Below are 57,264 nucleotides of genomic sequence, written 5' to 3' on the forward strand. Positions count from 1 at the left end.
CCGCCAGGCTCTGGCTGGCGACTCCAAGGAGTAAAAGGGCTAATAAGGTTTTCATTTGTAGGCCACCGTAATGGTTGCGACGGCATTCGCCGTTCCGGGCGTCACCTCCGAACTGGTTTGTTCGTAAGAGACGCTGAAGGGATATTGCGAGCGGATATTGGCATAGGCGGTAAAGGTATTCATATATTGCCCGAAAACAGGTATCTGACCGTTAAAGAGCATTCTCACCCCCACGCCGGTCGCCACGCCGTTTTCCGGCGTTAATTTGATCACGCCAGGAAAATTCGTTTCATAGCCATTGGCGCTGGTGATCATCATTTCCGGCTGTACATCCTGATCGCAGAGCATGTCGATATTGAATACCGACTGGGAGACCAGGGTTCCCGGACCGGTAAAACGGCTCACCGGAAAATCCCCCAGCGTGACGGTCAGAGATTTGGGTGATACGGTGCAGGTGACTGCTTTAACCACCACGTTACCTGAGTAGGAGAGGGTGTTTGGATAACTCAAGCTTTCTACTTGCTCAACACCAAAGCCAAATTGTGTATTACTGGATGTGAGTGTACCGGCGGTTACCACCTCGCTGGTTTTCACCAGTTCCAGCGAGACGTCGAAGCTAAACGCAAATGAACCATCGCTACCGCTCGAATCAGACACTTGACCCACGGAAGACTTAGTTGTGCAGATTTGGTCTGCTGCTCCCATCACGCGCTCCCCTTTACTGTTTCGGAGCGACACACCGATCCCGGCAACACCCGACTCATAAACACCAGGGATATTGGGAGTCTCTCTACCCAGGCCGTGGTAACAGGCAATGATCTGACGGCCTGCGTCTTCGGCTGTATAGCAGCCCCCCGCAATGTGAGCCGAACGTTCCGTTCCCGGGATGGTCTCTCCCACGGGAAGGCTGGTAGGTACTGAAATAGACGCTAACGACAGCAGCGCTGGTAAATTTGGTGAGACACAGTTGGCCTTTGCGTGCGGCATGAAGAGTGCTGCCGTCGCCAGAACTAAAAGTAAGAAAAACGATTTTGCTATCTGCATTATGATCGGTCCGGTGTTAATCAGTGACACTGCGCGGCAGCGTTAATAATGTTGGTGTCATCCTTCTCTTGCGTCAGGGCGTAATCGGCGACGCAATGCTCGCTCGCCTCCTTGCCCCACGAAACGAAAAGGCGTCCTTGCTGCGGCAGTCCGGTGAGATACACCTGGCCGTCGTTACCGACGATAAATTCGCTGCTCTTGTCTTCCGTGGTGACCGTTGCGCCAAAGGGCAGCGGTTTGTCTTTCCAGGCCAGCGTCATTAAGACGCGGTTGCCCACGCGAGTATCGAAGCTGGCGCGAACTATCGCGCCGCGCGTTGGTGTTACCGTCTGCGAGGCGTGTGTCACGTCGGCATCGTCTGGCAGCGTCTCGGTATCCAGCGAAATTGGGTTGTGACGCCACGGAGTGACAAAGGGCACCAGCGTATAGCCGCGATAGTCCGTTTCCACGCCCGTCTGGTTGGCAACGTGCGTGCCGTGCGTTCCCGGCGCTTTAATCAGCACCACGGTTTCGCCCAGGGTCTGACCAAAGGTGACGCCGTCAGAGTGGGCGACGATGCCGCCCTGGATCCCGGCGTTCACGGTGTACTGATGGCTGTCCTGGCTTACGCCGCCGCGCACTTCACCGTAGGTGCCTTTGTAATCCGCATTCATACTGGTGGAGGTGTTGTTATTGGCGCTGTCCAGTCCCTGCTGAACGTTCCAGCTCAGCTTGTCTCCCTCCAGCGCGGTACCATTCAGGCCCAGGTTGTGGGTGGTGCCGTCTTTACTGTTGTTCAGGCTGTAGTTTGCCCAGGTGTTAGGCAGCCAGCGGTCGAGCGGAACCGACACGTTAAGGCCGATTTGTCGGTCATAGCTGATGGATTTACCGTCCTCGTCCGTGTCGTCGCTGTTTTTATTGATGCTGTAGCTCAGGCTATAGCTCACGCCGTGCCAGCTATTGTTGTAGTTAACGCTCAGGGAGGTCATATCCTGACGCTGGCTCCAGTAACTCTCTTTCACCAGGCTTAGCGTCACCGAACCCCACTTTTCGCCCAGCGTCTGGTCGACGGTGGCCTCCGCCCGTGCGCGGCGCTGCTGTGGAGCGGACCAGTCGTTTGCACTGGTCCAGGACTCCATGGTGTCCTGCAGGGTGTAAAAGCCTTTGCTGTTGTAGCGATAACCCGCCAGCGAAAAGTGAGTGCCGGTCGCGATAAAATTTTTGCTGTAGCGCAGACGAAGGGATTGCCCTTTGCTGGTTTTGCGCTTTTTCAGTAACGCTTTGGCGCGGGTAACGTCTACGGAGAACGCGCCGAGGTCACCAACGTTTTTCCCTGCGCCGAGCGCGGCGGAGTGGTAATGCGAACTCTGCTGCGTACCGCCGTAAACGGTGACGCCGTGTGGCAGGCCATAGATGGCGCTGCCCTGGGCGAAAGGGGTCTTCTCAACCTCTTTATCGTATGAACGATAGCGCCCTGCAGCGACGCTGTACTTGAGGTGTTTTTCCCGCTGCAGCACCGGCACGGAGGCAAACGGCACCACGAAGTGACTCTCGCTGCCGTCGGTCTCTTTTACCGTGACGTTCAGATCGCCGCTGCTGCCGGTGGGGTAGAGATCGTTAATCTCAAACGCGCCGGGGGCGACGGTGTTTTGGTAGATAACGTAGCCATTCTGGCGAACCACCACCTGGGCGTTACTGTGCGCCGTACCGCGTACCACCGGGGCATACCCGCGCTCGCTGTCCGGCAGCATGTCGCTTTCGGTAGCCAGCTGCGCGCCAGTGTAAGAGACACTGTCGAAAACGTCGGCCTGGGTGCTGCTCTGTCCCACGGTCAGCTCGCTCTTCAGCCCCACGATATCGCGCTGGGCATAGGTATAGACCGGGGTCAGCTTGCCGTCGCCCTGACCGCCATCCGAATTGTGGTTCCAGGTGCTGTAATTTCGCACGCGCCAGGCACCGGTGTTAAAACCGGGGCGCAGGTTAATAAACTGGCTGCTGTTGTCCGCTTTCCCATGCTGGCGGGCGTGGCTTTGGCTGGCGTTAACGCTATAGTTCAGGATGCCCGCGGTGATCCCTTCGTCATAATCTTTCGGATCGATATAGCCGCGAGGCACCTGGCCCAGCGCCGACTGGGGAATACTCAGCAGTAGTTGCTGGTTTTTGATACGGAAAGTCGCCGAGGCCGAAGGGATGGCGCTGAGATCCGCGCATTCCCCTTTTGCCGCCAGCTTTGGATAATCTTTGGTTTTGATGCCCAGATGCGTTAATTCATCCAGACTCAGGCATGGCTGCAGGGAATCATTTCCCTGCGCATCTTTTTGTAATGTAAAAAGGACGTCACGGGTGTCGATTTTATTGTTATTGACGAACATCGTGACCTGATATTTACCTGGCGCCTGACCGGGACCGTTTTCATAAACAGAGAGATCGGTCTTTGCCTGCTCTGGATTATCAATATCCAGCAGGGCAGGGTTAAAATAATCATCAGCGTGGGCCTGCAGCGCGCAGCATGTCACCGCTATCCCACAAAAAGTGGGCAGCATTTCACGCAGTCGACGTAATAGCGGCTTAGTTGTGCTGTACATGATTATCCAGGCGTCAAATAGAGTATTAACGAACGGATGCAGACCAGGTTTTACTGATGCTTCCGTAATCGTTAATGACCGACCAGCTTACGGTGTTACCGCCCATATTTGCCGGAAGGGCAAAGCGGGTAGAGGTATCTGGCACAGCCCAGGTAGCTTTTGCCACTTTTTGGCCGTTCAGCGTTACGCTCTGGAAATTCATATAGAAAGGCGTGGGGTTGTTTACCACCAGATCATTGCCTTCGCGGTGCCATTCCAGTTTATCAGCCACTGCTTCAGGTTTGCCTTTAATCGATGCAGGGCGATACAGCAATTTAATACGGGTATTAATGGCTATTTGTAATGTATTAACGCCCTCTTCATGGCTTGAAGAAGGAATGGCTTTAATATTTAACCAGTACAACGACTCGCGATCTTCTGGCATATTTCCGCCGGTGCGCACCACGCGCAGCACGTTATCCTCTTTAGCGTTCAGACGGAACAGCGGCGGGGTAATCAGAAATGGCGCTTTACCGCCTTTTTTCAAACCGGTATCCACCCAGGACTGTACCAGATAGTTAATATCATCCGGATTGGAAATCCCAATCGAAGACTCTTTTTTCTCTCCCTGATAAACCAGTCGGGTGCCATTAATAATCACACCTGCGTGGGCTGTTACTGCAGTCAGTAAAAGTGCGCTTAATAAATAACTGTGTCGCATAAATCTGTCTCAAAGAAAGAGGAGATATTAACCTTCGCGTGAAGGCGAATATCTCCTTATTGAACGTGTCAGTTATAAATAACTGTAAAAGTAGACGCTGAGTTAGCCTGGCCGGCAGTGATCGATGCCTGAGTCTGAATATAACGTGCGCCAAACTCCAGATTATTTACCGTCGTGCCAGCAGCTAAAGGATACTGCTTTGAAGGCGTATATAAACTGACGGGCTGTTCGGAAGAATCAACCAGCTGAATCGCCACGCCAGTTGCCGTCGTCGCACCCGGGGTCAAGGCCAGCGTGGTGTTATTATCCGCATCTGGCGTACCGCCGAAGTTGATGGCTGCCGACGTGACCGTTTCCGGGCAGTTTTTTAACTGAATATCAAATTTCGTTAAGGTGCTGGTAGAGCCTGCGCCGGTAAACGCTGTTTTGGAGACTTTGCCCAGCGCAACATTCAGCGGACTGCTTAAGCCGTTAACCACCTGACAGGCGGAATCGATAATTTCACCTGTGAAGTTAATTTGCCCTTCACCGGTGGATGCTGCGAAAGAAGATGCAGAGCATCCCAAAGCGGCAGCAATGAATAAACCTAAAGTGACTTTTTTCATATTTAAACCTGTATGTTTCTCCTTTCGACATCTGCATCCCGCATTATTCGAAGTTATGTCTCAACTACTCACCGCTGGCTATTTAATCAGAAAATTCAGGCCGGGGAAGGTCCCGCGCGGCTTCCAAATAATTCAATTAATTCTTGAAAAATAATTTTTCTTACTAAAACAAATGATTATAAAAAACCGCAGGGTGGGCAAAAAAACTAACAGCGGAGTCATCATCAGGGCTATATTGTTGATAACCTGCTGTAAGGAGAAATGTCGTGGATTATCGTAAAATTATCAAAGAGGTAGGCAGAGGCAAAAACCACGCCCGCGATCTGGACCATGAAACCGCGCGTGCGCTTTATACCCGCATGCTGGAGGGCGACGTCCCCGACCTGGAGATGGGGGGCATTCTGATCGCGCTGCGTATCAAAGGCGAAGGTGAAGCGGAGATGCGCGGCTTCTATGATGCCATGCAGGCGCAAACGCTGCGCTTAACGCCGCCGGTGGCGAAACCGATGCCGATTGTGATCCCGAGCTATAACGGCGCGCGCAAGCAGGCAAATTTAACCCCGCTGCTCGCTATCCTGTTACACAAGATGGGGTTCCCGGTGGTGGTGCACGGCGTTAGCGAAGACCCCACCCGCGTGCTGACGGAGACCATTTTCGGGATGCTGGGCATTGAGCCAACGCGTCATGCCGGCCAGGCGCAGGCGAAGCTGGATGGCCATCAGCCTGTTTATATCCCGGTCGGCACACTCTGCCCGCCGCTGGAAAAGCAGCTCGATATGCGCTGGCGCATGGGCGTGCGCAACAGCGCGCACACGCTGGCGAAACTTGCCACGCCGTTTGGCGAAGATGCCGCCCTGCGTCTCTCCAGCGTCTCGCACCCGGAATACGTGGCGCGCGTGGGGCAGTTCTTTGAGGCAATTGGCGCAAGGGCGTTGCTGATGCACGGCACGGAGGGCGAGGTTTATGCGAACCCGCAGCGCTGCCCGCAGGTGATGCTGATTGATTCTGCAGGCACGCGCGCCATTCTTGAGCGCGGGGAAGAGAATAGCGGTGTGATACTGCCTGAGGCAAAAGATCCGCATACTACAGCCCACTGGATTGAGCAGTGCCTTGCCGGAAATGTTCCTGTTCCGCATTCGATCAAGCTGCAGATGGCCTGCTGTTTGCTGGCTACCGGAGAAGTGGAATCCGTTCAGGCCGGGCTTGAACGCGTGGCGCAGGCGTTTTAGACAAAAAAAGCCCGTCCAGTGGCGGACGGGCAAGCAAGGGTAACAACAACAGGGTCAATGAGGGTGGAGCAGCTCACCAGAGGGTATGGCGAGGGTACAGCATTCATTCAGTCGATTATTTGTAGATAACCGCGGTACCGCTCAGCTTGTTATTGCCGTTAGCGGAGGTAATGGTGTATCCGCTTGCGCCGGCAGCAGCGGCTTTCTCAGCCAGTTTGGCTTCCAGACCGTCCAGCGTGGTGGCGCCATCAGCACTGACCACACCAACTTTGTTCATGTTCTGTGCCTGAGTAGAAGAGACAGGCTCTACGGCGAAAGCGCCGAAAGACAGAGCGGACAGGGCAACAGCAGCTACAGCATATTTGATGGTTTTCATAATTAATCTCTCGCAGGTGTTTCTGTTAAGGGGACGATGTTCCGTCGATGTGATAAGTATCACGGTTTTTTACGAGAGATAAAATCGAAGAGAATTGACGTGGTTGCTCAAAAAAATTGAATGACAAATAACTTATTGAATATTAATAAATTCAAAGTGCCGCTTTACACTTCTTGTGGATGCGCTTTACAGAAGCGATACGAAGGGCACGTTTTGCTACGCGTCTGGCTAAAAACCGTGAGCGTAAAGGAACGTGCGGGCTCGGTTAGCCCGGGTAAAGTAAAGTCAACGCAACTGGCTGTCTTTCGAACCTCTGCGATTATATCCCGAGTGTGATGCATTTTTTGAATCTTTATGCTGCTGGCAGGCAATGCAAAGCCGTACGCCGGGAATGGCTTTTCGGCGCGCCTCCGGAATAGGTTCTCCGCATTCTTCGCATTCCGTTAAGCTTTCGCCGCGCGGAATTTCACCGCGGGCACGCGCAACCGCATCTTCAATTGTACTGTTGATCTGTTCGTTAACAGCGTCGTCATTTGCCCAGCCGGAAGCCATAGCGTCCTCCTGAAATCGGTTTAGGCCATACGTTTACTATGGGGTTAAAAAATGAACAATCAAGGCGAAGGGAGAAGAGAACTGCACCTGTGTGGCAGATGCAGTGTGTTGGCGTGTCGTGGGGTTACTTGTAGATGGTCGCGGTGCCAAACATATGGTTATCGCCGCTGGCGGAATTAATCTCGAATCCTTTTGCACCTTCCTGACGGGCTTTTTCGGCGAGTTTAGCCTGTAGGTCGTCAAGGTTACTGGCACGGCTTACCGAAACGGTGCCCGCAGGGCGTAGCTGGCTGGTGTCAGTACTCTGGGTCAGCGACTGGACGGCCATGGCAGAGAAGGACGCGGTCGCCAGGGCGGCTGCGATAACAGCAAGGGTCAGGTACTTTTTCATAATCACATCCTCATGAGGAAACAACAGGTGATTCCCTTTAAGTTTAGAAGCCTGACGAGTGTGACTTAGCGCAAATATTTGATGATGATCTGCTTATTTTTTGAACGATATAAATTGACAATTCGCTGACGGATCATAGACATAAAGGTGTTTGATTTATGGCTATTTTTTGAACGCCGCAGAGAAAGATTTACCGTTGGGCCAGCAAAGGGTATCTTACGCCGCTGTTTAAAGGAGAATGCCATGACTGCCCAAAAGCCGGGATTGCACCCGCGAAATCGCCACCGCAGCCGCTACGACATGAACGCGTTATGCCTGAGCTGCCCGCCGCTGCAGGACTATCTTGTTCAGACCCCAGCGGGTGAGCCCTCGGTTAACTTTGCCGACCCACAGGCGGTTAAAATGCTGAACAAAGCCCTGCTGGCGCATTTTTACGGTGTGGCTCACTGGGATATTCCGGAAGGCTTTCTCTGTCCACCCGTGCCGGGCCGCGCGGATTACGTTCATCACCTTGGCGACCTTCTTGCCGAAGGCAATGAGGGTGTCGTTCCACAGCAGGCCACCATTCTGGATATTGGCACCGGGGCGAATCTGATTTACCCGCTGATCGGGGCGCATGAATATCAGTGGCGCTTTACCGGAAGCGAAATCGGTGACGAGGCCTTTGCCAGCGCCCAGGCGATTATCAGCGCTAACCCGGGATTAAGCCGCGCCATTCGCCTGCGTCGTCAGAAAGATGCGGCGTCGATCTTCAACGGCATTATTCACAAAAACGAAAGCTATGACGCCACGATGTGCAACCCGCCGTTCCATGATTCGGCGGCATCGGCCCGTGCGGGCAGCGAGCGCAAGCGCCGTAACCTGGGTCAGGCTGAAGACGCCGCGCTGAACTTCGGCGGACAGCAGCAGGAGCTCTGGTGTGACGGGGGCGAAGTGGCGTTTATCCTGCGCATGATTGCGGAAAGCAAACAGTTTGGCCGTCAGGTGAAGTGGTTCACGACGCTGGTTTCCCGCGGGGATAACCTGCCGCCGCTCTACCGCGCGCTGACCGAAGCGGGCGCCGTAAAAGTGGTGAAAAAAGAGATGGCGCAGGGGCAGAAACAGAGCCGGTTTATCGCCTGGACGTTTATGGACAATAACAAACGTCGCAAATAGCACCCTGCCGTAGGCCGGGTAAGGCGAAGCCGCCACCCGGCTCGGTTACAGCGTCGGCTCCTGCGGCGGGAGCGGCGATGCGGGCGGCGGCAATACCTGATACGTCTGCACGGGCATCCGCACGTTCGCCAGATCGAAGTGTTTTTTCACCATGCTGTCGAGGGCAAAGCGCACCGTCCATTGCTTCAGCGGCTGGGTGGTGAACGACACGCGCAGGGTAAACGCCGTGTTCGTCAGCCCGACGATGCCGGCAAATGACGGCTCTCCGATCACCAGCCCGCGGATATCCTCCATCTCCATCAGTTCTTCTACCGCATCGCGCAGCGCCTGCTTCGCTTTGTCCGCATCCTCGTGGCGATCCACATCATAGTTCGCCACAACGGAACCAATCCCGCGCACAAAGTTGGCGAAGGTGGTGATCGAAGACCAGGGGATGATGTGGTAGGCCCCGGTGTCCTGACGCACGCCAACCGAACGGATGGACATCCTCTCCACGGTGCCGGTTAACGGTCCGATGGTCACCAGATCGCCCGTGTTCATCCCGTTTTCAAACTGAATGAAGATGCCGGTAATAATATCCTTCACCAGCGTTTGTGAGCCGAAGGAGATGGCCAGCCCCAGGGCACCGGCACCCGCCAGCAGCGGGGCAATATTCACGCCGATTTCCGACAGCACAATCATAATGGTGATGGTGCTGATAATCACCGCCAGCGCGTTGCGAAACAGGGTGAGCAGCGTTCTTGCCCGGGCGCTGGGCAGGGGCCTGCCGTGAATATCCGATACGAGGCGGTTCTCAATAAGGCTCGCCAGCAGCGTCCAGCCGACGGCGGAGAAGAACAGGATCAGCGCGATGCGAATCAGGATGTCGACCGTTTTTTCACCCGCACCGTTGTGCAGCCAGTTCCAGAAATCAAACAGGCTCCAGGCATTCAGAAGCAGCATAATCGCCACGCAGACGGTGAGAATGCGCGCCACTTTGAGCGATACCGACATCCAGCCGTTTACCCGCTTTTGCAGTTCCGGGTAATTACGCTGCACCTGCGGCGACAGGGTGATGGTTTTCGAGATCCATCGCGACAGCAGCCCCGACACAAAGGCCGCGATGCCGATAATGGCCAGGCTTTTGAACGTCGCCCCCATCATAAATTTCAGGCTGTTGCCCGGGTCAAACAGCGAGAAGAAGCACAGCACGATGAAGTAAGCGCTTGCCAGCCAGTGCCACACCAGGGCGAACGCGCGAATAAAGAGGCTAAAGAACGAGAGGGAGCGATCGGCCAGATTCAGCAGGCTTTGGGTAATGGTTTTTTTGTTGTGGAAGATCAGATACAGCGACCAGACGGTAATGCAGATCATGATCAGCACGTTTGCCAGCGCGCCAAACTGGACGTTTACCTGGTTGGAGATGATCGGCACGGCAACCAGCAGGCCGTAGCCAATCAGCCCGCTGAGCACGCTGAGGCGCAGCGCCCAGTACTTCGCGCTCGCATCCCGAATGGAGAAAGGCCGCAGCTCCGGCACGTGCGGACAAAAGAGTAACCGCAGCAGCGCCTTGAAGAACTCGATCAGGGCAAAGGCATTCAGGAAAAGCGACTGCTGGAAGGCGATGGTTTTGTTGCCTGCATTCAGCCTGTCGGCCAGCATCTGGCCTAAAAACAGCGTCAACGCCAGCAGCAGTAAATCGATGATAAACGCTGAGGCTATCATCAACGGCAGGTGCAGCCAGCTGCTTTTATGCTGATTCTTCCTGCGTCCCCATTGCCCCATTTTGCGGTACAGCGGCCACGCGCACAGACGCACCAGCCAGTAAAAAAGAAATACCGCACCCGCCAGCATCAGGAACTGCGTGGCGGCGGCGGTAAACGTTTGCGGGTTAAACGGCTTGTGCGGGGAGCCAATCAGGTTGCGGTACAGCTGAGCGAAGCGTGAGGAGAGCGCTTCTCCATAGTGGCGGCTCACGTCGGTGACGTTTTCCAGCACCGTTTTTTGCTCCTCAACCTGCGGCGGGGTGAGGGTTGGCACCGACTCCTGCGGCGGCGTGGCGGCGGCTTTGCGCAGCTGGCCAATGAGCTCCTGCCGGGAGGTGTCGTTTTCAAGGACGTCGGCAAGCGCACCGTAGGCGGCTTTTTTCTGTTCAACATCGGGTTCCGGAGGCGGCGTATTTTGCTGGGTCGCAGGGGTTGCGGTGGTCACGCCGGGGATCGCGACGGCGAACGAAGGCGCACTAAACAGGCTAATCAACAGCAGCAGGATCCACGGCACGGCGTCCTCCGGTGAAAATGTCGAACAAAATGATAAGTATAGAAGTCGAGGCGAGGAGGGGGATTTTTGGGAACAATCTGGCGTAAAAAAGCCGGGCAAGCCCGGCTCAGCGTAAAGCGATGGATCAGGAGACGTGCTGCAGGAACTCCTGCAAACGCTGGCTCGGCGGGTTCGCAATCAATTCCTGCGGGTTACCGTCTTCCGCGATACGGCCTTTATCAATAAAGATCAGGCGGGACGCCACTTTCTCGGCAAAGCCGATTTCGTGGGTTACGATAACCATCGTCATCCCTTCTTCCGCCAGATCCTGCATGACTTTCAGCACCTCGTGGCGCAGCTCCGGGTCGAGTGCGGACGTAGGCTCATCAAACAGCATCATTTTCGGTTTGACCGCCAGGGCGCGGGCAATCGCCACACGCTGCTGTTGACCCCCGGACAGTTCGGAAGGGAAGTGGTGCGCACGTTCTGCCAGGCCGACTTTCGCCAGCAGATCTTTTGCCAGCGCTTCCGCCGCCGCTTTGCTGGCACCGCGCACGCGCAGCGGGCCAAACATCACGTTTTCCAGCGCCGTGAGGTGCGGGAACAGGTAGAACTGCTGGAACACCATGCCCGCTTCCTGACGAATCAGACGGTCGTCCACTTTCGGATCGTTCACTTTCAGGCCGTCGACGATCAGATCGCCGCTGGTGATCTCTTCCAGCTTGTTGATGCAACGCAGCAGGGTGGATTTACCGGAGCCGGATGGCCCAATAATCACCACCACTTCACCCTGTTTAATGTTCAGATCGATATTGTGCAGCACCTGGGTTGGGCCAAAGTGCTTGGAAACGTTTTTAAATTCAATCACAGGATTTTCATCCTTCTTTCAAGACGACGCAGAACGAAGCTCAGAACCAGAGTAATGATCAGGTAGACAACGGCTACCGCACTCCAGATTTCCAGCGCGCGGAAGTTGCCAGCAATGATCTCCTGCCCCTGGCGGGTCAGCTCTGCCACGCCGATAACAATGAACAGCGACGTATCTTTAATGCTGATGATCCACTGGTTACCGAGCGGCGGCAGCATGCGACGCAGCGCCAGCGGCAGAATAACGTGGCGGATCGTTTCGCGACGAGAAAGACCTAGCGCCAGACCGGCTTCACTGAAACCTTTATGAATCGACAGCACCGCACCGCGGGTGATTTCCGCAATGTAGGCGCCTGAGTTGATCATAATGGTGACGACGGCTGCGCTGAACGGGTCGATGCGCAGGTCGGTGAACGCCATAGGCAGGGCGAAGTAGATGAACATGACCTGCACGACAATAGGCGTGCCGCGGATCACTTCGATGAAAACCAGTGCGATGTGGTTTGCGATCCAGCCGCCGTAGGTGCGGGCGAAACCGGCGACAAGACCGATAATCAACCCACCAACCAGACCCAGGACCGAAATCCACAGGGTCATTTTAGCGCCTTCAAGCAAGAGTGGAATGGCAGGCCAGATGGCGCTCCAGTCAAACTGCATGATAATTTCCTGTTACTGTTACCGTGTTTCAAAAATAGCAGGGGCGAAAGGTCGCCCCCGAGTGAACGTCATTTTTACGTCTTATTATTTAGGCTCGGTACCGAACCATTTTTTGTAGATTTCGTTATAGGTGCCGTTCTCTTTCAGCGTTTTCAGCGCGCCGTTAACTTTCGTGCGCAGGTCGTCGCTGCCTTTCGGGAACGCGATACCGTACTGCTGCGCTTCCAGAGACTCGCCAACGGCTTTGAACTTGCCGTTACCGGCTGTCTTAATGAAGTACAGGATGTTAGGCGTGTCGTGCAGAACAGCGTCAGCACGGCTGGTGCCGAGTTCCATGTACGCGTTGTCGATGTTCGGGAACTGACGCAGGTCTTTGGTTTTGATATTTGCTTTCGCGTAATCAACAGAACCGGTGCCGCTCTTCACTGCCACCACTTTGCCGTCGAGATCTTTCACGCTTTTTACGTCGTTATTATCGGCTTTGACCATGACCAGCAGGCCGCTTTTGTAGTAGCCGTCAGAGAAGTCGATCGCTTTTTTACGTTCATCGGTAATGGTGATGCCTGCCAGCGCCAGATCAACGTTTTTGGTTTGCAGTGCCGGGATGATGCCGCTGAAGTCCATAGGCTTCAGGGTGTAATCCAGCTTGAGTTCTTTTGCGACAGCGGCCCACAGATCCACATCAAAACCAACGTATTTATCACCCTGTTTGAATTCAAACGGAACGAACGCCGTGTCGGTCGCCACAACCAGTTTGTCGGCAGCCTGAGAGGACACTGCAAAAGCCAGGGTAAGTGCAGCCAGTGAAACTTTTAATACAGACTTCATAGCATTTCCTTTTATATCCACGGGGCGATCCCCTGCGAGAACAGGTGGCACAATGAAAAAATCGTGCCAACTTTACAAGCTATTGTTTTGCAAAGGGGATGATGTCATGCATTGCACAATAAATGGGGCAATGAGGCTTTATTGCACCAAAGTGGAGCACCGTTTTGGTGCGCTTCGTTTGGCTCAACTGACGGGGAGATATTTAGCGTAAATTCTGACGAAAAAACAATCTTCCGTTAACGGTTGTGTGAGGTGATTATTACATTTCGTTCACTTTTGCAGGTGTGCAGACAAAAACTGTGCACCATAGATGTGCAAAACCCTCGCCGGAGGGCGAGGGTTTGATAGAAAATTCGTATGAATTATTCGATGTTAGATTCGATAAACCACAGGAACTGGTCCAGGTCGCGGGAGGCGGCGGTGAAAATGTCTGCGGTATCTTCGTCTTTGGCTTCGCCGATCGCTTTGCGCACGTCATTGGCCACAATCGCGTAGCGGTCCGCCAGCTCTTTCAGGTGATCCTGAACGGTATGGATATCCAGCGGATAACTCTTCAGTGGCGTTTTGCTGTTGATCACCTGCGTGGTACCCAGCGCCACGCCGCCTAACTGCACGGCACGTTCAGCCATCGTATCGAGGTGGGTCACCAGTGCTGTGCGGAAGCCATCCAGCATTTCATGAACGGCAATAAAGTTTGCACCGCGCATATTCCAGTGGGCCTGTTTGGTGATCAGCGAAAGATCGATGAACTGGATCACCTGGCGATTCAGCAACTCAATGGTCGCTTTTTTGTCGCTATCCGATACATCGTTACGGGTATAAAGCAGATTAGACGCTTTCGTTTTCACCAGTTTAGCGGTACTCATAATCTCATATCCTCTTGATGTTTATGTCCCAGGTAATTACGGAACTAAGTATAGCACCGGATTTTTTCTCTGCGGTTTGGCTGTGCCTATCGGTTTAATAGCGAGAAGTGGCTTGTGAATTTAATTCATTGAAATGAATGGGTAATTTTAAAATTGATACAGATCAATCTTAATTGCTGGATGGGGAAGTAAACGCAGAGGGATATTTCGAAAATAGCGCAAAGTGTGTAAGAAATTATAACGACTGTCTTTCTGGCCTTTATTCTGCATGGCATGGAAGCCATGCAGAATATATGGCCTTAGCTGATATCCACTTTCTCAACTTTAGGTTCCGGGCGCATGGTGAGCGTCGAGCCCATTGATGCCGCGATAATCGAGCAGAGCGCCAGCGTCTGGGTCAATGTCAGGGTTTCGCCGAGAAACACCATTCCGGAAATGGCGGCTAGCGCAGGCTCCATGCTCATCAGGGTGCCAAATATACGCGTCGGCAGACGCGTAAGGGCAATCATCTCCAGAGAGTAGGGGAGTGCGGTAGAGAGAATCGCGACCGCCAGCCCGATGGGCATGACGGACCATTGCCAGATAGATTCGGTCGCCTGCGCCATGCCGATAGGCACGAAGACGATGGCTGCGATCAGGGAACCTAACGCGACGGTCGCCGGACCGTGCTCTTCTCCTGCACGCTGGCCCGTAAGTATATAGACGGCCCAGCAGGCGCCAGCACCCAGCGCCAGGGCTGCGCCCGTCAGATCGATCTCAGCGACGCTCTGGCCCAGCGGCAGCAGGAACCATAAGCCCAGAACGGCTAACACGACCCAGATAAAATCGACCGGACGTCGCGAGGAGAAAAGCGCCACCGCCAGCGGGCCGGTAAACTCCAGCGCGACGGCGATCCCCAGCGGTATCGTCTGAATAGAAAGGTAGAACAGATAGTTCATTGCCCCGAGGGAAAGTCCATAAAACAGCAGGGGTAAACGCTGCTCCTTTTTGAAGCGCAGACGCCAGGGTTTGAAAATGACCACCAGTATCGCCGTGCCCAGCACGATACGCAGGGCAGTCACGCCTGGCGCACCAACCAGCGGGAAAAGTGATTTTGCCAGCGAAGCACCGCTTTGAATGGACAACATGGCAATGAGTATGACTGCCACCGGCAACCAGACCGACGACGTGCGGGATAACCCAGGCATCCTTTCTCCTGTCAGCTTATGTCAAATGAGGTAAAGGTTGCAGTGTAAAGGAAATAAGCGGCAACGGTTGAGGCGCTGTTGAAAAAAAACCGTGTCAAATCCGTAAAATGGTTAAGCGCTGGTGGATTTATCGCCTGATAGATTAGGAATAATCTGGATGAATGTAACGGCGCGTACGCGCAATATGCGCATTTAGTAGTGAAAATTGCATGTGATTTGAAAGAGATAGCTGATGCTGGAAACGTTCTGTTACAGGAAAGGTTTCATTAGACATCACGAATCACAAAGAGTTTCGCAAAATTTTTTGATATATTTAAAACTTACGGACTTACTTGAAGCACATTTGAGGTGGTTATGAAAAAAATTGCATGTCTTTCAGCACTGGCCGCTGTACTGGCTGTTTCCGCAGGTACCGCTGTAGCTGCTACTTCTACTGTTACTGGTGGTTACGCTCAGAGCGACTATCAGGGCGTGATGAACAAAGCTAACGGTTTCAACCTGAAGTATCGCTACGAGCAGGATAACAACCCACTGGGCGTGATCGGTTCTTTCACCTACACCGAGAAAGATCGTTCTGAAAACGGCGCATACAACAAAGGCCAGTACTACGGTATCACCGCTGGTCCAGCTTACCGTCTGAATGACTGGGCGAGCATCTACGGTGTTGTAGGTGTTGGCTACGGTAAATTCCAGCAGACTGAAAACCAGAGCGAAAGCCGCACTGCAAGCAACAGCGACTATGGCTTCTCCTATGGCGCAGGCCTGCAGTTCAACCCAATCCAGGACGTTGCTCTGGACTTCTCCTATGAGCAGAGCCGTATCCGCAACGTTGACGTTGGCACCTGGATCGCTGGCGTAGGTTACCGCTTCTAATCACTTCGGTGATTAAATAAAAAATCCGCCCACTGTGGCGGATTTTTTTTTGAAGGTAAAAGCAAAACGGCAACCCCAGGTTGCCGTTTTTAGTGTTTGTTCCCTCTCCCCGTGGGAGAGGGCCAGGGTGAGGGCATCAGTCCGCACGAGACGGCAATTACTTACTCTTAATATCAAAAATATCCGTACCCAGATGGTTATAGTCAACTTTCTGTAACTTGAAGTTGGTAACGTAAACTGGGGAAGCTTTTTTGTTAGAGACAAACGGGTAAGCCGTTTTTATCTGCTCGGCTGTAATTCCCGTCCACTGCGAGAAGAACTGCAGGAAATCATTTGCCGAACGGCGCGCTTTAATCACGCGATGCGTTTTATCGTCGCTCGACAGCACCATAAACGGCACCTGGAAGTTCTGCTGGAACTTGTCATCGTGCGCCAGATACTGCACCTCTTTACCACGCTCTTTAAATGCCAGCCCGTGATCCGAGAAATAGACCATGGAGAAGCTGTCGCCCGTATTGCGTAGCTGATCGTACAGCTTGCTCAGCAGGTCGTCGGTTTGCGTCATGGTGTAGAGATAGCAAGAGGTCTCTTTGGACTGCACGAACTCCGCGTACTTCCCGCCGGTCCGATCGCAGGCCTGCGGGTGCGATCCCATCAGGTGCAGGACGATCAGCTGAGGCTGGGTGCGCGGAGTGGCGAAGACCTGTGCCGTCATTTTCAACAGCGCTTCGTCTTTGGTATTTTTGTCGGCTTCAAAGTCGCCGTTCTTCAGGAACTGCACTTCGTCGGCACGTTTGGCGATACTGGCGATGGCCGTATCGTATTCGCCAATCTGCCCCTGATTGGAGAACCACCAGGTCTGATAACCCGCGCGGTTTGCCAGGGTGACAAAATTATCCTGATACTGGGGTTTGCCGTCGACGACACGGTTTAGGGTCAGGCCGAGCGATTTCTGCGTCGAGCCGCTGGCCGCGACATAATCGGTAAACAGCGTGCCTTTAACCGAACTGGCAAACGGTGTGTTATCCCAGTGTCCGCCGAAGGCTCCCATTGCATCGCGACGCGCACTTTCGCCAATCACCACCACATAGGTGTGATATTTCGGCTTAACGGCCAGCACGTTCCAGGTGTCTTTCATATTGGAAAGCTCAGCCATGCGCGCCTGCTCGTCGAGAACCTCTTTATTATTGACAACGACGTCCTTCACGAAGCGGAAAACCGGATAGCCGATATTGGTGAGCCTTAGCTTACCGTCCCAGGGAATATTCTGGATGGGAGCGACAAACGCCACGGCAACGCTGAACACCAGACAGAGTATTTCGATCTTACCCCAGGGTTTTTTCTCGCCCGGCTGACGGCGGATGGCGATGACGCCCAACGCGAAGATAAAGATCCCGACCACGTAGCTGTACCACGGGAAGATCGTCAGGATCTCCGTTGACTCTTCCATATTGGTCGAGTGCAGCGCCAGCAGGGTATTAAAGTTTGGCGAGCCGTAAGCCTGACCAAACGGGAAATAGAGTGCAGCGACCAGCGAGCAGATCCCGATTAACGCTTTTTGCACGCGCGGTGCGGTTCGCCACAGCACATGCAGAACGCAGGTGAAAGCCACCGCGTAGAGCAGACTAAAGGGATAACCCAGCGCAAAGTTAATCAGCAATGACTGCAAAAAGTAAAAACCCGTCCACGGGCTTAAGGCCCGGCTGCGGGTCACAACGGTATCTATCAGGGTTACATTCATAGGTCACTATCATGGATGAAAACGCCATGTGCTCACCCTGGCGTCAAGGGTCATAACCTGCCTGACAGTGCGTGGAGAGGGAATGAGGGTCCGCTTCAGCGAGCCGCAAATTGTGCAGGGCTGCAAGAAGATAGTGCGAGCGCTAAAGAATATCAACAGTTGCTAAGCAGATGTTTTGCGAAGGGGACTGCAAATCCGTAAAAAAGATCGGGAATAAGGCGGCTGGAAGCCAGTTTAGAGCGAGATTGTGACGGGAAAATGAAGCGGCGTACCGCAACGCCGCTTAGTGGGAAGGTTTGTCGTCCTGATGCGGTTTGTTGTTAAACATATCGCACAGCATGTTCAACAGCATTAAGCGCACTTTAAAGGGAGAGTGGGTAAACACGGTCATGCACCTCTTGAATTCGTTCATAAGACCTCCTGAGTTTTGATCCCTTCGATCCGTGAAGGGTGACTGCATTACATACAGATATAGCACAGGCTATATTGTATAGCTATGGCTATTTCGTTAATTTTTTGTGCTTGCGGAGCTATGGTTTACAATGTGCGCTCTCCAAACCGGGCGCTGGAAGCGTCACCCCACTGAGGAAGTACAATGAACCGTCGCGCAGGTCATCCGACAATGAGGAAAACGACGCAACTGGTGAATGTTGAAGAACATGTCGAAGGTTTTCGCCAGGTCCGTGAAGCGCACCGGCGTGAACTGATTGATGATTATGTTGAACTCATTTCCGATCTGATTCGTGAGGTCGGTGAAGCGCGCCAGGTCGATATGGCCGCCAGGCTGGGGGTTTCACAGCCAACTGTCGCTAAAATGTTAAAACGCCTGGCTTCCGTGGGCTTAATTGAAATGATCCCCTGGCGCGGTGTTTTTCTGACGCCGGAAGGGGAGAAACTCGCGCAGGAGAGCCGCGAGCGCCATCAGCTTGTCGAGAATTTTTTGCTGGTGCTGGGCGTCAGCCCGGAAATCGCCCGCCGGGATGCGGAAGGCATGGAACACCACGTCAGCGAAGAGACGCTGGTGAAGTTCCGCGAATTTACCCTTAAATATGGTCCCTCCGCTGAATGAAAATCCCCGGACTGCAGGCCCTGGCACGCGATCGTTTCTTCCATCTCTTATTAATCATTGGCGCAGGGTTAAGCCTCTTTGTGCCGTTTGCGCCACACGCCTGGCCCGCCGCAATTGACTGGCGCACCATTATTACCCTGAGCGGCTTGATGATGCTCACCAAAGGGGTCGAGCTGAGTGGCTACTTTGACGTTCTGGGCCGTAAAATGGTGCGCCGCTTTGCCACCGAGCGCAGGCTGTCCCTGTTTATGGTGTTCTCCGCCGCGGTGCTGTCGACGTTTCTGACCAACGATGTGGCGCTGTTTATCATCGTGCCCCTCACGCTCACGCTGCGTAAGCTTTGCGAGATCCCCGTCAGCCGGCTGATCATCTTTGAAGCGCTGGCCGTCAATGCGGGCTCGCTTCTGACGCCAATCGGCAACCCGCAAAATATCCTTCTCTGGGGACGGTCCGGGCTGTCGTTCGCCGCCTTTACCTGGCAGATGGCCCCTCTGGCGCTGGTGATGATGCTGTCGCTGATGGCGGTGTGCTGGTTCGCGTTTCCGGATAAAAAGCTGCAGTACCACAGCGGCACAACCGGCCCGCAGTGGCAGCCGCGCCTGGTGTGGAGCTGTCTCGGGTTATACATCGTCTTTCTGTTCGCGCTGGAGCTGAAGTATGAGCTGGCGGGCGTCCTGCTCGTTGCCGCGGGGTTTGTCGTCCTGGCGCGTCGCGTGCTGGTGAGCGTGGACTGGACGCTGCTGCTGGTCTTTATGGCGATGTTTATTGATGTGCATCTCCTTATCCAGCTTCCGGTGCTGCAAAACGTTCTGCACAGCGTCAGCACGCTGTCTCAGCCGGGACTGTGGCTGACGGCGATTGGCCTGTCGCAGTTTATCAGCAACGTACCGTCCACCATTCTGCTGCTCAACTATGTTCCGCCCGATACGCTTCTGGCCTGGGCGGTGAACATCGGCGGGTTTGGGCTGCTGCCCGGCTCGCTGGCAAACCTGATCGCTCTGCGCATGGCCAACGACCGTCGTATCTGGTGGCGTTTCCACGTCTGGTCGATTCCGATGCTGGTTTGGGCCGCGGCGATCGGTTTCGGAATATTCCTTCTCATATAGTGCGCAATTTGTCAGTTTTTCCTGGCAAACGTATAGCAACGTCCTAGCTTTAGTGAACGGCATAGTGTGATGCCGCTCACTGACAGGACCGTTGCTGAACTATGGCTGAAGATCAAAACCCGCCTGCTGACGAGCAGGACAAAAACAATAATGAGCGTAAGCGCCCGGGCAAGAAACCGTTAATTATCCTCGGCATTGTCGTGGTGGTGATGGTCGTCGTGGCGCTGGTCTGGTGGTTTTTAACCCGTAACGAAGAGACGACCGACGACGCCTTTACCGACGGCGACGTGGTGACGATTGCCCCCAAAACGGCGGGCTACGTTACCGAGCTGCGCGTGCGCGATAACCAGCGCGTGAAAAAGGGCGATCTGCTGGTGGTTATCGATCCGCGGGACACCACCGCGCAGCGCGATCAGGCTCAGGCCCAGCTTGGGCTGGCTATCGCGCAGCTGCATCAGGCGCAGGCGCAGCTGGCGCTTTCAAAAGTCCAGTATCCCGCCCAGCGTGACGAAGCCAAAGCGCAGGTGCTGAGAGCGCAGGCCGATCTGGCGAACGCGCAGGCAGAGTACCGTCGCCAGCGCGGCGTCGACCCGCGTGCGACCACTCAGCAAAGTATCGATTCCGCGAACGCACAGCTGCGCAGCGCACAGGCAGGGCTGGCCAGCGCTCAGGCGCAGCTGGAAGTGGCAGAGCAGGTCCAGCTGCAAATCCGCCAGCAGGAAACCAACGTTGAAGCGCGCGAGCGTCAGGTCGATCAGGCTAAAGCGCAGCTGGAAACCGCCAACCTTAATCTCTCCTATACCGAAGTCCGCGCCCCGTTCGACGGCGTTGTCACCAAACGCAACGTGCAGCCCGGCACGCTGGTGCAGGCGGGGACGGCGCTGTTCTCGCTGGTTTCCCCGAACGTGTGGGTGGTCGCGAACTTTAAAGAGTCGCAGCTCGAGCGCATGAAGCCGGGCGATAAGGTCACCGTGTCCGTCGACGCGTGGCCGGATATGGAGCTTGAGGGCCATGTCGACAGTATCCAGCAGGGCAGCGGCTCGCGCTTCTCCGCCTTCCCGGCAGAAAATGCCACCGGCAACTTCGTCAAAATTGTGCAGCGCGTGCCGGTCAAAATCGTGATTGATAAAGGCCTGGATCCAAACAAACCGCTGCCGCTGGGGCTGTCGGTTGCACCGAAGGTGACGGTGGAATGACGGATCACAGCCACGACAGCTGGAAACCCGCCAGCAATCCGTGGGCGGTGGCGATTGTCGTCACCCTGGCGGTATTCATGGAAATTCTGGACACCACCATCGTCAACGTGGCGCTGCCCCACGTGGCAGGCTCGCTCTCGTCCAGCTATGACGAATCCACCTGGGTGTTAACCAGCTATCTGGTCGCGAACGGCATCGTGCTGCCCATCTCGGCGTTTTTGAGCCGGGTGTTTGGCCGCAAGCAGTTCTTCCTGATTTGCATCGTCATGTTCACCGTCTGCTCGTTCCTGTGCGGGATTGCCACCGAGCTGTGGCAGATCATCCTGTTCCGCGTGATGCAGGGCTTTTTTGGCGGCGGGCTGCAGCCCACGCAGCAGTCGGTGCTGCTCGACTACTTCAAACCCGAAGACAGGGGCAAAGCGTTTGGTCTGTCCTCCATTGCGATTATCGTTGCGCCGGTGCTCGGCCCGACGCTGGGCGGCTGGATCACCGACAACTACTCCTGGCGCTGGGTGTTCTTTATCAACATTCCGGTGGGGATTGTCACGGTGCTGGCGATCTACCAGCTGCTGGAAGATCCGCCGTGGGAGAGCAAATCAAAAGAGAAGCTGACTATCGACTGGACGGGGATCGGCCTGATCGCGCTGGGGCTGGGCTGTCTGCAGGTGATGCTCGACCGGGGAGAAGATGAGGACTGGTTCTACTCGAACTTTATCCGCACCTTCGGCGTGTTGACGCTTGTCGGCATTATCGGCGCCATCTACTGGCTGGTGTATGCCAGAAAGCCGGTGGTGGATCTGCACTGCATGAAGGACCGCAACTTTGCCATCTCCAGCCTGCTGATGGCGGGGATGGCGATGATCCTGTACGGCAGTTCGGTGGTGATCCCGCAGCTGGCGCAGCAGGATCTGGGCTACACCGCTACCTGGTCGGGGCTGGTGCTGTCGCCCGGGGCGGTGCTGATTGTGTTAACCATTCCGCTGGTGCTGAAGCTGATGCCGGTGGTGCAGACGCGCTGGATTATCGCCTTTGGATTTACCTGTCTGGCGGTGTCGTTCTTCTGGTCGCGAACGCTGACGCCGGATATCGACTTCGAAACCCTGGTGCTGTTTCGCAGCGCCCAGTCGATAGGGCTGGGGTTCCTGTTTGTGCCGCTCACGACGATTGCGTTTATCTCAATACCGAGGCGGCTGAATGCCGATGCGGCGGCGCTGTTTACCATGTTCCGCAACGTCGCGGGCTCGATTGGCATATCCCTTTCGACGGCGGCCATCACCGAACGCGCCCAGGCGCACAGCGCGCACCTTGCGTACCACGCCTCGCCGCTTAACGAGCAGTTCCAGCAGGCGATACGCGAAAGCGCCCAGGCGATCCAGAACTTCACCACCCAGGTGGGCGACCCCACCGGCATCGCCACCGGACGCATGTACCAGACCATGATCGAGCAGTCGCGCTTCCTGGCCTACATCGACGTCTTTACCATCCTGAGCGCGGTGGCCTTGTTACTGATTCCGTTTTGTTTGTTGCTCTCGCCGGTTAAGAGCGAGGGGAGTGCAGGAGCACATTGATGATACGCAGACGTTTACACCCCCTGATGATAATGATGCTGCTGGCGGGCTGCGCCGTTGGGCCTGACTACAAGCAGCCTGCGCCGCCCGCCGTTACGCACTGGAACGATAAGGGCGACAGCGCGGTGAAATCGCAAACTACTTCCGCTGCGACCAATCCGCGCTGGTGGAAGACCTTCGGCTCGCCGCAGCTGGACAGCCTGGTTGAGCGCGCCATTGCCGGAAACCTGACGCTGCAGCAGACGGTGCTGCGCATCGCCGGGGCGCGAGAGCAGATTAATCAGGCGGGCGGGGCGTTTTATCCGTCGGTCAACGGCAATCTGCAGGCGACGCGCCAGCAGCTTGGTCTGGAAGGAGAGCTGAAATCCCATGGCGTGTATGACCAGGTGGATAGTATCGATCCCAACCTGAAGGGCGCGCTGGGGCCGCTGACGCAGCCGATTAATCTCTACCAGGGCAGCTTCGACGCCCAGTGGGAAATCGACCTGTGGGGCAAGGTGCGTCGTCAGGTGGAAGCCGCCGAAGCGCAGCAGAAGGCCGCTATCGAGCAGCGTAACGACGCGCTGGTGTCGCTGGAGGCCGAAGTGGCGCGCGCGTGGCTCCAGCTGCGCGGGGCGCAGAGCATTATCGCCACGCTGAACACCCAGATTAAAAGCGCGCAGCAGACGCTGGATCTCACCGAAAGCCGCCAGCGGGGCGGGCTGTCGCCGCAGATGGATGTGGAAAACGCCCGGGCGCAGTTAGGCAACCTTGAAGCACAGCTTCCGCAATATCAGGCGCAGGAGCGGCAGGCGATGAACGGCCTGGCGATCCTGCTCGGCAAGCCGCCAGGGGCGCTGGATGCGGAATTGCAAAGCGTGCAGCCGATGCCGGCGTTGCCGGATATCGTGCAGACCGGCATTCCGTCCACGCTGGCACGACGCCGTCCGGACGTGCGCGAAGCGGAGGCGAACCTTCATGCCGCCACGGCGCAAATCGGCGTCTCGGTGGCGGAGCTGTTCCCGAGCTTTACGCTCTCCGGGCAGTTTGGCCTGCGCAACAGCGAAACCAACTGGCTGACCGACTGGAGCAGCCACTTCTACAGCTTCGGCCCGCAGGTCTCCATTCCCATCTTCCAGGGCGGTCGACTGGTCTCCAGCGTCAAGGTGGCGCGCGCGCAGCAGGGGGCGGCGGTGCTGGACTATCGCCAGACGGTGCTGACCGCGCTCGGCGATGTCGAAAACGCGCTGGTGAGCTATCGCACCGACCAGCAGCGTGAAGCGGGTCTCGCAAAAACGATCGACGCCCTGCAAAACGCCTTTGATTTAGCGAGCGACAGCTACCGGCAGGGGATCGCCAGCTTTATCGACGTGCTGGACGCCCAGCGTCAGCTGGCGCAGGCCCAGCAGCAGCGCGCACAGGCGCAGGTGCAGAGCGCGCTCGATCTGGTGGCGCTCTACAAGGCCCTCGGCGGCGGCTGGGAGCCGTATCAGCAGGTGCAATTACCAGAATACAGCGTCTTTGGCGACGCCCCGCGCGGATAAATTCAGAGGATTGGGCAAGAAACGGACAGGAACACCACATTCGCGATGGCTGAGGGGCGGGTATAACTATCGGGTACCCAATCGACATGCGAGGAATAACTTATGCGTTATCAAAAACTGGGCAACACCGGTCTGTTTGTTTCTGAACTGTGCCTCGGCACCATGACCTTTGGCGGTGAGGGCGGCATGTGGGGCAAGATTGGCCAGCTCCAGCAAAGTGAAGCCGAGCAGCTGGTGGGCCGCGCGCTGGATGCTGGGATCAACTTTATCGACACCGCGGACGTTTACTCGGAAGGACGCTCGGAGGAGATCACCGGTCAGGCGCTGAAAAACCTGAAGATCCCTCGCGAGAACGTGGTGGTTGCCACGAAAGTGTTCGGCGAAACGGGAACGGCAGGGGTGAACTCGCGCGGCAGCTCGCGCTATCACATCATCAGCAGCGTGAAGGAGAGCCTGCGCCGCCTGCAGCTCGATCATATCGATCTCTACCAGCTTCACGGCTTCGACCCCGCAACGCCGATTGAAGAAATGCTCTACGCGCTGGATAACCTGGTGCAGCACGGCCACGTGCGCTACATCGGCGTCTCGAACTGGGCGGCGTGGCAGATTGCCAAAGCGCTCGGTATTTCTGAACGTCTTGGGCTGGCGCGTTTCGCGTCGCTGCAGGCGTATTACACCATTGCCGGACGCGATCTTGAGCGCGAACTGGTACCGATGATGCAGAGCGAAGGCGTCGGGCTGATGGTCTGGAGCCCGCTGGCGGGCGGTCTGCTGAGCGGAAAATATGGCCGCGACGGGCAGAGTGAAGCCGGTGGTCGCCGTCTGGAGTTTGACTTCCCGCCTGTGAACAAAGAACGCGCCTTCGACTGTGTGGACGTGATGCGCACTATCGCCGAAAGCAAGGGCGTCTCCGTCGCGCAAATTGCGCTGGCGTGGCTGCTGCATCAGAAAGCGGTGACCAGCGTCATCATTGGCGCGAAACGCGTCGAACAGCTGGACGACAATATCGCCGCGACCGGGATCCGACTGAGCGAAGACGAACTCAAGCAGCTTGATACGGTGAGCGCGCTGCCGCGCGAATACCCGGGCTGGATGCTGGAGCGGCAGGGGGAATATCGCCGCAATCAGCTCGCGCAACAATAACCTTCCTTGCCCCGGTAGTGCATCGCTAACCGGGGCTTTTTTTCCCGTATTGCTCACAAAAAACGATCCTCCTCTTTGATCCCCATTTCATCTTCGCCTATATGACTAGTCATGAAATTTTAAATGACTAGTCATATAGGGAGAGAGCATGAACAATTCGCTGCCGGCCAAATTTTTATGGGGTAACTCGGTGTCAAGCATGCAGACGGAAGGCGCATGGAATGAGGGTGGGAAAGGCATGTCAGTGTACGACATTCGCGAAGCCGGGGAGAACGTCTCCGACTGGAAAGTCGCGACCGACTCCTATCACCGCTACCGGGAAGATTTCGACCTGATGCAGGATCTGGGCATGAACTGCTATCGCTTTCAGATCTCATGGAGCCGCGTCTGCCCGCAGGGCGACGGCGCGTTCAACGACGAGGGCATCGCGTTTTACGACCGCTTTATTGACGATCTCATCGCCCGCGGCATCGAGCCGATGGTCTGCCTGTACCATTTCGATATGCCGCTGGCGCTGGCGCAGGAGTACAACGGCTTCAACGACCGCCGCGTGATGGAGGCCTTTATCCGCTACGGCAAAAAGATGATCGACTGCTATGGCGACCGCGTGAAGTACTGGCTGACCTTCAATGAGCAGAACATTTTCCATATGCCTGAAGCCTTCCGCATTTCCGGCTATATGCACGGCGACAAAACCCTGCGCGAGCTGTACGAGCTGCAGCACCATACGATGGTGGCGCACATGGCGCTGACCGAATATCTGCATCAGACCAGACCGGGCCAGCTGATGGGCGGCATGCTGGCGCACCAGCTGATCTACCCGGCCACCTGCAAACCGCGCGATATCTTCTGCGCCCAGCAGTACGACGAGTTCCTCAACCAGAACCTGCTGCGCGTCTTCGCCGGGCAGGGCTACAGCCCGGCGGTGATGGCGGTGGTGGAGCAGGAGGGCTTTGGCGATATCTACCGCGCCGAGGATTTAGCGCTGCTGGCGCGCACCAGAAACGACTATATGGCCTTCAGCTACTACGCCAGCAAAACGCTGGACAGCGATGCGATCCCGGAAGGCACGCCGGTGAACTATTACCTGCTGCACGGCGAGAAAAACAACCCGTACCTGAAGGCCACCGAGTGGAACTGGCAGATCGATCCGCTGGGCTTTCGCACCATCATCACCCGCTACGCCAACGACTGGCGGATGCCGGTCTTCCCGATCGAAAACGGCATCGGGGTGATTGAGTCCTGGGACGGCGTCAATCCGATTGAGGATACCTACCGCATCGACTACCACCGGGCGCATATCAATGCCATGAAGGAGGCGATGTTCGAGGACGGGGCAGAGGTCATCGGCTACCTCGGCTGGGGGTTAATCGACATTCTCAGCTCCCAGGGCGACATGCGTAAGCGCTACGGCGTGGTCTATGTCAATCGGGAAAACCACGACCTGAAAGACCTGAAGCGCGTGCCGAAGAAGAGCTACGCGTGGTTAAAACAGGTTATCCATACCAACGGACGCGAGATGTAAGCCGTACGCTGCCGGGCCGTTTTTGTGACTGATTGATGGGAACTATCCGCTATGTCTGAAACAAAAATAACACCGCACATGCAGTCTTTTGTCGATAAGTTTGTTGAGTTCTCGGCGCGCCTGGCAAATCAGGTGCACCTGCGCTCCCTGCGCGACGCCTTCGCCACGGTGATGCCGATTTTCATCCTCGCCGGTCTGGCGGTGCTGGTGAACAACGTGGTATTTCCGTGGATTTTTCACGGCGACACGCTCGCGCAGTTTAAGGTGTGGGGCGAGGCGATTATCAACGGCACGCTGAACATTGCCGCGCTGCTGCTGGCCCCGATGATTGCCTGGTCGCTGGCGCGCAACAAAGATTTCGACAATCCGGTCTCGGCAGTGGTTATCGCCGTCAGCAGCTTCATCATCATGATGCCGATGCGCCTGCAGATTACGCCTGTCGGCAGCGATGCCGCGGTGAACATCACCCAGGTGCTGACGTTCACCAATATTGGCTCAACCGGGATTTTCGCCGGGGTGCTGATCGGGCTGCTCTCAACGGAAGTGTTTATCGCCATTTCGCGCCTGAAGGCGCTGCACATTTCCCTCGGAGAAAACGTGCCTCCGGCGGTGAGCAAATCCTTTACCGCGCTGATCCCGACCATTCTCACGCTCTCCCTGTTCGCGGTGTTGGCGGCGATACTGGCAAACGTGCTGCACACGGACCTGATCCATCTTATTACCACCTTTATCCAGCAGCCGCTGCGGCTGATTAACACCAGCCTGCCGGGGACGATTTTCATCTACAGCTTCGGTAACTTCCTGTTCACGCTCGGTATTCATCAGTCAGTCGTTAACAGCGTGGTGCTGGAGCCGTTCCTGCTGATCAACACCAACGAGAACATGCTGGCCTTCGCCAACGGCCAGCCCATCCCGCATATCATCAACAACATCTTCGTGCCGACGTTTGGCATGGTGGGCGGCACGGGCAGCACGATCTCGCTGCTGATCGCCATCTTTATCTTCTCCCGACAAAAATCGGCGAAGCAGGTGGCGCGTCTGTCGCTGGCGCCCGGTCTGTTCAACATCAACGAGCCGGTGATTTTCGGCCTGCCGATCGTGTTTAACCTGCCGCTGATGATCCCGTTTGTGCTGCTGCCCGCCATCGGCATTTACTTCGCCTGGCTCTGTACCACGCTGGGGTTAATGTCGCGCTGCGTGGTGATGATCCCGTGGACCACGCCGCCCATTCTCAGCGCCTGGCTGGCCACGGCAGGGGACTGGCGGGCGGTGGTGGTGCAGTTGGCAATCATCGTATTTGGTGTATTCTTCTACCTGCCTTTCCTCAAGATTGCCGAGAGAGTGGCGTTGAAAAACAGCGGGATAGAAAACTAACTGAAAGGAAGAACGATGGCGGCGAAGTACATCACCATAGCGCGGGAAATTAAGAAACGCATTATCAGCCAGCAGTACGCCGCCAATGAACCCCTGCCGGACCAGTTTGCGCTGGCGGCGGAGTTCAACTCCAGCCGGATGACCATTCAGCAGGCGATGCGCCAGCTCATCGTCGAAGGTCTGGTCTATACCCGCCAGGGCCAGGGCACGTTCATCCGCAAAAACTTCCTTCAGCTCTCGCAGTGGGACCTCTCCGGCAGCGACTACTTTGGCGCGACCAAAACCTGGGCGCATCTGGGCACGGTGACCAGCCGGGTGGTGCATTTCGAGCTGCGCTTCCCGAACGAAAAAGAGCAGGCGTCGCTGATGATTAACGCCGATGCGCCGATCTATGACTTCATTCGACTCCGTCTGCTGAACGGCGAACCGATGTCGCTGGATTCCACGGTGATGCCGATGAATCTGGTGCCGGGCCTGACGAAAAACCATCTTGAAGGTTCAGTGTTCCAGTACGTGCAGGAGACGCTGGCGCTGAAAATTATGGGGTCGTATCGGGTGGTGCGGGCGCTTAAGCCCAACGCGCTGGACAGGGAGCATCTGGTCTGCGAGCAGACCGATCCCGTCCTGGAAGTGGAGCAGGTGATTTATCTGGAGGACGGCACGCCGCTGGAGTATGCCCACTGCCACTATCGGTACGACCACGGCGGGATCGTGATCGTGAATAACGGATAAAAAAAAAGCGGGCAACGAGGCCCGCTTTTTTAATGCTTCGCTATCAGTTCAAACGCACCGGCATACCGGAGCGGTTCTGCACGGCCTGGTCAACAATCGCCGTTTCTACGTCTGGCTGAGAAGTCACCGCCTGCACCGCGCTGTTCAGCGTAACAGGGACGATTTCGTTGTTGTTGATCTGATCTTCGCTGGTGGACAGCGGGTTGTGCACTTCGATGTAGCGGCTGCCGTCTGGCTCAGAGGTCGCCTTCACCGGTTCGTTGATGAACTGCACGCGCGTACCGACCGGCACGTTTTCGAACAGGAATTTGATGTCGTCGTTACGCAGGCGCACGCAGCCGTGGCTTACGCGCAGGCCGATACCGAAGTTGGCGTTGGTACCGTGGATAGCGTACAGGCGGCCAATGTACAGCGCGTACAGACCCATTGGGTTATCCGGGCCTGCCGGTACAACGGCTGGCAGCGGTTCGCCCGCAGCGATGTATTCCGCGTGCATTTTGGCAGTCGGCGTCCAGGTTGGGCCCGCTTTCTTACGCTCAACCTTGGTGGTCCAGTTCATCGGGGTGTCTTTACCCAGCTGGCCGATACCGATTGGCAGCACGATAACGGTGTTGGTGCCTTTCGGGTAGTAATACAGACGCATTTCGGCGCTGTTAATCACGATACCTTCATGAACGGTATCCGGCAGGATCAGCTGCTGAGGAATATTCAGCACGGTACCCGCTTTCGGCAAATACGGGTCAACGCCCGGGTTCGCTTCCAGCATGTTAGACAGGCCCAGCTGGTACTGCGCAGCGAAATACTCCAGTGGCTGAGAGTTACCTTCTGGTACCGTCACAACCTGGTTCTGGCCTACCAGACGGCTACCGTCTGTTGGCAGGGGATACGTCACCGCAGACGCGGTCTTACAAAAACCTACTACGGCTAACGCCGCCGCAAAAAGCGTTGTTAATTTCATGTTCATGTTGTGCGAGGTATCTAAGCCATTCTGGCGATGAGTTGATAAGTCTGAATCTGTGATGGGAGCGCATTATATGTGCATTCCCGCTAACAGGGAATTCAGATGTGTACGAAATCACATTTTTTTCGATTTTGTTAAAGTTTAGTGGATTGCCGCAACACGGGATCTCAATTCGGAATTGTGGCATAATGCCGTGTTTATCACACTTTTCGCAGGAATCTCCCCGTGTTAGTTACCAGCAACGTCACTATGCAGTTTGGCAGTAAGCCGCTGTTCGAAAACATTTCCGTCAAATTTGGCGGCGGCAACCGTTACGGCCTGATTGGTGCCAACGGTAGCGGAAAATCCACCTTTATGAAGATCCTCGGCGGTGACCTGGAGCCGACGCTCGGTAACGTATCGCTCGACCCTAACGAGCGTATCGGTAAGCTGCGTCAGGATCAGTTCGCCTTCGAAGAGTTCACCGTGCTGGACACCGTGATCATGGGGCATGGGGAACTGTGGGAAGTGAAGCAGGAGCGCGATCGCATCTACGCGCTGGCCGAAATGAGCGAAGAAGACGGCTATAAAGTGGCCGATCTGGAAACGCAGTACGGCGAGATGGACGGCTACTCGGCGGAAGCGCGCGCGGGCGAGCTGCTGCTGGGCGTGGGCATTCCTGTCGAACAACATTACGGCCCGATGAGCGAAGTTGCGCCGGGCTGGAAGCTGCGCGTGCTGCTGGCACAGGCGCTGTTCTCTAACCCGGACATCCTGCTGCTCGACGAACCAACGAACAACCTGGACATCGACACCATCCGCTGGCTGGAGCAGACGCTGAACGATCGCGACAGCACCATGATCATCATCTCGCACGACCGTCACTTCCTGAACATGGTCTGTACGCACATGGCGGATCTGGACTACGGCGAGCTGCGCGTTTATCCGGGCAACTACGACGAGTACATGACGGCGGCTACCCAGGCGCGTGAACGTCTGCTGGCGGATAACGCCAAGAAGAAAGCGCAGATTGCTGACCTGCAGTCCTTCGTCAGCCGCTTTAGCGCCAACGCCTCTAAGTCGCGTCAGGCGACCTCGCGTGCCCGTCAGATCGACAAAATCAAGCTGGACGAAGTCAAAGCCTCCAGCCGTCAGAACCCGTTCATCCGCTTCGAGCAGGACAAGAAACTGTTCCGTAACGCGCTGGAAGTGGAAGCCCTGGAAAAAGGCTTTGAGAACGGTCCGCTGTTTAAAAAATTCAACCTGCTGCTGGAAGTGGGCGAGAAGATTGCCATCCTCGGCGCCAACGGCGTGGGTAAATCCACCATGCTGAAAACCCTGGTTGGCGAACTGCAGCCGGACAACGGCACCGTGAAGTGGTCTGAAAACGCGCAGATTGGCTACTACGCGCAGGACCATGAGTACGAGTTCGAAAACGACCTCACCGTCTTTGACTGGATGAGCCAGTGGAAGCAGGAAGGCGATGACGAGCAGGCGGTACGCAGCATTCTGGGTCGTCTGCTGTTCAGTCAGGACGACATCAAAAAGCCGGCTAAGGTGCTCTCCGGTGGCGAGAAGGGACGCATGCTGTTCGGCAAGCTGATGATGGAAAAACCAAACATCCTGGTGATGGACGAACCGACCAACCACCTGGACATGGAATCTATCGAATCCCTGAACATGGCGCTGGAGATGTATCAGGGTACCCTGATCTTCGTCTCTCACGACCGTGAGTTCGTCAGCTCGCTGGCGACCCGCGTGATCGAAATTACGCCAGAGCGCGTGGTGGACTTCACCGGTAATTACGAAGATTACCTGCGCAGTAAAGGTATCGAGAACTAAAAAAAAGCCGGGTGGCGGCTTCGCCTTACCCGGCCTACGTTCTGTTCCCTCTCCCCGTGGGAGAGGGTTAGGGTGAGGGCATCAGGCCGCACTAGACCACCCACTCGCCCCCTTCGACCCCGTTCACCAGCAGCGTACGTTTTTCCCCTGCAGGCAGCGACACCTTAAGCGATTTCCACGCCGGACGATAATCCCCGCGCGCGTTGACCTTCAGGTTGATGGTTGCGCCGTCGCACACCATTTCCCACACCACCCATAGCGCATTGCCGTTCTGGTAGCCCCAGCTTTCGCCGTCGTCTTCAAACAGCATGCCTGAGGTTGTCCCGACGCCCTTCACCGGGAACAGCTTCAGCTCGCGGGTCGTATCTTTTTCGGCACTCACATGCGTGATGCGTTCGCTCAGCGGCAGACCGGCACCGGCGCGCACCAGCAGCGGCAGTTTTTCCAGCGGCGCGTCGAGGACGATCGACTGGCCGCCCGCATACCACGCGTGGGTGTAAAAATCGTACCAGCCGGTGTCGTTATCCGGCAGCCAGACGCGGCGCTCGCGCTGCCCGGCTTCGACGACGCTGGCGACCAGCAGGTCGCGGCCCAGCAGGAAGTCATCGCACTCCTCAAACGTCTGCGCATCATGCTCGTGGTCGAGGAAGGTCGGGCGCAGCATCGGCTCGTCGTCGGCGTGCGCCTGCCAGAGCAGGGTATAGAGATACGGCAGCAGGCGGTAGCGCAGCTCAACCGCGCCGCGAATGGCTGGCGTGACGCCCGGGTACATCCACGGCTCGTTCACGGTGTGGTCATCGTTCCACGAGTGAATGGTAAAGCGCGGGTGCATCACGCCGTTCTGCACCCAGCGCACGAACAGCTCGGCGTCTGGCTTGTCGCCGGAGAAACCGCCGACGTCGTGACCGACGTTGAACAGACCGGACAGGCTCATGCCCAGACCCATGCGGATGTTATAGCGCAGGGTGTCCCAGCTGGTGCGGTTGTCGCCGCTCCAGGTCTGAACGTAGCGCTGCATCCCGGCGCAGCCGGAGCGGGAGATCAGGTACGGACGTTTTTCCGGCGCGAAACGCTGCTGCGCTTCCAGCGAGGCGCGCATCATCAGCAGCGGCATCACCGGGCGAATGTGCTTGATGGCGATCTCTTTGCCGAAGCCAAAGCAGCGCGCCTCCCCGTCCCACACTTCATATTCGTTGTTGTCGTTCCAGGTAGAGTCGATGCCCATCTCCAGCAGCTGCGTGGTGACGCCGTTCTGCCACCACTGCACCGTCTGCGGGTTGGTAAAGTCGAGGTGCGAGCCTTCGTCATCCCAGAAGCTGGAACGTTCCGGTGCATCGGTTTCTGAATCGCGAATGAACAGGCCGCTCTCCGCCACTTCGTTATAGCGCGGATGGTCCTGCAGCAGGCACGGCTTGATGTTTGCCGCCAGCTTCAGCCCCGCGTCGTGGAAGGCCTGGCTCATCACCTTCGGCTGCGGCACCTTGTCATAGTTCCAGTTAAATACGTAGCGCTTGCCGTTGATTGAGGTATAGCCGGAGGAGAGCTGGAACGAGTCGCACGGAATGGCGTGCTCTTCGCACAGGCGGATGAAGTTCATCAGCTGGTTTTGCGCGTCCGGCGCGTCGGTGTAGTGCATGGTCGAGCCGCTGTAGCCCAGGCTCCATTTCGGTCCGAACAGCGTTTTCCCGGTCAGGCGCACGAAGGCTTTGGTGACGTCCAGCACGCGCTTGCCGGTAAAGATGTAGTAATCGATATCGCCCGCTTCCGCCTGCCAGCGACGGTAGGCGGTGTGGTAGTTGTCGATTTCGTTACCCAGATCCAGCCAGCAGCTGCTCAGGTTGTCGTAGAACAGGCCGTAGCTGACGTCGTCGCGGCGGGCGATCGTGAACGGAATATGCTTGTAGAGCGGGTCGGTGCTGGCCGCGTTGTACCCCATGGCGTCGAGGTTGCGCATCTCATAGCGCTTGCCGTTGCGCTGCAGATCGCCCGCTTTTTCGCCCAGGCCGTAGAAACGCTCGTCCTTGCGGCGGCTGAGGTAGTGCGCCACGCCGTCGCCGTGGGCGTTCAGCAGGTAGGCGCTGGTTGGACGGTCGTTGACCAGCGGCTGCCACTCGCCCGCCTCATTGCGGTAGTGCCACTCCAGCCACAGCGGCTGGTGGACCGTCACGCGCAGCTGTTCGGTTGCCACCGTGAGCGTCTCATCCTGTTGCGTCAGGGTCCAGGCCGGGCAGGAAAAACCGCTTATATCCTCACGACGGCGGCCTTCCCACGGCACGTCTTTTTCCGGCGCGATGCTCCAGGTGCGGTCCAGCGCCAGCTCGCCTTTGCGTTTAATCAGCACGCGGAACAGGTTCTCTTCCAGCACATACAGGCACAGGCGGTGCTGGTTATCGACCAGCAGTTCCAGATGGTTTGCCGACTGCGTATCAAGGGTCCAGTTTTTCAGGGTTTTCATATGCAATACATCCACTATCAGGCGCGCTTGGCGCGACGTTCAGCAATAAATGCTACCAGGAAGACAGCGCCAATCAGGTCAAAGAAGCCCATGGCAATAAAGAGCGGGTTAAAGCCGATTTTGTCGGCGGTCACGCCGATTAACAGCGAGAACAGGAAGCTGGCGATCCACGCCGCAGAGCCGCGCATGCCGTTGACGGTCGCCATCTGGCCTTTGTCGAACGACTCAACGACCAGGGCGCTCAGCATGCAGGAGATAATCTGGTGCCCGAAACCGCCGATGGAGATCAGCACGATGGTGATATACGGGTCGCGGGTAATGGCCACGATGCCCAGAGAGATCATCAGGAACGCGCCCGTCACGGAGCTGGCAACGACCGAGTTAACGCGCGAGCAGCCGAACAGACGGGTGTACAGACGCGTCAGGTAGCCGCTCGCCACGCTGCCGAGGTCGGCGGCGAGGAACGGAAGCCAGGCAAACATCGCAATCTGCTTCAGATCCATGCCGTGCTCTTTGGCGAGGTACAGCGGCACCCAGAAGCTCAGCACTGCCCAGGCCGGTTCCGCCATAAAGGCCGGGATGGCGATACCGTAAAAGCGTTTGTTTTTCGAGACGGTTTTCAGCGCGGTCAGGAAGGGCAGTCTCACCGCAGGCGGTTCGTTATCCTGCTTGATGAACGCCAGCTCGTCCTTGCTCAGGTTCGGGTGCTGCTCCGGGTTGTGGTAGAACGCCCACCAGAGGATCACCCACAGCAGCGCCAGCACGCCGGTAAACATAAATGCGCCCTGCCAGCCGAACGAGGCGTGAGCAAAGTAGATGATAGGCGGAGCCAGCATCGCGCCGATGGAGAAGCCTACGCCCGCCCAGCCGGCGGCAACGGGTCGCTCTGATTTCGGGAACCATTCGCCGATGGTTTTGGCGTTTGCCGGGGTAGCGGCGGCCTCAGAGGCACCCATAAAGAAGCGCAGAATAGCGAGGTGCAGCCAGCTTCCGGCGCCCGCGTGGAAAATACACATCAGCGCCCAGATCCCGGCGCAGACCATAAAGCCAATCTTCAGGCCGATGACGTCAATCAGCCAGCCGCACAGGGGCTGGAAAATGGTATAGGCGATCTGGAACGCACCGACGATCCAGGAGTATTGCTCGGTGGTGATCCCGAGGCTCTCTTTCAGTTCCGGGGCGAGGATCCCGAGTGAGTTACGGGTGATGTAGTTAACGGTGACGCCAAGTAAGAACAGCACCAACACGTACCAGCGCAGGTTCTTGATGACGCGACGGGTTTTGCTTGTCGCTACGGTGTTATTGATGTCCTGACTCATTTTACTCTCCACAAGACGGACGGTAAGGGACGGAGGTTCAGGTGTCACACGGATTTTTATGCCTTTGATTTATATCCGTTTAAAATGCTTAAGTTGGTATACAACTAGTATGGAAGTTGTGTGACAAGTTCACCTTAAGGAAGAAAATGAGTGGGCAAAAGTGGATTTTGTGCAAAATTTCTCATAACTGACGTATACCCTCTGGCATGATGGCCTTTATGTCAGCTATTGTCTGACCAATACGCTATGAAAATTTTTTCATTTCGCAAATGGAGCCAGATCACAAAATGGACAAAAGGCTAAAAATCACCGAAATCGCGGCCCGGACGCAGCTCTCGATCAGCACCGTGTCGCGAGTGCTGGCGGGAAAAGCGAATACCAGTGAAAAAGCGCGCGCAAAGGTGCTGGCGTGCGCGCGGGAGCTGGGGGTCATGGACGGCATGGCGGCAGGGCGTCTGCTGCTTAACAGCCTGGTGGTTTTTGCCCCGCAGCGGGCGTTTGACGAGCGGTCCGACATCTTTTACTACCGCGTGATCCAGAGCGTGAGTAAAGGCCTGGCATCCCACGATGTGCGTCTTCGCTACTGCGCGCTGGAGGAGAACGACAGCGACGCCCAGCTGTTTCTGGCACGCATGAACGAAGCGGACACTCAGGCGGCAATCCTTCTTGGCATCGACGATCCCCATATCCACGATCTGGCGGTGGACGTGGGTAAACCCTGCATGCTGATTAACTGCCGCGACCGGCACATGCGTCTGCCTGCCGTCGCGCCGGATCATCGCGCTATCGGCGAGCGGGCGGCGGAATATCTGTTCGAGATGGGACACCGTGAGGTGATGAACGTGCTGTGCCTGCGCCGCTACACCATGGAGCTGCGCCTGGCGGGGATCCGCGACGCGTGGCAGTCTCACAACCTGAAATTCAACGATAAACGCGATCTGCTGGTAGTGCCCAGCTTCAGCGCGCGCGAAACGGAACAGATGGTCAGCGGCTGGCTCAGTGAAGTGCAGGGGAAGGATTTACCGACCGCGTTCCTGGTCGGCGGCGATTTTATGGCGGCGGGCACCATTAGCGCCTTACAAAACCACGGCCTGCGCGTGCCGCAGGACGTGTCGGTGATGAGCATTGACGGCTTTAACCTGGCGGCGATTCAGGATGTTCCATTAACGGCGGTGCACGTTCCGCGCGATGAGCTGGGAACCGAAGCGGTATATATGCTCCAGCAGCGGCTGATGCGCCCGGACGCGCCGGTGGGAACCTTGCTGCTTAACGGCACGCTGGCCGTGCGGGAATCGGTACGGCGGATACGTCAGGGGAAACGACGCACCGCCGTAGAGCGGGAAGGGCTGTACGACAGTTAAACCATGCCCAGCGCGCGCTTGCCGTGGATGTTGAGATCGTTCACGGTAAAGCGGTCCTGCCAGCTTTTTTCATAATCCTCGCGCGGGAAGTCTCCCGGCGACGCGCCGGTTTCAAGCGCTTCCTTGACCTTTTTCGCGTAGGCGAGGTTTTTCTCGCACATCGGCGCGGCAGGAATGTACATCACGTTGCCCCAGCCCTGCTGATTTTCCACCGGCGCGACGGAATGGATCACATCGCAGTGCCACCACACGGAATCGCCCGCATCGAGTGCCGGAATGCTGGTCAGCGCCTCGATCAGCAGCGGGTGCCATTTCTCTGAAACCGGCAGGACGCGCCCCGGCGCCACGCCGCACAGCTCGTCTTCCGGCACGTCGTCCAGCAGCGGCCGCAGCAGAATGTAGGCCATCGCTTCCGGGATTGGCACCACGTGCAGCAGCCCCTGACCTGGGATCATATCCGACAGCGCCGTCCAGCCCTGGAAGGTGCGGAACACCGAGCATTTGGTGGTGTTATCGACGGTGTACTCTTCCACTTCGGTACGGTGCGCGGCGTTCCACGGATTGTATTTCTCGACGTTGCCGTCAAACACGCGGGCGAACACCTGTTGATAAGCCGGAAGCAGCCAGCGCTCCAGCGCGCCGGAGTCGGTATGTGCCCCAAGCCCTTTCGAGGTTGTTCCCGGCGGACGGCGGCGGATACGGTCCGGGTAAATCACGCTCACGTCCGGGTCGAACCACTGCTTGCCGTTGCTCTCGAATGTCCACAAACGGTTCAGGAACGACTGCACCTGCGCCATCTCTTCGCTCTGGCGCGCCTGCATCTGCGCCTGAGACCAGTAAATCGGGTAAATCTCCGGACGAGAGGCCGTCAGGGTGCCGAAGAAGTTATCGCCCGGGCCTTTGTAGACCTCGTCAAACTTGTTCAGATCGAGGTAGTCGAGCATCGACTGATCCCACGCCAGCGCCTGCTCGCGCGGGAAGTGACCTTTAATCACCGCGCAGCCGCGGCGTTTAACGGCCTCGCGCTGTGCGTCGGTAATGGTACCGTTTTTCACATCCGCAAACGGGATCACCGGCCAGACGGATTCGCCCTTGTTCTTAAGCGCGTTGATTTCCGTCACGCGGGTGGCAATTTTGTCGCTGAGCTTATTAAACACCGCCTGCACGTCGCCGATCTGCGCGCGCAGCTCACGTTTTAACTGACGGATTGCCGCTTTGTGATCCGCTGGCAAGGTTTCACTGGTAAAGGTCATAACTACCTCGCATCTTTCATTCGAAAGTAAAAATGTCTACAAGTGATACTTTAAGTTAAAAATAAGTTAATGCAAGTTTAAAAACTTGACGCAAGCCACAGGACGGAAAAAGAGTGAGAGGCCGGAGCGACGCTCCGGCGAGGAGAGGATCAGACGTCGAACGGGGAATGGTTGTCGAGCACGGCCTGGATGACGTTCAGCGCGCCCTGATGGTTGTTGTCGTCTGTGCCGTAGCGGCTGATTTCTTTGATGCTCTCTGCCGCGTTGCCCATCGCAAAGGAATATTTCACCAGCTTCAGCATCTCGGCATCGTTGCCGCTGTCGCCAATGGCCACGCACTCCTGCGGGGAGATTTTCCAGCGTTTCAGCAGACGGCTAATGCCGTTGGCCTTGTGCAGGCCGGGGATAATCAAATCAACAAAACCAAAGCCGCTGGTGACCGGCTTCATGATGCCGTCCAGGGAGACGTGCAGTTTATCCACCAGATTAGGGATATCGCTGTCCGGCAGGTTCAGGGAGAACTTAAACAGCACGTCGTCAATTTCGCGGTAATCGCTGATGCGCTTTAAGCGATGATAGTGCTTTGACATCAGCGCCACGAATTCTTCAGGAGCCTGGTCGCTGACCCAGGCGCTCTCCAGCCCGCAGGCCACGAAGTTCAGCCCTTTGTCTTTCAGCAGTTCGCCAATCACGATCTGCGATTCATGACGCGTCAGCTCGCCGTGGAAAATCTGTTCGCCGCGATCGAACACCAGCGCGCCGTTTTCCGCCACGAAGGAGATCCGGTCTTTCAGCGTCGGAAAGAAGGAGATGAGCTGGTAATACTGGTTGCCGCTGGCGACAACGAATTCAATGTCGCGGGCTTTAAGCTGTTCAAACTGTGCCTGGAAGCGGTCACGATCGTACTGCTTGGCATCATCAAGGAAAGTTCCGTCCATATCGGTGACGATAACTTTAACGGTCATACTGTGCTCCTGGGTCACTGCGTTTCGAAACATTCTAATAACAAGGTGACGGGGAGCACAAATTTAATTTCATTCGAAAGTAAAAGCAAAACGGCAACCGTGGTTGCCGTTGTTAGTGTTTTCTCCCTCTCCCCGTGGGAGAGGGTCGGGGTGAGGGGATATGCCGTTACAGCGTATGCTCAGTACGGGCGATAATATCGTCCTGCGCATCCGGCGACAGGGCGGTGAAGAACGCCGAGTAGCCCGCGACGCGCACCACCAGGTCACGATACTGGTCAGGATGTTTCTTCGCTTCCAGCAGCGTTTCGCGCGAGACGATGTTGTACTGGATATGCCAGCCCTTATGCACCTCGAAGAAGGTGCGCAGCAGCACCATCAGCTTCTGGCGATCGCTGTCGTTTTCCAGCGTCGACGGGTTCAGCTTCTGGTTCAGCAGCACGCCGCCGAGAATCGCTTCCGTCGGCAGTTTACCCACCGAGCCAATTACCGCCGTCGGGCCGAGGTGGTCCGTACCGGAGGCCGGGCTTGCTCCTTCCGCCAGCGGGGTGTGCGCCTTACGTCCGTCCGGGGTGGCCATCGTTGCCGCGCCAAACGGCACGTTTGCGGAGATGGAAGAGGTGCCCGCGTAGTAGTTACCGCCAATCGGGCCGCGGCCGTGGCGCGGGTTGTGGTACTGCTTCAGCTCTTCGATGTAGGTCTGATAGGCGCGCGTCAGCAGCATGTCCACGCTGTCGTCGTCGTTGCCGTACTTCGGCGCGCCGTTGATCAGGCGCTGACGCAGCTGCTCGTGGGTCAGCCCGTCGAAGTCATCCGCCAGCGCCGCCGCCAGCTGCTGCTGACCAATAGTGCCCTGTTCGAACACCAGCTTCTTCACCGCCGCCAGGCTGTTGCCGAGGTTAGCGATGCCCACCTGCAGGCCGGAGACCCAGTCGTACTTCGCGCCGCCCTGCTTGATGCTTTTCGCGCGTTCGATGCAGTCGTCCACCAGCGCCGAGCAGAGAATGTCGTGGACGTTCTCTTCGAGCATGGTATCCACCACGTACTCAATCTCGATGGATTTGCGGGTGTAGTAGCGGATCTGGCTGTCCCACGCCGCCATCACTTCGTCGAAATTGTCGAAGTTACCGGCGGAGAGCGCTTTCTCCTGTGGCAGGAACACCTTGCCGCTGGTGGCGTCCCGCCCGCCTTCCAGCGCGGCCAGCATCACGCGGGCGAAGTTGATAAAGCTCATGCCGGTGCAGCGGTAGCCCCACTTGCCGCCCACCGCGGTTTCGATGCAGCCGATGGCCGCGTAGTCGTAGGCGTCGTCTCGTTCAACGCCGAGCTTGATGAATTCCGGAATCACGATTTCATCGTTGTTGAACGCGGGCATGCCGAAGCCGCAGCGTATCACCTGCACGCAGGCGTCGAGGAAGTCGTTGCTCATGCCCGCGTGGTAGCGCACGCTCAGGTTCGGCTGGGTTGAGCGCAGGCGACCGCAGGATTCCAGAATCGCGTAGGAGAGCGGGTTCACCGCGTCCATCGGCTCACCGTTGACCAGCTTCTGGCCGCCGATGGTGACGTTCTGGTACAGCGGGCTACCGGCGGAAGCCTTGGAGTGCGAGCCGGAGCGGATTTTGTTCACTTCCAGCAGCTTCAGCCAGCAGCTGTGCAGCAGCTCGATAGCGTGTTCGCGGTCGAGGCTCTGGTTCAACTCGACGTCGCGGCGGTAGTACGGATAGAGATACTGGTCCATACGCGCGAAGGAGACGGAATGGCCGTTTGACTCAATCTGCAGGATCAGCTGAATGAAGTAGCACAGCTGCAGCGCCTGCCAGAAGGTTTTTGGCGGCTCGTGGGCAATCACGTCGCAGTTTTCCGCCATCGCCAGCAGCTCGTCGCGGCGGCTTTCGCGGGTTTCGGTGGACGCCATTTCACGCGCCAGATCGGCAAAGCGTTTGATGTGCAGGCTTACGGCTTCCAGCACGATATCGATCGCCTTCAGGAACTGGTCGCCGTGCAGGTCTTCCAGCACCGTCAGGTTGATGCGCGAGCGGCGCTCGGCCACTTTGGCGCGCAGGCCGTCGAGGCCTTTTTCCAGCACCAGCGGGAAGTTAACGGCCAGGTGCGCGTCGCCGGAGGTCATGTTGCCTTCGGCTTTGATAATGCCGGTTTCCAGCAGGCCTTTCTGCTCGTCGGTGAACATGCCATAGCAGCGGTCCTGCACCGTCTGGCCGCGCCACCACGGGCAGATGTCGTGCAGTACGCGCTTGTTCTCTTCGCTCACCGCAAAGCCCGCGCCCGGGCGGTCCGCCAGATCGTCGATCTCTTTCTCAATCCAGGAGACGGTGTATTCCGGGAAAATCGGCGCGGCGCGCACTTCGCTTGCCTGGTTACCGATAATCAGCTCGTCGTGTTTGATCCAGATGGTACGCTCGGCCAGGTGATGCGCCAGCGCCAGGGCGCGGCGTACCGGGATCGGCTTGTCCATGTGCTGCTGGTACATTTCGGTGTAATGCTGCGCGCGCTCGGTACAGACCGGCGGCTTAACGATATGCACCAGCGCCGTTTTGTGCGCCTTAATGCGCTCGCTGAGGGTGTTGAGATTCAGGGTTGTCATAGGTTTATCCTCGTAAGGTCGCGGTTAACCCTTTCTGGCAGGCATACTGCTGCGCGAAGTCCAGCAGGGCAGGGTTATCCAGCGGTTTGTCAGGGGCAGAGTAGGGTTGGCCGAGCAGGGTGTATTTGTTCATGCCCAGCGTGTGATACGGCAGAAAATGAATAACGTCGACGCCGAGCTCGTCGGCGGCGAAGTTGGTAATGGCGGTGATGGACGCTTCGTCAGCGTTAAAGCCCTGGATCAGCGGCACGCGGATGGTGATTTTTTTCCCGGCGGCGGCAAGGCGCTTCAGGTTATCCAGGATTCGCTTAGCCGAACCGTCCGTCCACTGTTTGAACACCTCACCGTCGACGTGCTTCAGGTCGGCGAGGAACAGATCGACGTAGGGTAATGACGGCTCGATGTAGTGCCACGGTACGTGAAGGCAGGTTTCCACGGCGGTGTGGATCCCCTGTTCGTGGCTGGCTTTAAACAGAGCGTGCGCCAGCTCAGGGTTCATAAACGGCTCGCCGCCGGAGAGGGTGATCCCGCCGCCGCTGCGGTCGTAGAAGGGTTTATCGCGCAGTACGGTCGCCATGATCTCCTCGACCTGCTGTTCTTCACCGCAGACGGTCAGCGCCTGCGTCGGGCAGCAGTCAGTAAGGACGTTGAGCGTGGCTTCGTCAAGCTTCTCGCGGTGGATAAGCAGGCCATTCAGCGCGCGTTCGATGCAGCCCGGTGCCGCCTGCTGGCACAGGTCGCAGCCGTCAAGACACAGGCGCGCATCAAACAGCACGTCCCGGCTGCGGGAGCGGCTTTCCGGGTTCTGGCACCAGCGACAGCCCAGCGAGCAGCCTTTCAGGAACACCACGGTTCTAATACCGGGGCCGTCGTGGGTAGAGTAACGCTGAATATTGAAGATCATGATTTCGCCTCTCGTATTGCATATGAAGATTAAATTACTTTCGAATGAAAGTTATCTTGATGCAGGTCAACTACTGAGCAGGTTTTGTCGTGATAGGGTAAGTGCAGGCTAAATTTGAGGGTGACATCATGGAACTTTATCTCGACACATCTGACGTTGCGGCAGTCAAAAAGCTGGCGCGCATCTTCCCGCTGGCGGGCGTAACCACCAACCCAAGCATTGTGGCGGCAGGTAAAACGCCGCTGGACGTTTTGCTGCCAGCGCTGCACGACGCGCTGGGCGGCAAAGGCCGTCTTTTCGCGCAGGTGATGGCGACCACCGCCGAAGGGATGGTGGAGGACGCGCGCAAGCTGCGCGCCATCATCAACGACCTGGTAGTAAAAGTGCCGGTGACCGCCGAAGGGCTGGCGGCGATCAAGATGCTGAAAGCGGAAGGGATCCCGACGCTGGGTACGGCGGTTTACGGTGCTGCGCAGGGGATGCTCTCCGCGCTGGCGGGCGCGGAATATGTGGCGCCTTACGTTAACCGCCTGGACGTGCAGGGCGGAGACGGGATCCAGACCGTGGTTGAACTGCAACAGCTGCTGACGCTGCACGCCCCGCAGTCAAAGGTGCTGGCCGCGAGCTTCAAAACGCCGCGTCAGGCGCTGGACTGCCTGCTGGCGGGCTGCGAGTCCATCACGCTGCCGCTGGACGTGGCGCAGCAGTTTATTACCTCTCCGGCCGTGGATGCGGCGATTGTGAAGTTTGAGCAGGACTGGCAGGGCGCGTTTGGACGGACGTCGATCTGACGGGTGCGGCCTGATGCCCTCACCCCAACCCTCTCCCACAGGGAGAGGGAGCACACACTAAAACGGCAACCTGAAGGTTGCCGTTTGCTTTAACCTCCGCAAACCTCACACCCCGGGTTACGCATCAGCTTCATTTCGCGGAACTGGCAGGTCATCGCGTCATACATCACGATTTTCCCCGCGGCAGGCGTGCCGTAGCGCGTCAGCACTTTGATCGCTTCCATCGCCTGCAGGGAGCCAATCACGCCGACCAGCGGCGCCATCACGCCCGCCTCAACGCAGGTCAGGGCGTTCTCGCCGAACAGACGGCTCAGGCAGCGGTAGCAGGGTTCGCCTTCCCCGTACGTGAAGACGCTGATTTGCCCCTCCATGCGGATCGCCGCGCCGGAGACCAGCGGGATTTTGTGGGCAAAACAGCCCGCGTTCAGCTGGTTACGGACCGTGACGTTATCGGTGCAGTCCAGCACCAGGTCATGCTGCGCAATCTGCGCCGACAGCGCCTCGTCATCCAGCATCGCGTCAATCAGGGTGAACTGAACGTTGGGGTTGATGCGCGCCAGCGCCGTGCGGGCAGAATCCACTTTAGGCTTTCCAACCGTCGCATCGCTGTGCAGCGTCTGGCGCTGGAGATTTGACACCGACACGGTATCAAAATCCAGCAGCGTCATTCTGCCCACGCCCGCCGCGGCAAGATACTGCGCGGCGGCGCAGCCCAGGCCGCCGAGCCCGACAACCAGCACGCTTGCTGCCTTAAGCGCTTCCTGGCCCTCGAAGTCAAACCCGCGCAGCACAATCTGGCGGTTGTAGCGCATCATCTCCGGGTCGCTCAGCTCCACCGTCATGTCAGCCTCCGAACAGGTGGTTAAAACGCTCGATCTCAACCCACTCGCCTGCTTCCACATTGCCGCGCTCGCGCTCCAGGACGATAAAGCAGTTGCCCTGGCTGAAGGAGCTGAAAATGTGTGAGCCCTGGTGTCCGGTAGTGCTCACTTCAAGCTCACCGTCCGCGTTGCGCGCCAGGATGCCGCGCTGGAAATCGAGGCGGCCCGGCGATTTTTTCAGGCGCGTGGCGGCGCGCACGCGCTGGCGTTCCGGCAGCGGGCTGGCGCTGTTGCCGGAAAGCTTCGCCAGCAGCGGGATCGCCAGCTGGTAGAAGGTGAGTGCCGCCGAGACCGGATTACCCGGCAGGCCACAGAACCAGCTGTGTTGCAGCTTGCCAAACGCGAACGGTTTGCCCGGCTTGATGGCCAGCTTCCAGAAGGCGATTTCGCCCAGCTCTTCAAGGATGGTTTTGGTGTAATCCGCTTCGCCCACGGAGACGCCGCCGGAGCTGATGACCACGTCGGCAGCGTTATCCGCCTCGATAAACGCGGCGCGCAGTTTTTCCGGATCGTCAGGAATAATGCCGAGGTTAATGACCTCGCAGCCCAGCTGCTCCAGCATCAGGTGTACCGCCAGGCGATTGGTGTCGTAAATCTGACCGTCCTGCAGCGGCTGGCCCGGAAGCTGAAGTTCGTCACCGGTGGAGAAGACGGCCACGCGCACTTTACGGATAACGTCGATTTCAGCCACGCCGAGCGACGCCAGCACCGGCAGCTCACCTGCCGTCAGCTTCTGTCCGGCGGCAAAGACCGTTGCGCCAAGGGTGATATCTTCGCCCGTGCGGCGGATGTTCTGGCCCGCTTTAACGTTCGCGGTAAAACGCACGCCGTCGTCGGTCTGTTCGGTCTCTTCCTGCATTACCACGGCGTCGCAGCCAGCCGGAACCGGCGCGCCGGTCATGATGCGTACGCAGGTGCCCGCAGGCCATTCACCGCTAAACGGCTGGCCCGCAAAGGCTTTACCCGCCACCGGCAGGGCGTTACCCGTCTGGAGATCCGCCAGGCGTACCGCGTAACCGTCCATCGCGGAATTATCAAACCCCGGCACGTTAAGCGGAGAGACAATATCGCGCGCGGCAATACGGCCAAAACAGCGCACGAGGGGCAGCGTCTCAACGTCATTCAGCGGGGAAACTCGGTCAAGCATCTGCGTGAGTGCCGTCTCAAGCGGCATCAGTCCGGCGGTAAAATCCATGGTGGGCTCCTGCGGAGTAACAACGAAAGCGGCCATTATGGCAGAAAAGTGCGGCTAACTGTATGACCCGATGGGTGTACGCTTTACATCACAGTTACGTCTTTCTATATTCAAAAATCATCTGAAGTTTCATCGACGATAATGATATTTATAGAAAAAGCCGCAAATCAGGCTAACGGGTGATGCGAATGGTTAATGCGGTAATCGCAATTCATGGTGGCGCCGGGGCAATCACCCGAGCACAGCTCAGTCCCGAGCAGGAAAAGCGCTATATCGACGCGCTGTACGCCATTGTGGAAACGGGTCAGAAAATGCTGGAAGCGGGCGAAAGCGCGCTGGACGTGGTCACCGAGGCGGTGCGCCTGCTGGAAGAGTGCCCCTTATTTAATGCGGGGATCGGCTCGGTCTTTACCCGGGATGAAACGCACGAGCTGGATGCCTGCGTGATGGACGGCGTCACCCTGAAAGCGGGCGCCGTAGCGGGCGTGAGCCATCTGCGCAATCCGGTGCTGGCCGCGCGTCTGGTGATGGAGGCGAGTCCGCACGTCCTGCTCACAGGGGCCGGGGCGGAGGCGTTTGCCTTCGAGCACGGGATGGAACCGGTATCGCCGGATCTGTTTTCCACGGAGGAGCGCTATCAGCAGCTGCTGGAGGCCCGTTCGGCGGGCATGACGCAGCTTGACCACAGTGCGCCGCTGGATGAAACCACCAAAATGGGCACGGTCGGCGCGGTGGCGCTGGATAAGGCCGGAAACCTCGCGGCGGCAACCTCAACGGGCGGGATGACCAACAAGCTGCCCGGACGCGTCGGCGATAGCCCGCTGCCGGGCGCCGGCTGCTACGCCAATAACGCGACGGCGGCGGTGTCGTGTACCGGCACCGGGGAAGTGTTTATCCGCGCCCTCGCGGCCTACGACATCACCGCGCTGATGGATTACGGCGGTTTAAGCCTCAGCGAAGCCTGCGAGCGCGTGGTGATGGAGAAACTGCCCGCCCTGGGCGGCGTTGGCGGGCTCATTGCGGTGGATCGTGAGGGCAACGTGGCTCTGCCATTCAACAGCGAAGGTATGTACCGCGCCTGGGGTTATGCCGGTGATGAGCCGAGCACGGGCATCTATCGTGAATAAGGGGGCAGCGCGTGCCGCACAGTGAAGAACTGGACAACCGCGAAGTGCTGGCTGTCCATCAGCTCAATATTGCGTTTCAGGAAGAGCGGCAGTTCATCCCCGCAGTAGAGAATTTATCGTTCACGCTCAGGCGCGGCGAGACGCTGGCGATAGTTGGCGAATCTGGTTCCGGTAAATCGGTCACCGCGCTGGCGCTGATGCGCCTGCTGGAACAGACGGGCGGGCAAATCAGCAGCGAGAAAATGCTCCTGCGCCGCCGTAACCGTCAGGTCATTGATTTAAATGAGCTAAGCGGTTCGCAGATGCAGGGCGTGCGCGGGGCGGATATTGCGATGATCTTCCAGGAGCCGATGACCTCCCTGAACCCGGTTTTCCCGGTTGGGGAACAAATCGCCGAGTCCATCCGCCTGCATCAGGGACTGAGCGGCGATGAAGCGCTCAAAGAGGCCCGACGGATGCTGGAGCTGGTGCGCATTCCGGAGGCGCAGGCCATTCTGGGTCGCTACCCGCATCAGCTTTCCGGCGGCATGCGCCAGCGGGTGATGATTGCCATGGCGCTCTCCTGCCGTCCGGCGGTGCTGATTGCCGATGAACCGACGACGGCGCTGGACGTGACGATTCAGGCGCAGATCCTGCAGCTCATTAAAGTGCTGCAGCAGGAGATGGAGATGGGGGTGATATTCATCACCCACGATATGGGCGTAGTCGCCGATATCGCCGATCGGGTGCTGGTGATGCACAAGGGCAGCGCGGTGGAAACCGGCCCGGTTGAGCAGATTTTTCATGTGCCCGAGCATCCTTACACCAAAGCGCTGCTGGCGGCGGTTCCGCGCCTGGGGGCGATGAACGGCAGCGATTTGCCGCGCCGCTTCCCGCTGATTTCTCTTGAGGCGTCTGAGCTGCAGGAGGAGGAGCGCGAGCAGGACACCGTGGTGCCGGGTAAGCCCATTCTGGAAGTGCGCGATCTGGTCACCCGTTTTCCGCTGCGAAGCGGCGTACTGAACCGCGTTAAGCGCGAAGTGCACGCGGTTGAAAACGTCAGTTTCGATCTTTGGCCGGGCGAAACGCTGGCGCTGGTGGGGGAGTCCGGCTGCGGTAAATCCACCACCGGGCGCGCGTTGCTCCGTCTGGTGGAATCACAGGAAGGCAGCATTACCTTTAACGGCGAGCGCATTGATACCCTTCCGGACAGCAGGCTGCAGGCGGTGCGGCGGGATATTCAGTTTATTTTCCAGGACCCGTATGCCTCCCTCGATCCGCGCCATACGGTGGGGTATTCGATCATGGAGCCGCTGCGGGTACATAACCTGCTCGACGGCGAAGCGGCCCAGCGTCGCGTGGCCTGGCTGCTGGAGCGCGTCGGCCTGAAGCCGGAGCACGCATGGCGTTATCCGCACGAGTTTTCCGGCGGACAGCGGCAGCGTATCTGCATCGCCCGCGCGCTGGCGCTGAACCCGAAAGTGGTGATTGCCGATGAATCCGTCTCGGCGCTGGATGTCTCTATCCGGGCGCAAATCATCAACCTGCTGCTGGATTTACAGCGGGATATGGGCATTGCCTTCCTGTTTATCTCGCACGATATGGCGGTGGTCGAGCGCATCAGTCATCGCGTGGCGGTGATGTTTATGGGGCAGATCGTGGAGATTGGGCCGCGAAGGGCGGTGTTTGAGAACCCTCAGCACCCGTACACCCGCAAGCTTATTGCGGCGGTCCCGGTTGCCGATCCGGCGCATCGTCACGGCCAGCGCGTGCTGCTGCAGGATGAAATGCCGAGCAATATTCATAAACGCGGCGAGGCCGTGGAGCGCGTGACGCTGCGCGAGGTCGGGCCGGGTCATTTCGTCGCTCCCCCGCGTCAGGACAACGCTTTTTCGCGGTTATAACTTACAACAGGCAGGAGAACACAATGGTTACATTTGTAGCGCGTAGATGGTTGTTAGCCGCGAGCGTGACGGCAGCCCTGGCCGCTGCCCCCGCGTTCGCTGCCAAAGACGTGGTGGTTGCCGTCGGCTCCAATTTCACCACGCTCGATCCGTATGACGCCAACGACACGCTCTCTCAGGCGGTGGCGAAATCGTTCTATCAGGGCCTGTTTGGCCTCGATAAAGAGATGAAGCTCAAAAACGTGTTGGCGGAGGGGTACACCGTGTCCGACGACGGGCTGGTGTATACCATCAAGCTCAGGACCGGCGTGAAGTTCCAGGACGGGACAGACTTCAATGCGGAGGCGGTGAAGGTTAACCTGGACCGCGCCAGCAATCCGGAAAATAGCCTCAAGCGCTATAACCTGTATAAAAATATCGCCAGCACCGAGGCGGTCGACCCGGCGACGGTCAAAATCACCCTGAAAGAGCCGTTCTCCGCGTTTATCAATATCCTGGCGCATCCGGCAACGGCGATGATTTCCCCTGCCGCGCTGAAAAAATACGGCAAGGAGATCGGTTTCCACCCTGTTGGCACCGGCCCTTACGAACTGCTCACCTGGAACCAGACCGATTTTGTGAAGGTGAAGAAATTCGCGGGATACTGGCAGCAGGGGCTGCCGAAGCTCGACACCATCACCTGGCGCCCGGTGGTGGACAACAACACCCGCGCGGCGATGCTGCAAACCGGCGAGGCGCAGTTTGCCTTCCCGATCCCTTACGAGCAGGCCGCCATTTTGCAGAAAAACAGCAAGCTGGAGCTGGTCGCCAGCCCGTCGATCATGCAGCGCTACATCAGCATGAACGTCACGCAAAAGCCGTTCGATAACCCGAAGGTGCGTGAAGCCATCAACTACGCCATTAACCGTCAGGCGCTGGTGAAGGTCGCCTTTGCCGGCTATGCCACTCCAGCCACCGGCGTGCTGCCGCCGGCGATCGCCTATGCGCAAAGCTATCAGCCGTGGCCGTACGATCCGGCTAAAGCGCGCGAGCTGCTGAAAGAGGCGGGCTTCCCGAACGGTTTCAGCACCACGCTGTGGTCCTCGCATAATCACAGTACCGCCCAGAAGGTGCTGCAGTTTACCCAGCAGCAGCTGGCGCAGGTGGGTATCAAGGTACAGGTCACCGCAATGGATGCGGGACAGCGTGCGGCAGAAGTGGAGGGGAAAGGCCAGAAAGAGAGCGGCGTGCGGATGTTCTACACCGGCTGGACGGCCTCGACCGGTGAAGCCGACTGGGCGCTGTCGCCGCTGTTTGCCTCACAGAACTGGCCGCCAACCCTGTTCAACACCGCGTTTTACAGCAACCCGCAGGTGGACAAAGACCTTGCCGATGCCCTGAAAACCACCAAACCGGAAGAGAAGGCGCGTCTCTATAAAGACGCGCAGGATATTATCTGGAAAGAGTCACCGTGGGTGCCGCTGGTGGTGGAGAAACTGGTGTCAGCCCATAACAAAGCGTTGACCGGGTTCTACATCATGCCGGACACGGGCTTTAGCTTTGACGATGCGGATTTAAAATAAACCTCATGCTGAATTATGTTTGTAAACGCCTGCTGGGGCTTATTCCGACGCTGCTGATTGTGGCGGTCCTGGTGTTTTTGTTTGTCCATATGCTGCCGGGCGATCCGGCGCGTCTGGTCGCCGGGCCTGAGGCGGATGCCACCGTTATTGACCTGGTGCGTAAGCAGCTTGGCCTCGACCAGCCGCTGTATATGCAGTTCATCCATTACATTTGCAACGTTCTGCAGGGCGATTTTGGTATCTCGATGGTGTCGCGCCGTCCGGTGTCGGAGGAGATTGCCAGCCGCTTTATGCCGACGTTCTGGTTAACGATAGCCAGCATGAGCTGGGCGGTCGTGTTCGGGCTTGGCGCCGGGATTATCGCGGCCGTCTGGCGCAACCGCTGGCCGGACAAGCTCGGCATGGCGCTGGCGGTGACCGGCATCTCCTTCCCGGCGTTCGCGCTGGGGATGCTGCTGATGCAGATCTTCTCCGTCGAACTGGGCTGGCTGCCGACCGTCGGGGCCGATACCTGGAAGCATTACATCCTGCCTTCCATGACGCTGGGCGCTGCCGTTTCGGCGGTAATGGCCCGCTTTACCCGCGCCTCGTTCGTTGACGTGCTGAGCGAAGATTATATTCGCACCGCGCGGGCGAAAGGGGTCAGCGAGAAGTGGGTCATTCTCAAGCACGGATTCCGCAATGCGATGATCCCGGTGGTGACGATGATGGGGCTGCAGTTTGGCTTTCTGCTCGGCGGCTCGATCGTCGTGGAAAAGGTCTTCAACTGGCCGGGGCTGGGACGCCTGCTGGTCGACTCCGTCGAGATGCGCGACTACCCGGTGATTCAGGCGGAAGTCCTGCTTTTCTCGCTGGAGTTTATTCTTATCAACTTAGTGGTGGACGTGCTCTACGCCGCCATTAACCCGGCCATCAGGTACAAGTAAGATGCGATTGTTGAACTGGCGACGTCAGGCCGTTTTAAACGCCATGCCGGGGCTGAAACCGGACCACGTCCGCACCCCGTGGTCTGAATTCTGGCGGCGTTTTCGTCGTCAGCCGGTCGCGATGACCGCGGGGCTGTTTGTGCTGCTGCTGATTGCGGTGGCGGTGATTGCGCCGTGGGTGGCGCCGTTTGATGCGGAAAACTATTTTGACTACGACCGTCTGAACGACGGACCGTCGATGCTGCACTGGTTCGGCGTGGACTCACTCGGGCGCGATATCTTTAGCCGCGTGCTGGTCGGGGCGCAGATCTCGCTTGCCGCCGGGGTGTTCGCGGTGCTGATCGGCGCGGCCATCGGTACCGTGCTGGGCCTCGTTGCCGGGTATTACGAAGGCTGGTGGGATCGCATCATCATGCGCATCTGCGACGTGCTGTTTGCTTTCCCCGGCATTTTACTAGCGATTGCCGTGGTGGCGATCATGGGCAGCGGCATGGCGAACGTCATCATTGCGGTCGCGGTCTTTTCGATTCCGGCCTTTGCCCGTCTGGTGCGCGGCAACACGCTGGTGCTGAAACAGCAGACCTTTATCGAATCCGCCCGCAGCATGGGGGCGAGCGACGCCACCATCCTGTTCAGTCATATTCTGCCGGGTACGGTGTCGTCCATCGTGGTCTATTTCACCATGCGTATCGGCGTGTCGATTATTTCGGCGGCCAGCCTGTCGTTTCTGGGGTTAGGCGCGCAGCCTCCGACCCCGGAGTGGGGCGCGATGCTGAACGAGGCGAGGGCGGATATGGTGATTGCGCCGCACGTGGCGATCTTCCCGAGTCTGGCGATTTTCCTGACCGTGCTGACGTTTAATCTGCTGGGGGACGGGCTGCGCGACGCGCTGGATCCGAGGATTAAGGGGTAGGTTTATTGCCCCTCACCCTAACCCTCTCCCCGGAGGGGAGAGGGGACTGCTCGGTGCGGTTTTCCCCCTCGCCCCTTTGGGGAGAGGGCCGGGGTGAGGGGAATGTAATTAAACCCGGCTACCCCACAGGTCATACTCGTCCGCGTTTTCAACCTTCACGCGAATAATATCACCCGGCTTAACGCTGGTTTCGCCGTTCAGGTACACCGCGCCGTCGATTTCCGGGGCGTCCGCCATGCTGCGGCCAATCGCGCCCTCTTCGTCAACTTCGTCGATAATCACCAGAATTTCGCGGCCCACTTTCTCCTGCAGACGCTCGGCAGAGATCTGCTGCTGCAGCTGCATGAAGCGGTTCCAGCGCTCTTCTTTCACCTCTTCCGGCACCTGGTCCGCCAGCTCGTTGGCGGTAGCGCCTTCAACCGGGCTGTACTTGAAGCAGCCTACGCGGTCCAGACGGGCTTCTTTCAGGAAGTCGAGCAGCATCTGGAAGTCTTCTTCGGTTTCACCCGGGAAGCCGACGATGAAGGTGGAGCGCAGGGTCAGATCCGGGCAGATTTCACGCCACTGCTTGATACGCGCCAGCTGGCGGTCAACGGAGCCAGGACGCTTCATCAGCTTCAGGATACGCGGGCTGGCGTGCTGCAGCGGGATATCCAGGTACGGCAGAATTTTGCCTTCTGCCATCAGCGGGATCACGTCGTCAACGTGCGGATACGGATAGACGTAGTGTAGACGCGTCCAGATACCGAGTTTAGACAGCTGTTCGCACAGGCCTACCATGCTGGTTTTCACCGGCTCGCCGTTGTGGAAACCGGAGCGGTGTTTAACGTCCACGCCGTAAGCCGAGGTGTCCTGGGAGATGACCAGCAGCTCCTTCACGCCCGCGTCGGCCAGACGTTTAGCTTCCGCCAGCACTTCGCCAATCGGACGGCTCACCAGATCGCCGCGCATGGACGGGATGATGCAGAAGGTGCAGCGATGGTTGCAGCCTTCGGAAATTTTCAGGTACGCGTAGTGGCGCGGCGTCAGCTTCACGCCCTGCTCTGGCACCAGGCTCAGGAACGGGTTGTGCTTTGGTTTTGGCACGTAGTGATGAACATGTTCCAGCACCTGCTCGTAGCTGTGCGGGCCGGTGATCTCCAGCACCTTCGGGTGCACTTCGCGGATCTGGTCTTCTTTCGCGCCCAGACAGCCGGTAACAATCACTTTGCCGTTTTCCGTCAGGGCCTCACCGATGGCTTCCAGTGATTCCTGAACCGCGCTGTCGATAAACCCGCAGGTGTTCACGATCACCATATCGGCGTTGTCGTAGCTTGGCACCACGTCATAGCCCTCGGTGCGCAGTTCGGTCAGGATGCGTTCGGAATCCACGAGGTTTTTCGGGCAGCCCAGGGAGACGAAGCCGATTTTCGGCTGGTGCGTAACATTGCTCATAGGTTAAAAATTCATCAATTATGGAGTTATCAGGGCGGGATTTTACAGCGTATCGCGGGGGATTTATACACTCTTTGCAAGGCGGATGCGCCGGGCAGACGTTGTAACATTGTAAATAATGTTAATCAGTTAATAAAAATTGATCCCAGGCATTAAACTGTACAAAAAATGTACTTATCCTGATTATGCACAATGGCTGACAGAGGAGGAAAGAGCATGACCGTTGACAGACTAAAACGCGATCTGCTTAACAAGCTGATCAACGCCCGAATCGACCTGGCCGCGTACCTGCAGTTGAGGAAGGCAAAAGGGTATATGTCAGTCAGCGAAAGCGAACATCTGCGTGATAACCTGTTTGAACTTTGCAATTTCATGCGTGAAAAAGCACCGACCCTGAAGGCGAAATACGGCGAAAGTGAGCTGATCGCCCTGCGCCGCGCCGCTGAGGTACTTTCCATCGCTGGGGTATGTTTGATGAACGGACGCCACGACTGCCCGAATTTTATCGCTGTTAACGCGGAGAAGCTTGAAAACTGCCTGACCACGCTCTCTCTATGCATCATGTGCCTGAACGAGCACGAGAAGCTTGAACAGCACTGACCCAGGGGGAGGCAACTCCCCCTTCTGATTAAGCTTTTGTAAAAGTGGTAACGCGCCCGGATGCAGTGGCTAACCTTTATGCCATATGCCGATAAAGGAGCGCGTTATGCCTCGATCCTCGCTAATTTCCCTGCCTGCGCTGTTCATTCCGTTTTCGCTTCTTGCTGCCCCGGAGGCGGTCAAGGTCGAGGTGCTGCAAAACAAACTCGATCATCCCTGGTCTCTGGCGTTTCTGCCGGACAATAAAGGCCTGCTGGTAACCCTGAAGGGCGGTCAGCTCAAACGCTGGCAGGCCGGAAAAGGGCTGTCCGATCCGATTGTCGGCGTGCCGAAGGTCTGGGCAAACGGTCAGGGAGGATTGCTGGACGTGGTCCTCGCCCCGGATTTTGAAAAATCACGCCGCATCTGGCTGAGCTTCGCCGAAGCCGGGAGTGACGGCAAGGCCGGAACGGCGGTGGGCTATGGCCGACTGAGTGACGATCTGACGCGCATTGAAGCCTTCCAGGTGGTGTTCCGCCAGATGCCGAAACTCTCCACCGGGAACCATTTTGGTGGGCGACTGGTATTCGACGGCAAAGGCTCGCTCTTTATCGGACTCGGCGAGAATAACCAGCGTCCGACGGCGCAGGATCTGGATAAATTGCAGGGTAAAGTGGTGCGCCTCACCGAAGACGGAAAAGTGCCGCCGGATAACCCGTTTGTGAATACCCCCGGCGCGCGACCCGAAATCTGGTCTTACGGCATTCGCAACCCGCAGGGGATGGCGATGAACCCCTGGAGCGACGCGCTGTGGCTGAACGAGCACGGTCCGCGCGGCGGGGATGAGATCAACATCCCGGAGAAAGGAAAGAACTACGGCTGGCCGCTGGCGACGCACGGCATTAACTATAGCGGTCTGAAAATTCCGGAAGCCAAAGGCGAGCACGTTGAGGGAACCGAAAAACCGCTGTTCGTCTGGAAAGTGTCGCCTGCCGTGAGCGGTATGGCGTTTTACAACAGCGACGTCTTCCCGCAGTGGAAAAACAAGCTGTTTATCGGCGCGCTGAAGGAAAAGGACGTTATCGTGCTGAGCGTGGACGGCAATAAGGTCACGGAGGACGGGCGAATTCTCGGCGACCGGGATAAACGTATTCGCGATGTGCGGGTGGGGCCGGACGGCTATTTATACGTTCTGACCGACGAGACGGACGGGCAGCTGTTAAAAGTCAGCCCGTCCGGTGCGTAATCAGGTGACCGGGATCATTACCACGTTGCGGTACGCCGGGCGATCGCTCAGCTGTTTTAGCCAGCGCTCAAGGTGAGGGCGCGGCGTCCACTTCAGGCCGAGGTTAGTCAGGTTCCAGACGAACGGCGCCACGGCAATATCGCCCACGCCGAACGCCTCACCGGAGAACCAGGCGTGCTTCGCCAGTTCGTCATCCATCATCGCAAACAGGTTTTCACACGCATCCTGAGCGGCATGAATGGCAGGGTAGTCGCGCTCGGCTTCAGGGGTTCTGACTAACCCCATCAGGATCACGCGGTGGGTTGGCGATAGCGTCTGGTTCGCCCAGTCCATCCACTTTTCACCCTGGGCGCGACGGGCCGGGCTTTCCACCCACAGGCGGCCCTGACCGTACTGAGCGGCGAGGTAACGGACAATGGTGTTGGATTCCCAAAGCGTCGCGTCGGTTTCATCATCGCGCAGCAGCGGCACCAGGCCGTTCGGGTTCATGGCCAGATAGTCGGCCTCTTTGTTCACGCCGAACGACATGCCGGCCATGATTTGATTGAACGGTAAATCCAGCTCTTCGAGCGTCCAGAGCACTTTCTTAACGTTGGTCGAGTTGTTCCTGCCCCATAGCGTAATCATATTTACTCCTGATGAGATGTGAATCCGGGTCAGCTTTCGCCATGGTGAGATAAACCTAACAATTACGCAACAGAAGACAAAAAAATCGTCTGAATCAAAGCGTATCTGAATGTTATTGCATAAACTTTAATAACTTTACCCTCGTTGGGTTTCTTTAACCGTTTTAGTGCGCTATTACTCATCGCTTCTTGCGACACGGTGATGTGACGTAATTTTTGAATGGACACTCGGGTGGCATTTATGACGCGTAAAATGACTTCTCTGCGCAGCCTTGCGACAGGCTCTGCGCTCCTTTTCCTGTTTGCACCAACGCTCTACGCAGCTGAACAGGCTGCGCCCGAAGCGCCGCCTGTGGATGCGCGCGCCTGGATCCTGATGGACTACTCCAGCGGTAAAGTGCTGGCGGAAGGCAACGCGGATGAGAAACTCGATCCGGCAAGCCTGACCAAAATCATGACCAGCTATGTGGTCGGCCAGGCGTTGAAAGCGGGCAAGATCAAGCTGGACGATATGGTCACCATCGGGAAAGATGCCTGGGCGACCGGCAACCCGGCGCTGCGGGGCTCTTCGGTGATGTTCCTGAAGCCTGGGGATCAGGTCTCCGTTTCCGATCTGAACAAAGGGGTAATTATTCAGTCGGGAAATGATGCGTGCATCGCGCTGGCCGATTACGTTGCCGGCAGCCAGGATTCTTTCATTGGCTTGATGAATGGCTACGCGCAGAAACTGGGCTTAACCAACACCACGTTCAAAACGGTTCACGGTCTGGATTCGCCGGGACAGTTCAGTACCGCGCGCGACATGGCGCTGCTGGGGAAAGCGCTGATCCACGACGTGCCGGATGAATACGCCATCCATAAAGAGAAAGAGTTTACCTTCAATAAAATCCGCCAGCCGAACCGCAACCGCCTGCTGTGGAGCAGCAACGTTAACGTGGACGGAATGAAGACCGGCACCACGGCGGGCGCGGGCTATAACCTGGTGGCCTCCGCGACCCAGGGCGACATGCGTCTGATTTCGGTGGTGCTGGGCACCAAAACCGACCGTATTCGCTTTAATGAGTCAGAAAAACTGCTGACCTGGGGCTTCCGCTTCTATGAAACCGTGACGCCGATTAAACCGGATGCCACGTTCGTCAGCCAGCGCGTCTGGTTTGGCGACAAGAGTGAAGTTAATCTCGGGGCGGGTGAAGGCGGCTCGGTGACCATTCCGCGCGGTCAGCTGAAAAACCTGAAGGCCAGCTATACCCTGACCGACCCGCAGCTTACGGCTCCGCTGAAAAAAGGCCAGGTGGTCGGGACGATTGATTTCCAGCTAAACGGTAAGTCGATTGAACAGCGTCCGCTGATTGTA

At 57.4% G+C, this 57,264-nt stretch carries 50 protein-coding genes (2 of these 50 running past the window's edge); 23 read left to right on the plus strand and 27 right to left on the minus strand.

The window, feature by feature from the left end; translation table 11 throughout:
* The 5 genes from NI40_RS06400 to NI40_RS06420 form a co-directional block, all read right to left on the minus strand.
* On the minus strand, positions 1-55 hold the beginning of the coding sequence (locus NI40_RS06400) for a fimbrial protein (protein ID WP_039261406.1). It extends 449 nt beyond the left edge of the window; 55 of the gene's 504 nt are visible here — the first part of the coding sequence; the start codon lies at positions 53-55; the stop codon falls past the left edge of the window.
* Positions 52-1,044, minus strand: coding sequence for a fimbrial protein (locus NI40_RS06405; protein ID WP_033146508.1), 993 nt, complete (start codon positions 1,042-1,044; stop codon positions 52-54). The genes NI40_RS06400 and NI40_RS06405 overlap by 4 nt, the downstream gene beginning before the upstream one ends.
* Before the next feature lie 20 nt (positions 1,045-1,064).
* Positions 1,065-3,608: a fimbria/pilus outer membrane usher protein gene (locus NI40_RS06410; RefSeq protein ID WP_080338135.1), complete on the minus strand. Its 2,544-nt coding sequence runs from the start codon at positions 3,606-3,608 to the stop codon at positions 1,065-1,067.
* 25 nt (positions 3,609-3,633) lie between these two features.
* Positions 3,634-4,308, minus strand: a complete 675-nt coding sequence (locus tag NI40_RS06415) for a fimbrial biogenesis chaperone (RefSeq protein ID WP_039261409.1) — start codon at positions 4,306-4,308, stop codon at positions 3,634-3,636.
* A 68-nt stretch (positions 4,309-4,376) separates the two neighbouring features.
* Complete coding sequence (locus tag NI40_RS06420) at positions 4,377-4,913, minus strand: fimbrial protein (protein WP_033144993.1); 537 nt, start codon at positions 4,911-4,913, stop codon at positions 4,377-4,379.
* 266 nt (positions 4,914-5,179) lie between these two features.
* On the opposite strand from NI40_RS06420, the gene ybiB reads away from it, so the two are divergent.
* The gene (gene ybiB / locus NI40_RS06425) at positions 5,180-6,142 is read left to right on the plus strand and encodes a DNA-binding protein YbiB (RefSeq protein ID WP_039261411.1); all 963 of its coding nucleotides are present in this window, start codon (positions 5,180-5,182) and stop codon (positions 6,140-6,142) included.
* 115 nt (positions 6,143-6,257) lie between these two features.
* On the opposite strand, the gene ybiJ is transcribed toward ybiB, so the two are convergent.
* From ybiJ to bhsA, 3 genes are all read right to left on the minus strand, one after another.
* The gene (ybiJ, locus tag NI40_RS06430; RefSeq protein ID WP_023310874.1) at positions 6,258-6,518 is read right to left on the minus strand and encodes a DUF1471 family protein YbiJ; all 261 of its coding nucleotides are present in this window, start codon (positions 6,516-6,518) and stop codon (positions 6,258-6,260) included.
* A 285-nt stretch (positions 6,519-6,803) separates the two neighbouring features.
* The gene (locus tag NI40_RS06435; protein WP_039261413.1) at positions 6,804-7,070 is read right to left on the minus strand and encodes a DksA/TraR family C4-type zinc finger protein; all 267 of its coding nucleotides are present in this window, start codon (positions 7,068-7,070) and stop codon (positions 6,804-6,806) included.
* Positions 7,071-7,194: 124 nt separating this feature from the next.
* Positions 7,195-7,461: a multiple stress resistance protein BhsA gene (bhsA, locus tag NI40_RS06440; RefSeq protein ID WP_039261415.1), complete on the minus strand. Its 267-nt coding sequence runs from the start codon at positions 7,459-7,461 to the stop codon at positions 7,195-7,197.
* 243 nt (positions 7,462-7,704) lie between these two features.
* On the opposite strand from bhsA, the gene rlmF reads away from it, so the two are divergent.
* Positions 7,705-8,616, plus strand: coding sequence for a 23S rRNA (adenine(1618)-N(6))-methyltransferase RlmF (rlmF, locus tag NI40_RS06445; RefSeq protein ID WP_039261419.1), 912 nt, complete (start codon positions 7,705-7,707; stop codon positions 8,614-8,616).
* A gap of 45 nt (positions 8,617-8,661) precedes the next feature.
* On the opposite strand, the gene ybiO is transcribed toward rlmF, so the two are convergent.
* The 6 genes from ybiO to rhtA all read right to left on the minus strand — a co-directional run bounded on the left by ybiO (position 8,662) and on the right by rhtA (position 15,259).
* Positions 8,662-10,875: a mechanosensitive channel protein gene (ybiO, locus tag NI40_RS06450; protein ID WP_039261420.1), complete on the minus strand. Its 2,214-nt coding sequence runs from the start codon at positions 10,873-10,875 to the stop codon at positions 8,662-8,664.
* Positions 10,876-10,999: 124 nt separating this feature from the next.
* Positions 11,000-11,722, minus strand: a complete 723-nt coding sequence (gene glnQ, locus NI40_RS06455; RefSeq protein ID WP_032641580.1) for a glutamine ABC transporter ATP-binding protein GlnQ — start codon at positions 11,720-11,722, stop codon at positions 11,000-11,002.
* A complete protein-coding gene (glnP, locus tag NI40_RS06460) occupies positions 11,719-12,378 on the minus strand; it encodes a glutamine ABC transporter permease GlnP (RefSeq protein WP_003858462.1) in 660 nt (219 codons plus the stop codon). The genes glnQ and glnP overlap by 4 nt, the downstream gene beginning before the upstream one ends.
* A gap of 84 nt (positions 12,379-12,462) precedes the next feature.
* Positions 12,463-13,206 (minus strand): glutamine ABC transporter substrate-binding protein GlnH, encoded by a 744-nt coding sequence (glnH, locus tag NI40_RS06465; protein WP_033144999.1) that lies wholly within the window; start codon positions 13,204-13,206, stop codon positions 12,463-12,465.
* Between the two features lie 362 nt (positions 13,207-13,568).
* Positions 13,569-14,072, minus strand: coding sequence for a DNA starvation/stationary phase protection protein Dps (gene dps, locus NI40_RS06470; protein WP_010428924.1), 504 nt, complete (start codon positions 14,070-14,072; stop codon positions 13,569-13,571).
* Between the two features lie 299 nt (positions 14,073-14,371).
* The gene (gene rhtA / locus NI40_RS06475) at positions 14,372-15,259 is read right to left on the minus strand and encodes a threonine/homoserine exporter RhtA (RefSeq protein ID WP_023334998.1); all 888 of its coding nucleotides are present in this window, start codon (positions 15,257-15,259) and stop codon (positions 14,372-14,374) included.
* 354 nt (positions 15,260-15,613) lie between these two features.
* Between rhtA and ompX the strand changes: the two genes are divergently transcribed.
* On the plus strand, positions 15,614-16,132 hold the full coding sequence (ompX, locus tag NI40_RS06480; RefSeq protein ID WP_023310884.1) for an outer membrane protein OmpX: 519 nt from the start codon (positions 15,614-15,616) through the stop codon (positions 16,130-16,132).
* A gap of 157 nt (positions 16,133-16,289) precedes the next feature.
* Here the strand turns inward: ompX and NI40_RS06485 are convergent, their stop codons facing one another.
* Positions 16,290-17,873 carry a phosphoethanolamine transferase gene (locus NI40_RS06485; protein ID WP_039261427.1) on the minus strand — a complete coding sequence of 528 codons (1,584 nt, stop codon included), beginning with the start codon at positions 17,871-17,873 and terminating at the stop codon, positions 16,290-16,292.
* Positions 17,874-18,156: 283 nt separating this feature from the next.
* Positions 18,157-18,285, minus strand: a complete 129-nt coding sequence (gene mntS / locus NI40_RS06490) for a manganase accumulation protein MntS (RefSeq protein ID WP_014831181.1) — start codon at positions 18,283-18,285, stop codon at positions 18,157-18,159.
* Positions 18,286-18,468: 183 nt separating this feature from the next.
* Here mntS and mntR point away from each other — a divergent pair, with 183 nt between their 5' ends.
* The 9 genes from mntR to NI40_RS06535 all read left to right on the plus strand — a co-directional run bounded on the left by mntR (position 18,469) and on the right by NI40_RS06535 (position 29,109).
* Entirely contained in the window at positions 18,469-18,942 is a 474-nt protein-coding gene (gene mntR, locus NI40_RS06495) for a manganese-binding transcriptional regulator MntR (protein WP_023310887.1), read from the plus strand.
* Positions 18,939-20,048 (plus strand): anion transporter, encoded by a 1,110-nt coding sequence (locus tag NI40_RS06500; RefSeq protein WP_039261429.1) that lies wholly within the window; start codon positions 18,939-18,941, stop codon positions 20,046-20,048. Before mntR ends, NI40_RS06500 begins: the two co-directional genes overlap by 4 nt.
* A gap of 101 nt (positions 20,049-20,149) precedes the next feature.
* Positions 20,150-21,244 (plus strand): HlyD family secretion protein, encoded by a 1,095-nt coding sequence (locus NI40_RS06505; protein WP_039261431.1) that lies wholly within the window; start codon positions 20,150-20,152, stop codon positions 21,242-21,244.
* Positions 21,241-22,812: a DHA2 family efflux MFS transporter permease subunit gene (locus tag NI40_RS06510; protein WP_033145003.1), complete on the plus strand. Its 1,572-nt coding sequence runs from the start codon at positions 21,241-21,243 to the stop codon at positions 22,810-22,812. Before NI40_RS06505 ends, NI40_RS06510 begins: the two co-directional genes overlap by 4 nt.
* Complete coding sequence (locus NI40_RS06515) at positions 22,812-24,335, plus strand: efflux transporter outer membrane subunit (RefSeq protein WP_039261432.1); 1,524 nt, start codon at positions 22,812-22,814, stop codon at positions 24,333-24,335. Before NI40_RS06510 ends, NI40_RS06515 begins: the two co-directional genes overlap by 1 nt.
* Before the next feature lie 102 nt (positions 24,336-24,437).
* The gene (locus NI40_RS06520) at positions 24,438-25,478 is read left to right on the plus strand and encodes an aldo/keto reductase (RefSeq protein WP_039261433.1); all 1,041 of its coding nucleotides are present in this window, start codon (positions 24,438-24,440) and stop codon (positions 25,476-25,478) included.
* Between the two features lie 148 nt (positions 25,479-25,626).
* Positions 25,627-27,003, plus strand: coding sequence for a glycoside hydrolase family 1 protein (locus NI40_RS06525; RefSeq protein WP_039261435.1), 1,377 nt, complete (start codon positions 25,627-25,629; stop codon positions 27,001-27,003).
* A gap of 51 nt (positions 27,004-27,054) precedes the next feature.
* Entirely contained in the window at positions 27,055-28,377 is a 1,323-nt protein-coding gene (locus NI40_RS06530; RefSeq protein ID WP_033145007.1) for a PTS sugar transporter subunit IIC, read from the plus strand.
* 15 nt (positions 28,378-28,392) lie between these two features.
* Positions 28,393-29,109: a GntR family transcriptional regulator gene (locus NI40_RS06535; RefSeq protein WP_039261436.1), complete on the plus strand. Its 717-nt coding sequence runs from the start codon at positions 28,393-28,395 to the stop codon at positions 29,107-29,109.
* Between the two features lie 43 nt (positions 29,110-29,152).
* On the opposite strand, the gene ldtB is transcribed toward NI40_RS06535, so the two are convergent.
* Complete coding sequence (ldtB, locus tag NI40_RS06540) at positions 29,153-30,073, minus strand: L,D-transpeptidase (RefSeq protein ID WP_029740604.1); 921 nt, start codon at positions 30,071-30,073, stop codon at positions 29,153-29,155.
* Between the two features lie 222 nt (positions 30,074-30,295).
* Between ldtB and NI40_RS06545 the strand changes: the two genes are divergently transcribed.
* Positions 30,296-31,891, plus strand: coding sequence for an ABC-F family ATPase (locus NI40_RS06545; protein WP_039261438.1), 1,596 nt, complete (start codon positions 30,296-30,298; stop codon positions 31,889-31,891).
* A gap of 91 nt (positions 31,892-31,982) precedes the next feature.
* Here the strand turns inward: NI40_RS06545 and NI40_RS06550 are convergent, their stop codons facing one another.
* Both NI40_RS06550 and NI40_RS06555 read right to left on the minus strand, forming a co-directional pair.
* Positions 31,983-34,346, minus strand: coding sequence for a glycoside hydrolase family 31 protein (locus NI40_RS06550; RefSeq protein ID WP_039261440.1), 2,364 nt, complete (start codon positions 34,344-34,346; stop codon positions 31,983-31,985).
* A 17-nt stretch (positions 34,347-34,363) separates the two neighbouring features.
* On the minus strand, positions 34,364-35,665 hold the full coding sequence (locus tag NI40_RS06555; RefSeq protein ID WP_023335029.1) for an MFS transporter: 1,302 nt from the start codon (positions 35,663-35,665) through the stop codon (positions 34,364-34,366).
* 287 nt (positions 35,666-35,952) lie between these two features.
* Here NI40_RS06555 and NI40_RS06560 point away from each other — a divergent pair, with 287 nt between their 5' ends.
* Entirely contained in the window at positions 35,953-37,026 is a 1,074-nt protein-coding gene (locus NI40_RS06560; protein WP_039261442.1) for a LacI family DNA-binding transcriptional regulator, read from the plus strand.
* Here the strand turns inward: NI40_RS06560 and NI40_RS06565 are convergent.
* The 4 genes from NI40_RS06565 to NI40_RS06580 form a co-directional block, all read right to left on the minus strand.
* Positions 37,023-38,279: a DUF1479 domain-containing protein gene (locus NI40_RS06565; RefSeq protein WP_039261444.1), complete on the minus strand. Its 1,257-nt coding sequence runs from the start codon at positions 38,277-38,279 to the stop codon at positions 37,023-37,025. The genes NI40_RS06560 and NI40_RS06565 overlap by 4 nt on opposite strands.
* A gap of 149 nt (positions 38,280-38,428) precedes the next feature.
* Positions 38,429-39,244: a Cof-type HAD-IIB family hydrolase gene (locus NI40_RS06570; RefSeq protein ID WP_033145016.1), complete on the minus strand. Its 816-nt coding sequence runs from the start codon at positions 39,242-39,244 to the stop codon at positions 38,429-38,431.
* Between the two features lie 166 nt (positions 39,245-39,410).
* Positions 39,411-41,843 carry a formate C-acetyltransferase/glycerol dehydratase family glycyl radical enzyme gene (locus tag NI40_RS06575; protein WP_039261445.1) on the minus strand — a complete coding sequence of 811 codons (2,433 nt, stop codon included), beginning with the start codon at positions 41,841-41,843 and terminating at the stop codon, positions 39,411-39,413.
* Positions 41,844-41,847: 4 nt separating this feature from the next.
* The gene (locus NI40_RS06580; protein WP_039261446.1) at positions 41,848-42,747 is read right to left on the minus strand and encodes a glycyl-radical enzyme activating protein; all 900 of its coding nucleotides are present in this window, start codon (positions 42,745-42,747) and stop codon (positions 41,848-41,850) included.
* A 128-nt stretch (positions 42,748-42,875) separates the two neighbouring features.
* Here NI40_RS06580 and fsa point away from each other — a divergent pair, with 128 nt between their 5' ends.
* A complete protein-coding gene (gene fsa / locus NI40_RS06585) occupies positions 42,876-43,538 on the plus strand; it encodes a fructose-6-phosphate aldolase (RefSeq protein WP_039261448.1) in 663 nt (220 codons plus the stop codon).
* An 89-nt stretch (positions 43,539-43,627) separates the two neighbouring features.
* Here the strand turns inward: fsa and moeB are convergent, their stop codons facing one another.
* Both moeB and moeA read right to left on the minus strand, forming a co-directional pair.
* Positions 43,628-44,380: a molybdopterin-synthase adenylyltransferase MoeB gene (gene moeB / locus NI40_RS06590; RefSeq protein ID WP_039261450.1), complete on the minus strand. Its 753-nt coding sequence runs from the start codon at positions 44,378-44,380 to the stop codon at positions 43,628-43,630.
* A 1-nt stretch (position 44,381) separates the two neighbouring features.
* Positions 44,382-45,614, minus strand: coding sequence for a molybdopterin molybdotransferase MoeA (gene moeA / locus NI40_RS06595; protein WP_039261452.1), 1,233 nt, complete (start codon positions 45,612-45,614; stop codon positions 44,382-44,384).
* Positions 45,615-45,802: 188 nt separating this feature from the next.
* Here moeA and iaaA point away from each other — a divergent pair, with 188 nt between their 5' ends.
* From iaaA to gsiD, 5 genes are read left to right on the plus strand one after another with little or no spacing between them, the layout of a single operon-like run.
* Positions 45,803-46,741, plus strand: coding sequence for a beta-aspartyl-peptidase (iaaA, locus tag NI40_RS06600; protein WP_039262115.1), 939 nt, complete (start codon positions 45,803-45,805; stop codon positions 46,739-46,741).
* An 11-nt stretch (positions 46,742-46,752) separates the two neighbouring features.
* On the plus strand, positions 46,753-48,624 hold the full coding sequence (gene gsiA / locus NI40_RS06605) for a glutathione ABC transporter ATP-binding protein GsiA (protein ID WP_039261454.1): 1,872 nt from the start codon (positions 46,753-46,755) through the stop codon (positions 48,622-48,624).
* Between the two features lie 23 nt (positions 48,625-48,647).
* Complete coding sequence (gene gsiB / locus NI40_RS06610; RefSeq protein ID WP_039261456.1) at positions 48,648-50,186, plus strand: glutathione ABC transporter substrate-binding protein GsiB; 1,539 nt, start codon at positions 48,648-48,650, stop codon at positions 50,184-50,186.
* Positions 50,187-50,191: 5 nt separating this feature from the next.
* Positions 50,192-51,112: a glutathione ABC transporter permease GsiC gene (gsiC, locus tag NI40_RS06615; RefSeq protein WP_023310911.1), complete on the plus strand. Its 921-nt coding sequence runs from the start codon at positions 50,192-50,194 to the stop codon at positions 51,110-51,112.
* A 1-nt stretch (position 51,113) separates the two neighbouring features.
* Positions 51,114-52,025, plus strand: coding sequence for a glutathione ABC transporter permease GsiD (gsiD, locus tag NI40_RS06620; protein ID WP_039261458.1), 912 nt, complete (start codon positions 51,114-51,116; stop codon positions 52,023-52,025).
* 108 nt (positions 52,026-52,133) lie between these two features.
* Here gsiD and rimO read toward each other — a convergent pair whose 3' ends face one another.
* Positions 52,134-53,459 (minus strand): 30S ribosomal protein S12 methylthiotransferase RimO, encoded by a 1,326-nt coding sequence (gene rimO / locus NI40_RS06625; protein ID WP_039261460.1) that lies wholly within the window; start codon positions 53,457-53,459, stop codon positions 52,134-52,136.
* Positions 53,460-53,675: 216 nt separating this feature from the next.
* On the opposite strand from rimO, the gene bssR reads away from it, so the two are divergent.
* Positions 53,676-54,059 carry a biofilm formation regulator BssR gene (gene bssR / locus NI40_RS06630; protein WP_023310914.1) on the plus strand — a complete coding sequence of 128 codons (384 nt, stop codon included), beginning with the start codon at positions 53,676-53,678 and terminating at the stop codon, positions 54,057-54,059.
* 106 nt (positions 54,060-54,165) lie between these two features.
* Positions 54,166-55,284, plus strand: a complete 1,119-nt coding sequence (locus NI40_RS06635) for a PQQ-dependent sugar dehydrogenase (protein WP_039261463.1) — start codon at positions 54,166-54,168, stop codon at positions 55,282-55,284.
* Here NI40_RS06635 and NI40_RS06640 read toward each other — a convergent pair whose 3' ends face one another.
* The gene (locus NI40_RS06640) at positions 55,285-55,911 is read right to left on the minus strand and encodes a glutathione S-transferase family protein (RefSeq protein ID WP_039261465.1); all 627 of its coding nucleotides are present in this window, start codon (positions 55,909-55,911) and stop codon (positions 55,285-55,287) included.
* A 240-nt stretch (positions 55,912-56,151) separates the two neighbouring features.
* Here NI40_RS06640 and dacC point away from each other — a divergent pair, with 240 nt between their 5' ends.
* On the plus strand, positions 56,152-57,264 hold the 5' portion of the coding sequence (gene dacC, locus NI40_RS06645) for a serine-type D-Ala-D-Ala carboxypeptidase (RefSeq protein ID WP_032661393.1). The gene runs 93 nt beyond the window's last position; only the first 1,113 of its 1,206 coding nucleotides appear in the window; its start codon is at positions 56,152-56,154; the stop codon falls past the right edge of the window.

This window comes from Enterobacter sp. E20 (genome assembly GCF_000801755.2).
GTDB lineage: Bacteria > Pseudomonadota > Gammaproteobacteria > Enterobacterales > Enterobacteriaceae > Enterobacter > Enterobacter asburiae_B.

What these genes read in the sequence shown, in the direction of transcription:
- NI40_RS06405 (WP_033146508.1), bottom strand. Translation starts at nt 1,044, where the DNA reads ATGCAGATAGCAAAATCGTTTTTCTTACTTTTAGTTCTGGCGACGGCA.
- NI40_RS06410 (WP_080338135.1), bottom strand. Translation starts at nt 3,608, where the DNA reads ATGTACAGCACAACTAAGCCGCTATTACGTCGACTGCGTGAAATGCTG.
- NI40_RS06415 (WP_039261409.1), bottom strand. Translation starts at nt 4,308, where the DNA reads ATGCGACACAGTTATTTATTAAGCGCACTTTTACTGACTGCAGTAACA.
- NI40_RS06420 (WP_033144993.1), bottom strand. Translation starts at nt 4,913, where the DNA reads ATGAAAAAAGTCACTTTAGGTTTATTCATTGCTGCCGCTTTGGGATGC.
- ybiJ (WP_023310874.1), bottom strand. Translation starts at nt 6,518, where the DNA reads ATGAAAACCATCAAATATGCTGTAGCTGCTGTTGCCCTGTCCGCTCTG.
- NI40_RS06435 (WP_039261413.1), bottom strand. Translation starts at nt 7,070, where the DNA reads ATGGCTTCCGGCTGGGCAAATGACGACGCTGTTAACGAACAGATCAAC.
- bhsA (WP_039261415.1), bottom strand. Translation starts at nt 7,461, where the DNA reads ATGAAAAAGTACCTGACCCTTGCTGTTATCGCAGCCGCCCTGGCGACC.
- rlmF (WP_039261419.1), top strand. Translation starts at nt 7,705, where the DNA reads ATGACTGCCCAAAAGCCGGGATTGCACCCGCGAAATCGCCACCGCAGC.
- glnP (WP_003858462.1), bottom strand. Translation starts at nt 12,378, where the DNA reads ATGCAGTTTGACTGGAGCGCCATCTGGCCTGCCATTCCACTCTTGCTT.
- glnH (WP_033144999.1), bottom strand. Translation starts at nt 13,206, where the DNA reads ATGAAGTCTGTATTAAAAGTTTCACTGGCTGCACTTACCCTGGCTTTT.
- dps (WP_010428924.1), bottom strand. Translation starts at nt 14,072, where the DNA reads ATGAGTACCGCTAAACTGGTGAAAACGAAAGCGTCTAATCTGCTTTAT.
- rhtA (WP_023334998.1), bottom strand. Translation starts at nt 15,259, where the DNA reads ATGCCTGGGTTATCCCGCACGTCGTCGGTCTGGTTGCCGGTGGCAGTC.
- ompX (WP_023310884.1), top strand. Translation starts at nt 15,614, where the DNA reads ATGAAAAAAATTGCATGTCTTTCAGCACTGGCCGCTGTACTGGCTGTT.
- NI40_RS06485 (WP_039261427.1), bottom strand. Translation starts at nt 17,873, where the DNA reads ATGAATGTAACCCTGATAGATACCGTTGTGACCCGCAGCCGGGCCTTA.
- mntS (WP_014831181.1), bottom strand. Translation starts at nt 18,285, where the DNA reads ATGAACGAATTCAAGAGGTGCATGACCGTGTTTACCCACTCTCCCTTT.
- mntR (WP_023310887.1), top strand. Translation starts at nt 18,469, where the DNA reads ATGAACCGTCGCGCAGGTCATCCGACAATGAGGAAAACGACGCAACTG.
- NI40_RS06500 (WP_039261429.1), top strand. Translation starts at nt 18,939, where the DNA reads ATGAAAATCCCCGGACTGCAGGCCCTGGCACGCGATCGTTTCTTCCAT.
- NI40_RS06505 (WP_039261431.1), top strand. Translation starts at nt 20,150, where the DNA reads ATGGCTGAAGATCAAAACCCGCCTGCTGACGAGCAGGACAAAAACAAT.
- NI40_RS06510 (WP_033145003.1), top strand. Translation starts at nt 21,241, where the DNA reads ATGACGGATCACAGCCACGACAGCTGGAAACCCGCCAGCAATCCGTGG.
- NI40_RS06515 (WP_039261432.1), top strand. Translation starts at nt 22,812, where the DNA reads ATGATACGCAGACGTTTACACCCCCTGATGATAATGATGCTGCTGGCG.
- NI40_RS06520 (WP_039261433.1), top strand. Translation starts at nt 24,438, where the DNA reads ATGCGTTATCAAAAACTGGGCAACACCGGTCTGTTTGTTTCTGAACTG.
- NI40_RS06525 (WP_039261435.1), top strand. Translation starts at nt 25,627, where the DNA reads ATGAACAATTCGCTGCCGGCCAAATTTTTATGGGGTAACTCGGTGTCA.
- NI40_RS06530 (WP_033145007.1), top strand. Translation starts at nt 27,055, where the DNA reads ATGTCTGAAACAAAAATAACACCGCACATGCAGTCTTTTGTCGATAAG.
- NI40_RS06535 (WP_039261436.1), top strand. Translation starts at nt 28,393, where the DNA reads ATGGCGGCGAAGTACATCACCATAGCGCGGGAAATTAAGAAACGCATT.
- ldtB (WP_029740604.1), bottom strand. Translation starts at nt 30,073, where the DNA reads ATGAACATGAAATTAACAACGCTTTTTGCGGCGGCGTTAGCCGTAGTA.
- NI40_RS06550 (WP_039261440.1), bottom strand. Translation starts at nt 34,346, where the DNA reads ATGAAAACCCTGAAAAACTGGACCCTTGATACGCAGTCGGCAAACCAT.
- NI40_RS06555 (WP_023335029.1), bottom strand. Translation starts at nt 35,665, where the DNA reads ATGAGTCAGGACATCAATAACACCGTAGCGACAAGCAAAACCCGTCGC.
- NI40_RS06560 (WP_039261442.1), top strand. Translation starts at nt 35,953, where the DNA reads ATGGACAAAAGGCTAAAAATCACCGAAATCGCGGCCCGGACGCAGCTC.
- NI40_RS06565 (WP_039261444.1), bottom strand. Translation starts at nt 38,279, where the DNA reads ATGACCTTTACCAGTGAAACCTTGCCAGCGGATCACAAAGCGGCAATC.
- NI40_RS06570 (WP_033145016.1), bottom strand. Translation starts at nt 39,244, where the DNA reads ATGACCGTTAAAGTTATCGTCACCGATATGGACGGAACTTTCCTTGAT.
- NI40_RS06575 (WP_039261445.1), bottom strand. Translation starts at nt 41,843, where the DNA reads ATGACAACCCTGAATCTCAACACCCTCAGCGAGCGCATTAAGGCGCAC.
- NI40_RS06580 (WP_039261446.1), bottom strand. Translation starts at nt 42,747, where the DNA reads ATGATCTTCAATATTCAGCGTTACTCTACCCACGACGGCCCCGGTATT.
- fsa (WP_039261448.1), top strand. Translation starts at nt 42,876, where the DNA reads ATGGAACTTTATCTCGACACATCTGACGTTGCGGCAGTCAAAAAGCTG.
- moeB (WP_039261450.1), bottom strand. Translation starts at nt 44,380, where the DNA reads ATGACGGTGGAGCTGAGCGACCCGGAGATGATGCGCTACAACCGCCAG.
- moeA (WP_039261452.1), bottom strand. Translation starts at nt 45,614, where the DNA reads ATGGATTTTACCGCCGGACTGATGCCGCTTGAGACGGCACTCACGCAG.
- iaaA (WP_039262115.1), top strand. Translation starts at nt 45,803, where the DNA reads ATGGTTAATGCGGTAATCGCAATTCATGGTGGCGCCGGGGCAATCACC.
- gsiB (WP_039261456.1), top strand. Translation starts at nt 48,648, where the DNA reads ATGGTTACATTTGTAGCGCGTAGATGGTTGTTAGCCGCGAGCGTGACG.
- gsiC (WP_023310911.1), top strand. Translation starts at nt 50,192, where the DNA reads ATGCTGAATTATGTTTGTAAACGCCTGCTGGGGCTTATTCCGACGCTG.
- gsiD (WP_039261458.1), top strand. Translation starts at nt 51,114, where the DNA reads ATGCGATTGTTGAACTGGCGACGTCAGGCCGTTTTAAACGCCATGCCG.
- rimO (WP_039261460.1), bottom strand. Translation starts at nt 53,459, where the DNA reads ATGAGCAATGTTACGCACCAGCCGAAAATCGGCTTCGTCTCCCTGGGC.
- bssR (WP_023310914.1), top strand. Translation starts at nt 53,676, where the DNA reads ATGACCGTTGACAGACTAAAACGCGATCTGCTTAACAAGCTGATCAAC.
- NI40_RS06635 (WP_039261463.1), top strand. Translation starts at nt 54,166, where the DNA reads ATGCCTCGATCCTCGCTAATTTCCCTGCCTGCGCTGTTCATTCCGTTT.
- NI40_RS06640 (WP_039261465.1), bottom strand. Translation starts at nt 55,911, where the DNA reads ATGATTACGCTATGGGGCAGGAACAACTCGACCAACGTTAAGAAAGTG.